A 55691-nucleotide genomic window follows, 5' to 3' on the forward strand; every position below is an offset into this window, starting at 1 on the left:
ATTGAGTCGGTAGTTTGAAATCCCAACAAAGAAGTTCCAGGCCATTGACCGCTGTAATTTGACAGGATTGAGTTTCGATGAGAAATGCGGGCTAACAATTATCACGCAGAAATACCAATAGTTACCGGTTACGATGGAGCGGTTATAACGGCTACATGGAGCGGATGTGTTAAGCTTGGGATAGGGTGTACCTTGAGTAGGTTCCGTTCATGAAATGGTCTTCTTGAATCCGGCGGCGGCGATGGCGACAAAAGCCAGGGCCAGCGCGGTCTGGGCGGCGATGCTGGGCCAGAGAACGGCGACGCCGACATCTTTCATCACGATGCCGCGCAGGATCTCGAGATACCAGCGCATCGGGTTGAGGATGGTGGCATAGCGGACAAGATCGGGCATGTTGTGGATCGGGAACAGGAAGCCGCTGAGCATGACCGACGGCATCAGGACCAGGAAGCTGGTGAGCAGGGCCTGCTGCTGGGTGGCGGCACTGCCGCTGATGATCAGGGCCAGGCCCATGTTGCCGATGAGATAGACGCCGGAGAGGAGGTACAGCAGGGCCAGGCTGCCCTGGATCCGGACCCCGAAGACGAGATAGGCGACGGCGAGCATGATCGACATCGAGATATAGCCGGTGATCATGTAGGGAATGGTCTTGCCGAGGATGAACTCGAGGCCGCGGATCGGCGTGACCATGACCTGCTCGATCGTGCCGATCTCCTTTTCCCGGACGATGCCGATGCTGGTGAGGATGATGCTGAAGATGAAGAGCATGACCGCGATCAGCGACGGGACGTAGTAGAAGCGGCTTTCCTGATTGGGATTGAACCAGGCCCGGTTGACGATCTCGAACTCCACCAGCGGCGTGGTAAGGCCTTTCTGCTCCTGGCGTTCGGTTTGCTTGCGGTCGTTGAAGGCGGTGACGATCATCGCCGCGTAGCCGAGGGCGATGGCGGTGCTGTTGCTGTCGGTGCCGTCGGTTATCAACTGGAATTTGGCGGTGCGGTTGGAAGCGAGGTCGGCGGCAAATCCCGCCGGCACCCGCAGCACCGCCCGCACCTCGCTGCGGTCGAGCAGCTCGGCCAGTTCCCGTTCCGCCAGGGCATAGTGGACGATGCGGAAATAGTTGCCGCCGGTGAACGCGCTGATGAGCTCGCGTGAGGCCGGGGTCTTGTCCATGTCGAGGACGGCGGTGCGGATATTCATGACGTCGGTCGTCAGGGCAAAGGCCATGACGGTCATCTGGATGACCGGCACGCCGAAGATGACCACCCGCATCCGCGGGTCGCGCAGCATCTGCAGGAACTCCTTGACCAGCATTCTCCGGATCCGGTTGAGCATCGCTTACTCCAGCTTGAAGGCGAAGGCGCGGTTGGCGGCAACGATCATGATCAGGGCATAGATCCCGAGAAACACCGCGTCGAGCCACAGGATTTCGAGGCCGATCCCCTTGAGGTAGATTCCCCGCAGGATGGCGATGAAATAGCGGGCCGGAAAGATATAGGTCAGGATCTGCAGCGGCACCGGCATGTTCTCGATGGCGAAGACGAAGCCGCTGAGCAGGAGCGTCGGCATGAAGCCGGTGATGATCGCCATCTGGTTGGCCAGCACCTGGGACTTGAGGCGGATGCTGAGCAGCAGGCCGAAGAACAGGATGCCGGTGAGAAACAGGGCGGCCAGGGCGAAGAGCAGGCCGGCGTTGCCGACGATCGGCACAGCGAAGACCCAGCGGCCGATGAGGACGGCGAGGGCGACATCGATCATGCCGACCGCGAAGTAGGGAACAACCTTGCCGAAGATCAGCTCCGGGGCCGTCAGCGGGGTGCTGATCAACTGCTCCATCGTCCCGCTCTCCCACTCGCGGGCGATGGTGGTGCTGGTCAGCATGGCGGCGACGACGACCATGACCAGGGCGATGATCCCCGGGATGAGCACGGTCTGGCTGCGCAGGTCGGGGTTGTACCACGACCGCTGCTCCATCGCCACCGCCGGTTGCAACGTGCCGCGGCCCTGCAGTTCCTTCTGTTCCGCCGCGACGTTGCCGGCGTAGATGGCGCCGAGCGTGGTGGCGTAGTTCATCGCCAGGCGGGAGGTGTTGGCGTCGCTGCCGTCGCCGATGACCTGGATCGCCACCGGCCGGCCGGCATCGACCCGGGCGGCGAAATCGGCGGGAATGACGAGGGCGACCATCGCCGCGCCGCGGTCGAGATCCTGCTGCAGGCCATCGTAGTCGTCACGATAGCTGCGGATCGAGAAATAGGGCGAACCGGCAAAGAGCTCGATCAGCTCACGGCTGGCAGAGGTCTTCGACTGATCCCAGACGACGGTCGGCACCAGCCGCAGATCGAGGGTCAGGGCGTAGCCGTAGAGCAGGATCAGGACCAGGGGGATGGCCAGCGCCAGGGTCAGACTGCGCCAGTCGCGCAGGACATGGAGCGTCTCCTTTCTGGCGACGGCGGCCAGGCGGCGGAAATTCATGACCGTTCCTCCGGATCGCCGGGGCCCTGGCGGCGATCGACCTCTTCAATCAGCGAGATGAAGACGTCCTCCATGCTCGGGAGGATCGTGGTCATGGTGGCATCCTGCGTGTGCAGTTCCTCGAGCCGGCGGGTGATGGCCCGGGATGCAACGGCCGCATCGGCGGCGACGATATGGAGACCGGAACCGAACAGCGAGGCGTCGCGGACCTCGGGCAGGGAACGCAGGGCGGCGACGAGGGCCTGGGGGTCGGGGCAGCGGAGATCGATGATCTCATCGTGCATCGCCCGGGTCTTCAGCTCGAGCGGCGAACCGATGGCGATCATCCGGCCGCCGTAGATCATGGCGATCCGGTCGCAGTATTCGGCCTCCTCCATGTAGTGGGTGGTGACGAAGATCGTGATCCCCTGGCCGGCCATGGTGGAGATCAGATTCCAGAAGCGGCGGCGACTGAGGGGGTCGACGCCGGAGGTCGGTTCATCGAGGAAGACGATCGGCGGCTCGTGGAGGATGGCGCAGGCCAGGGCCAGGCGCTGCTTCCAGCCGCCGCTGAGGATGGCGGTGAGGCTGGCGCGGTGGTCGGTGAGGCCGGCCATCTCCAGGGCCCAGGCCTTGCGGCGCTCGAGCCGGTTCCCGGAAAGGCCGTAGATGCCGCCGTAGAAATCGATGTTCTCCTCCACTCTGAGATCTTCGTACAGCGAAAATTTCTGGCTCATGTAGCCGATCTGCCGTTTGATCAGCTCGGCCTGGCGGCGGATATCGAACCCGGCCACCGTGCCGGCGCCGGAGGTGGGGCGCAGCAGGCCGCAGAGCATGCGGATGGTCGTGCTCTTGCCGGCGCCGTTGGGGCCGAGAAAGCCGAAGATCTCGCCCCGCTTGACCTGAAAACCGATATCGTCGACGGCGACGAAATTCCCGAAGCGACGGGTCAGGTTGTCGACCGTCACGACGATGCCGTCGGCGGCGGCGGCAGGCGGCGGCGCGAAGTGGGCGGTTGCCTCCGGTTCGGCGGCGTTGCCGTCCGTGCGGTCGAGGACGCTGACGAAGACATCCTCCAGCGAGGGCTGGGCTTCCCCGATGTGGTCCCAGGCGATTGCCGCCTGCTGCAGGAGGCTGCGGGTTTCCTCGGCGGCCTGGTCGATATCCGCACAGACCAGGTGCACCGAATCGCCGAAGGTGTTGACCGCGGTGGCGGAGGTCTGCCCCTTCAAGGTCGCGGTGATCTCGCGGGCCCGGCTGCTGCGGATGGTCAGGATTCGGCCCGGCATCAGCCCCCGGATCTCGTCGGGACTGCCGGCGGCGAGGATTTTTCCCCGATCGAGCAGGGCGACCCGGTCGCAGCGTTCGGCCTCGTCGAGGTAGGCGGTGGTGATCAGGATCGCCACCCCGGTCTGCAGCAGTTGATGAAGAATGCGCCAGAAATCGCGACGACTGACCGGGTCGACGCCGTTGGTCGGCTCATCGAGCAGCAGCACCTGCGGCGTGTGGATCAGGGCGCAGATCAGCTGCAGCTTCTGTTTCATCCCGCCGGACAGGTTGCCGGCCCGGCGGTGGACGAAGGGACGCATCTGGCTGAAGTCGAGGAGCTCGCCGATGCGCTCCTGCCGGCCCGTTCTGGCGACGCCGTACATGTCGGCGTAGAAGTGGATGTTTTCGAGGACGGTGAGATCCTGGTACAGCCCGAAACGCTGGCTCATATAGGCGAGATGGTCCTTGACCGCGGCGGCCTGCGTGGCGACGTCGAACCCGGCGATCTGGGCCGAGCCGGAGGTGGGGGTCATGATCGAGGCGAGCAGGCGCAGGCTGGTCGATTTGCCGGCCCCGTCCGGGCCGACCAGGCCGAAGATTTCCCCGGCAAAGACCTCGAGGCTCAGACCGTCGACGGCGGTCAGCGGCCCGAAGACCTTGCTCAACTGCTCCGCCTTTATCGCCGGCAGGGGATGGGTTGTCACTTGATCTGGTCCCATTGGCGGTTCACGCTCGCAACGGTTGATTCACCGTTCGCTGAAATCGATGACGGCATCGGCCGGCATCCCGGGTTTGAGCTCGTTCTCCGGGTTTTGCAGGTCGATCTTGATCCGATACATCAGTTTGACCCGTTCCTCGAAGGTCTGCACCGCTTTGGGGGTGAATTCGGCTTCGCTGCTGATGAAGCTGATTCTGCCGTTGTAGGTCCTGTCGGGGTAGGAGTCGGTCGTCACCTTGACGTCCTGGTTGAGCTTGACCCGGCCGAGATCGGTCTCGTTGATATAGGCCCGCAGCCATGGCCGGGCGGTCTGGCCGATGGTCAGGACCGGGGCGGCGGGGTTGAGGTATTCGCCGGCCTCGGCCGAGGTGCTGAGGACAATGCCGTCGACAGGAGCGAACAGGTCGGTATAGCTGAGCTGCTGCCTGGCCTGCTTAACCGCCTCTTCCGCCGTGCCGGCCTTGGCACGGGCCTGATCGATCGATTCCCGGCGCGGCCCGGTCTTGCGCAGATCAAGCAGTTCGGCGGCGGCGGCGACCCGGGCGTGGGCCTCGTCTCTGGCGTTTTTGGCGGTTTCATGGAGGGTGCGGTAGTTCTCGAAGGCCTTGCGGCTGACCCCGCCTGCTGTGTACAGGACAGCGTAACGGTCGTGGTCGAGGCGAGCCTGCTCGAGCTGGACGATGGCCGATTTTTCCAGAGCCACCGCCCGGTCGTACTCGGCCCTGGCCGTTTCAATTTCCTGGCTCCGGCTGCCGGCCAGGAGTTCGGCAAGGACCGCGCCGGCATAGGCCAGATCGGCCTCGGCCCGGGCGACGGCGATCCGCTGGTCGGTCGCGTCGAGCCGGGCCAGCGGCTGTCCCGCGGAGACGGCGTCTCCCTCCTCCACCAGCCGTTGATCCAGCTTGCCGGGGATCCTGAAGCTCATCCGGATCTCGGTCACCTCGATATTGCCGGAAACCGTGAGGGAAGTGAAATCGTCGCGGTGGTTGAGACCTGTGTAGACGAAGACTGCGACCACCACGAGGACGACAACAACGAGGACGATGCGGATCCGTTTGTTCATGGTTCATCCAATGGGGAAAACGGGGTTGAATGGGGCTGCGGGTCGGGGACGCTCCCGGCACCCACGCCGCTGACGATCGCGGCGATGCCGCCGAGTGAAAACCGCCATACGAATTCGGACAGTCGGTCGAGCTGGGTCTCGATCGGGACATCGCTGCCGGTGATCCTTTTGATAACCGGCGCCGCCAGGGCGTAGTAGAGGCACTGGCCGATGATGCTGACGGCGCAGGGGAGCAGGAGCTCCGGCCCGGGATTTCTGCCGCTGATGGCAACGAGGATGGACAGCAGCAGCTCCTTGTGCGGCTTGATGTAAGCGTCGAGCACGGATTCGAAGGCCGGGGAGGGATCGAGCAGTTCACGGGCGATGAGCCTTCCCTTGCCGTGCCGACCGCCCCATCCCTCACTGCTCAGCAACCGGTAGAACATGGTCCTGATAAAGAAATACAGCTGCCTCTCGGGCGGCATGCCGTCGTCGATGCCGCCATGCGAGGGAAATCTGGCGAATCCGGTATGGAAGACGTGTTCGAGAACGGCGGCGTACAGGCCTTCCTTGTCGCGAAAATGATAGTTGATGGCGGCGACGTTGACCTGGGCGCTCTCGGCGATCCGGCGGATCGTCGTCGCCTTGAACCCTTCGCGGCCAAAGATGTCTGCGGCCGCTTCGAGGATTTTTTCCTTCGTGGTGACGGGCTGTCCGGTCATATCGCTCCGAATGTTAAACAAATGATTCAAACAAGGGAATAAAACGAATGTTTGATATCTGCAAGCAAAAAATGTGTCACGGATGGTCCGGTCAATCAGTTCTTTTGCAGTTGTATCCATACCCATCAACACGAGATAATGATGGGGAGGGTAAATAGGACTTGAGGAATGAATTATTTTATGCTAATAAATACAAATAGTTGAATATATATAAAGTGGTATCCGGGCCTTTGGCTGTTTCGACCGCTGCCGCAGCGGCATAAAGATCGGGTCACAGCCGTCATTTCCGAGGGTCCAGGTGCTGAACAGGGGCGTCGCTCCTGCAACAACGAGGCGAGGAATACCGATGAAAAAACTGCTGCTGGTGCTCATGGCTGTCATCCTGTCCGGCTGTGCCGGAACGGGGCCGAACAAGACCAACCTCAACCCGGAACTGGCCGAACAACCGGCCGGGGTGTATTCTCCCGGTATCCTCATCACCGTCGAGGGTCGGGATAATCGTCGCCAGAAACAGGTCGTTTTCTATAAGGTCCACAACGAACCGGCCATGCTGCCCAATCAGGTGGCGCCCCATGTCCTGATGGCCGAACGGCTGGCCGACGGTTTCAGTCAGCAGGGGCTCCTGCGCGGCGGACAGACGCCGGTGGTGGTGACGATTGCGGTCGAGGATCTGCTGGTGACGGTCGGTCGGACGAAGAACGGGCTGCTGTACAAGTCGGATGCCAAAAGCCGTATCAAATTGACGATCAACAATCGGGGCTCGGTTCTCACCAAAGACTATAATCGCCAGGAAAGCAAAGAAACGGCGACCAAACCAGACATCGGCGACCTCGAAAAGATGCTGAACAACCAGCTTTCGGACGTGCTCCAGCGAATCCTTGGCGACGGCCAGGTCCGGGAGGCTATCCGGGGCGGGGTCTGAGCGTTCAATCAGCAGGAAACGTCGTTCTTTACCGTTTGCGGCCATCGTTCAATGGCGGAGTTCGCAGGGGGATTTTCCCGTCCTGGTCTCCGCCATTTTTTGTTGCGCTCAGAGCAGTTTCCGGACCGCCGATGACATGGCGACCCCGCCGCTGCCGCTGTAGGATTCGTGGTTTTTTTCGATATCCGGCAGCTTGTAGAGATAATTGACCATCATCCCGGCCGATTGGTGGAGCCCCTTGTCGGAAAGATCGGCGGCCCAGTTGATCTGTTCGATCCGGGCGCCATTGGCGAGGTGGAAATGGGCGACGCGGTCGAGGGCCTGCCGGCCTTTTTTCGCCGCGGTCAGGTAGCGGGCGCAGAGCTTCAGGAGCGGTCCCTGGAGGGTGTTCCTGTTGTTGGCCTCGGCAGGTTCACCGCTGCGGATGATCTCGAGCAGATCCGGTTCGCCCTCGGCCGGCTGCAGCAGTTCGAGCATCCGCATCTCGCGTTCGCTGAGGTCGGCGTCGCGGGCCTCGGTCCGCAGCCAGCGCATGAATCCGGGGATCGGCGACAGGGTCGAGAAGGTCTTGAGGTTCGGCATCCTGGCGCTCAGGTCCCTGACCACGCGCTTGATCAGAAAATTGCCGAAGCTGACCCCGGCCAGCCCTTTCTGACAGTTGGAAATCGAGTAGAAGATCGCGGTATCGGCCTTTCTCGGGTTGATGACCGGCGCCTGCTCGTCGAGCAGGTCATGGATATTGGTCGAAATGCCGTTGACCAGCGCAACCTCGACGAAGATCAACGGCTCATCCGGCATCCGCGGATGGAAGAAGGCGTAGCAGCAGCGGTCGTCGCCAAGCCGGTTCTTCAGGTCGTCCCAGGAGCGGATGGCATGCACCGCTTCGTACTCGATCAGTTTTTCGAGCAGGGCCGCCGGCGTTCTCCAGGTGATCTGCTGCAGGTCGAGGAAGCCGATGTCGAACCACGATGCCAGCAGACCGAAGACGTCCTGGTCGAGGGCCGCGAGTGCCGGGTCCTCGCGGGCCCACGGCATCAGCTCGGCCCGCAGGTCGACGAGAAATTTGACCCCTTCCCGAAGTTCGTTGAATTGGCGCAGCAGTCGGGTCCGTGGCGGTTCCAGCTGGCGGCGCAGATCATTGGTCGCCAGCTGCAGCTGTTCCGGGCCTTCGCTGGCCCGCCGTCGCTCGATCGCCGCCTCGACGGCATCGTTGTCGACATCGTAGTCGGTGGCCAGCAGTTCGAGAAAGCGCCGGCGCCCCAGGGGGTTGAGGACCAGATAGGCCTCGCCCAGTTCAGCGGCCCTGGCCCGGGCGGACATCTCGCCGCCGCGGCCGTCGAGGCAGGCCTTGATCTTTTTCCGCAGCTTTTCGATATCGCCGGTCGGCAGATCGGGTTCGACGACGTTCTTCAATTTGCCAGAGTCACCTAGGGGCCAGATCCTCCGAATTCGCCGCAGGGTCCAATCCCAGAGGGGTTCATCCGCCGTGCGCATGGATCCTCCTGTAATCTAGAGTAACAGGGTGATGGGGGAGAGAAATGCAACCGTACCCGTCTTCTTATCGTCATCTTAACGTGGGATTCGCGGAAATGACAGGTACAATCGGAAAAAGTATCGATCGTGGGCGCGCGTCAGGTCGACTGCAGCTGAATGATCGTCGTGATATAAAGCAGATAGATTGTCAAGGAACACATAGCACCGGCGCTCGATGGGGATCATGAACGTTGAAATTTCGCGAGAAAAACAGGACAATCGACCGTTCGGGAAAAGTCTGTCATTCCGCTGAGAGAAAGGAAGAGCAATGAAACGGGAATTGTCGAATGCCGTCTACCGTTATCGGTTCATCGTGCCGGAAAGCGCCCTGGACCGGAACGGTCATGTCAACAACGTCGTCTATGTCCAATGGATGCAGGATGTCGCCATCCGCCATGCCGAGTCGGTCGATGGGACCCGGATCGTCCAGGGGCTCGGTGCGACCTGGGTGGTGCGGTCCCACAATATCGAGTACCTGGCTCCGGCCTTTGCCGGTGACGAGGTCGTGGCCCTGACCTGGGTCGTCGATTTCCGCCGGGCGCGATCGCGCCGCCGTTACCGGTTCATCCGGGAAACCGACAACACCCTGCTGGCCCGGGGAGAGACCGAATGGGTGTTCGTCGATGCCGGCAGCGGCCGTCCCCGGGCCATTCCTCCCGAGGTGGCCCGGGTCTTCCCGCTGCCGGCCGAAGGCTTCGAACCCTGAGCGCCCGGAGTCCCGGCGGCAGAGGCCTTCAACATCCCGGTTCCGCCTATTGCCTCGAGGCGGGCAGATTTTTGATTTCTCGGGAGATTTCCCGGCACAACAGCGACAGCGTGTCGCTGAGGGCCCGGACCAGGCCGTCATAGTCCGGGTTGGCGGCAGGCACCTTAAACCTGGCTCTCCGCTCGGAGACAAGTGGTTCCCCTTGCCGGTTCCGCACCGACCAGATCGCCTCGAGCTCTGCCGCACCCAGCCCCTGTCCCTCGAAGCGGAGGATCTCGACGACGACCTGGTAATCAAAGGCGTCATTCCGGGTCCAGGGATAGGCCACGATCCGCTCGGTCGCCAGCAATACCGCGAGATTTTCCCGGAGGACCCGGGAAATGGTGACAGCCGGCGGCTCGATCCAGCGCCGGTCGTCGACAATCTCCATCCGGTTGGCCCCCGTGCGGATGACGAGCTGCGGTCGATCCAGCATCTCCGGCAACCGCACCGGACCGAGACCGATGCCGAGGGTGGCGGTCGTCGCTGACGGTACGAGCCCCTGCTCCGCGGTGATGGCGGTGAGCTGGTAATAGGCGGCCGGTCGGGAACGGGTGCATCCCGGGAGCAGCAGGGCGAGGGCGACAAGGATGGCCGGCCAGTGGCGCCGGCAGCGGCAGACGAACTCGATCATGGGGTTTCCTCCTTCGGGTTTTTGCCGCGGAGAACCGCCTCCGGCTGCTGCTCCAGGTTCTCGGCCAAAAGGCGCAGCGACCGGGCGGCCCGGGATATCTCCTGGAGCGAGGCGTTGAGGTACTGGATCGTGGGGGACTCGTCGTCGGCAAGCTGCTGTACCGCCTTTGCGGCATTGGCCAGTTCGGTGCCGGCCTGGGAGAAATCGCGGGCGAGAGGGGAATCGCCGGCGGTCAAGGCCCCGACCTGATCGGCGGCCCGGCCGACCTTGGTCATCGCGGCGCGGACCGCCTCGGTTGCCCGGCGCAGATCGGCCACGGCGGTCTCGGCTTCGGCCAGCAACGGTCCGCCCCTGCTGTCGAGTCGGGCCGTCAGAGATTCCAGATGGGTCAGGGTCGCCTCCAGCCTGGTCGGGATATTGCCGATCGCCGACGATGACAGGAATTTGCTGATAGAGTCGCCGATCGATGCCAGATCGGCCAGGAACTCGCTCATCGGGAAATCCTCCAGCATCGACGCCAGTTCCTCGACCGTCGTCGGGATGGTCGGGATTTCGTTGCTGTCCCGGGCCTTGTTGACGAAGTGTGCCGGTTTGCCGGGATAGAAGCCCAGATCGACATAGAGCTGGCCGGTCAGCAGGCTCTGCATCTTCAGCCGGGCCCGCAGGCCCCGTTCCACCAGTTGACCGATGGTGAGCCGGTCCTGGGGAGCGATCGGTTCGCCGCTGCGGGTATTGATCATCTGCAGGTCGAGTTCGATCGTCACCTGCACCGTGAAGCGCTGGTGTTCCTCCTCGAGGCCGATCTGAATGTGCTTGACGGTGCCGACCCTGACGCCGAGGAAGACGACCGGCGCCCCCATCTGCAGTCCCTGGCCTGCTTCGTCGAAATACATGATGTACTGCTGACGATCCTGGAACCATTCGTCACCGGCCAGCAGCAGAATGGCGATGATCGCGAGGATCAAGGCGCCGAGCACGAAGGTCCCGATCAATGTGGGATTGGCCTTTCTGCTCATGCTTCCCCCCTGGTGAGGAAATGACGGACCCGGGGATCGCCGCTCCGCAGGGCCTGTTTCGGGTTGCCGGTGGCGATCATCGTCCGGGTCTGGACATCGAGAAAGATCGAGTTGTCACCGATGCCGAGGATGCTGGCCAGTTCGTGGGTGATGATGATGATGGTGGTGCCGAAGTTCTGGCGCAGCTCGAGGATCAGGTGGTCGAGATGGCGGGCGGTCAGGGGGTCGAGGCCGGAGGAGGGTTCGTCGATGATCAGGATTTCCGGATCGAGCGCCATCGCCCGGGCCAGGCCGGCCCGCTTGCGCATCCCGCCGCTCAGTTCGGCGGGATAGAAATCCTCGAACCCGGCCAGGCCGACCAGGGCGAGCTTGAAGGAGACGATTTCGTTTATCAGATGCGGGGAAAGGTTTGTGTATTCGCCGAGCGGCAGGGCGACATTCTCCGCCAGGGTCAGTGAACTCCACATCGCCCCGCCCTGGAACATGACCCCGAGCCGGCGCTTGAGGCGCTCGTGCTCGGCGGCCTCGACATGCCAGAAATCCTGGCCATCGTACAGTACCGTGCCCTTGGCCGGTCGCTGCAGACCGATCAGCGACCGCATCAGCGTCGATTTGCCGCAGCCGTTGCCGCCCATGATGATAAAGATTTCGCCGCGGTTGACGGTGAAGGAGATGTCATGCTGGACCACGTACTCGCCGTAGGCCATGGTCAGATTGCGGACTTCGATGGGAACCGCCGTCGCCATAGTGTCAGATCCCCAGCTGGTAGAAAATGATCGTCAGTATCGAGGCCGAGATCGTGATCAGCAGGATGCTCGTCACGACCGCCGACGTCGCCGCCTCGCCGACCGCCTCGGCGCTGCGGCCGCACTGCATGCCGCGCAGGCAGCCGGAATAGGCGACCATCGCGCCGTAGACGCTGCCCTTGACCAAGCCGACCGCAAAATGCTTGAGCTCCAGGGCACTGATCGTTTCGTTGTAGTACTCGAACAGGCCGATGTCAAAGATGGTGGTGGAGATCAAGAGGCCGGCCAGCATCCCGACGAAGCCGGAATAGAGGGTCAGCAACGGCACCATCAGCATCAGGGCGATGGTCCGGGGCAGGACCAGGAAATCGATCGGTGAGATGCCGAGCGTCCTGAAGGCGTCGATCTCCTCGTTGACCTGCATCGTCCCGAGCTTGGCGGCGAAGGCCGAGCCGGTCCGGCCGGCGATGATGATGCCGGTCATCAGCGCCCCGATCTCCCGCACCATCCCGATCGCCACCAGATCGGCGATGAAGATCTGGGCCCCGACCATCCGCAGCTGGTCGGCCCCGAGGTAGGCGAGGATCAGGCCGACGAGAAAACTGATGACCGAGACGATCAGCAGGGCCCGCGGCCCGACCTCCTCGACCTCCCACCACAGGTCGTGCCAGCGCAGGCGGACCCGGCCGGACAGCAGGCGGCCGAAGGAAAAGACGATCTCGCCGAGGAAGCGCAGCATCGCCGGGGCGCCATGGGAAAATTCCACCGCCGCCACCCCGATCCGGTGGAGGAAATTGTGCCGCCCACCGCCGCGGCCGGTGATCTTCTGCTCCGGTACCGCAGCGGCCATCGCCAGCAGGTGCCGGACTCCTTCCGGCAGGCCGTCCCGGTCGGCCTCGATGCCCTTGGCGGCGCACAGCTTGAGCAGGACGGAGAGATAGGCGAGGAAGGCGGAATCCCAGGACGACAGGTCGGTCTTGAAGGTCAGGCGGGAGGTGCCGGTTTTCAGCACCGGCGCCAGGTCATCGGGGGAGGGGAGGCGTTGATCGAGGCACCAGCGGCCGGAAAAGGTGATCTCCAGGTTCGATGTCTCCAGGGGGTGGGTGGCCAGACGCCACTGCCGGGTGTCCCTGTCGCTGGCCATGGAGGTCACCGATCGCTTGCGTCGATCATCTTCTTGCCGCGCGATACAGAATCAGGATGAGGATGGCGCCGCCGGTGGCGATCAGAAAACTGCCGAGATTGAAGCCGGTGAACGAGCCGATCCCGAGGAAGGAGGCGATATAGCCGCCGACGAAGGCGCCGCCGATCCCCAGCAGGATCGTGATGATGAATCCGCCCGGGTCACTGCCCGGCATGATGAATTTGGCGACGACCCCGACCAGCAGCCCCATGACAATCCATGACAGCAAACCCATAATCGACCTCCATGCATTTCAGTTTAAGGTATCTCAACAGCTCCGAACGGCAGGGTGCAGCGGCACCCTGTTGTCGGAGAGGAGCATTTTGTCCTCTTCTCTTGGGAGGTTACGTGATCGAAACGGGAAAGTCAACTATCGGAACGGGATTGATTGCCGAGACCTCGAGTGCCGCGGTTGACTTTCGTCCGCCCATTGACGATAATGCCGGACCCGAAACGCGAAAGCCGTCCACCGTTCTGACCCCATCGCCACAATGACAAGCATGAATGAGAACACCGATAGGCCCCTGCTGGTCCCCGTTTCCTGGGGGGAACTCCTTGACAAGATCACCATCCTGGAGATCAAGAGTGAGCGGATGGCCGATGCCGTCAAGCTGGCCAATGTCCGGCACGAACTCCAATTGCTGGCTGGGGTCCGCGACCGCCAGGGTTTGGTGCCGGATAGTCTTGCCGGACTGGTGGCCGAGCTGCGCTCGGTCAACGAGATGTTGTGGGAGATCGAGGACGCCATCCGGGAGTGCGAGCGGCACCAGGACTTCGGGGAGCGTTTCGTCGAACTGGCACGGTCGGTCTATTTCAGCAACGATCGGCGGGCCGCGCTCAAGTACCGGATCAACCGCCTGATGGGCTCGCCGGTCGTCGAGGAGAAGTCCTACGCCGCCTATGGCCGCTAGGGATGAGCGGGAAGTGCGGCGGATCCTGATCATCAAGTTGAGCGCCCTGGGCGATATCGTCCAGGCCGAAGGGGCGATGCACGATATCCGTCTCCACCATTCGGAGGCGGAGATCACGGTGATGACCACCCCGTCGTACCGGCGACTGATGGAGCGCTGCCCCTGGGTGGACCGGATTTTCATCGATCCCCGGGCCAGTCGCTTTCGCCTCGACCGCATGTTGAGCCTGCGCCGCCGTCTGCGACAGCAGGATTTCGATCTGGTCTATGACCTGCAGCAGGTCGGCCGCACCGATTGCTATTACCGCTGGTTTCTGCGCGGCACCCCGTGGGTGGGTGGGGCGCAGGGCTGCTCTGTCCACTGCCGGCGGCCGGCCGATCGCTGTGCCGCCGACCACTTCGCCCGCTGTCTCGATCTGGCCGGGGTGCCGGTGGTCCACACCCGCCGCTGCGACGTGTCGTGGATGGTCGACGATGTCGAAGATATCCTGGCGGCGGCGGGGCTCGCCGCTGATCCCTATGTCGTCCTGGTTCCCGGCGGCTCGCCGGAGCATCCGCAGAAGCGCTGGCCCTATTACCGGCAACTGGCTGACCGGTTGCGGCAGAACGGCATCCGGGTGGCGACCGTGCCCGGGCCGGGCGAGGTCGAGCTCTGCCGGGGAATCGGCGGCGCGGTGCTGCTCGAGGCCGATGGCCGCGTCCTCGATATCTTCCGCCTGGCCGGGGTCCTGCGCCGGGCGATGTTGGTGGTCGGCAACGACACCGGCCCGACCCATATCGCCGTTCACCTGCAGCGGCCGGGACTGGCCCTGTTCAGCGACCATATCCCCCCCACCTTCTCCGGCATCCAGCACGGCGCCTTCGCCTGGCTGCAACAGGGCGACCTGCGCGACCTGAGCGTGGCCACGGTCTGGCAACGGCTGGCGCCGCTGCTGGCGGACTGCGGCCGGCTCCAGACCTGACGGCCCCGGCCGTGTCCCTCCGTTTTTTCAGTGATGCTTGAGGAATGTGCCGTCGTGATACTCGCGGAACGCGGTCTGCAGTTCAGCCTCGGTATTCATCACGATCGGGCCGCGCCAGGCGATCGGCTCGCGCAGGGGGCGGCCCGAGATCAGCAGGAATCGCACCGGCTGGGCGGCGGTGCGGACCGCTATCCGGTCGCCGTCGGAGAACACGAGAATGCTGCAGTTCCCCTGGCGGTCCGTCTCTGCCGGGGCAAAGGAGGCCTCGCCCCCGATGACATAGGCGATCACCGTGTCGCCTGGTCGGGTCGGGTGCTCGAACCCGGATTCGGCCGGGACCGTGATGTCGAGGTACTGCGGGTCGATGGTGATGTCCTCGACCGGTCCCCTGACGCCGTCGACCTGACCGCAGATGACCTTGACCTTCGCTCCGGTGGCGGTCGTCATGGTGGGGATCGTTGCCGCCGTCACATCGCGGTAGCGGGGGAGGCACATCTTTTCGGCCGCCGGCAGGTTGCACCACAGCTGGAAGCCGTGCATGCTGCCGGCATCATCGCCTTTCGGCATCTCCTGATGGATGATGCCGCTGCCGGCCGTCATCCACTGGACATCGCCGGAGGTGATCGTGCCCCGGTTGCCGAGGCTGTCGCCATGCTCGACATTGCCGGCCAGGACATAGGTGATGGTCTCGATCCCCCGATGCGGGTGCCAGGGGAAACCCTTGAGGTACTCGTCGGGACGATCCGAGCGGAAGTCGTCGAACAGCAGGAACGGGTCGAACAGAGCGGTGCCGCCGAAGCCGAAGGCCCGGCGGAGATGGACGCCGGCCCCTTCCATGGTGGGGATGCTCCGGGAAATCTGCTGCAGGGTGCGAATGGTCATGGCTTCCTCCTCGGGTTGCATTCGGATCCAATGAGTTCTTCGATATCCTCGTAGTTTTCGGGCTGAAATATACCGCTGCCTTTGTCGATACAGTATTCCGGTTGCGGCCGGATATGCCTGATCACGGGGTTCACGGCGATACCCCCTGACCGATCCCGGGGATGCCGATGCCCTGGATGCGGAGGGCGTTGCCGCCTTCTTCATAGGCGAGGAGCCGGCCTTCCCGCTGGTGGATGCGGAAGGCGAGGGAGTAGGACAGGACCCGGATCGGATAGTCACGCGGCAGACGCTGCAGGTAAGGCTGGATGGTGACGAAGTCGGTCGCCCCGTACTGCTTCATGATAAAGCGCAGGCCGCCGTTGGCCGGGCCGATGTTATAGGCGAGCAGGCCGAGAAACAGGTCGTCCTTCATCTCGGTGAGATAATGTCTGAGGGTGGCGGCGCCGAGGTGGGCGTTGTAGCGCGGGTTGTCCGGGACCCTCAGCTCCGGGGCGAAGAGCCGGTCGACCCTGTCTCGGGCTGCGGCCGGAATCTGGGTGATCTGGAACAGTCCCTGGCCGCCGTCATGGCTCTGCCGCGGCAGATACGAGGATTCGGTGGCGGCGAGGCCCTGCAGCAGGTCGACATCGATGGCGTAGGTCCTGGCCGCCTCTTCTATGGCCGGGTGGTAAGGCTGGGCGCGGTCGATCAGTTTTTCCAGGGCTGGTGGCTCCAGGCGGCGGTAGGCGGCAAAGACCTGATGGGCGAGGGTGACGCGACCGGCCTCTGCTCTGCCGCCGACCAGGGTCCGATAGTGCCCGAAGGTCTGGGTAAAACGGTCCTGAATCGTCAGCAGAGCGGCGGCGAGCGCCAGGCCGAAGGCGATGGTGGCGGGGAGATGGGGCGACCAGCCCTGCAGCCGGGTGCGCAGCCTTTTCCAGCCCAAAAGCAGGAGGGCGGTGAGAACGATGAAGCCGAAGATCCCGCCGGCAAAGGGAAGGAGGCTGGAAAAGATCCGGGTGCCGGCAAAGCGGTTGGCCGAATAGCCGAGCAGGGCGATGCTCGCGGCAATCCCGACTATCGCCAGCCCGCCGATCTCGACGCTCAGCAGCAGAACATTACGGCGCAGGGAGATTGCCGGTTTCTTCTTGCCTCGACTCTTTTTTTTACTCTTTTTCTTCGGAGCGGCAGCCGGGCGCGATGATTTTTTTCGGGCCGTCGGCGGTAGCTTTGCTGCCGGTAGTTGCTGTGTGGATCGGGGCATGTTCTCGGGATTCAGGGTACCGGCTGGTAAAAGGAAAGGGGAGGGTTCATGGCGCTGGTAATGGCGGTGGTCAAATCGACAAAGGCCGGCCTGCTCCGCCACGACCGTATTGTGCCTGTTTCGGGTGGTTTTATCAACTGCTTATCAACTGCTAATGGACGCAACTTCATGGTGATATCGTTGCCGTCCGCCGGCTGTCAGCCGTGGAGGGGGTGGTCCACCGCCTTGAAGGCGGTCTCCACCATGATCTCCGCCAGGGTCGGATGGGCGTGGATGGTTTCGGCCAGCTGTGCCACCGTGGTGCCGCTGCGCAGTGCCAGCACGGCCTCGGCGATCAGGTCGGTGGCGTGGGGACCGGCGATCTGGACGCCGAGGATCCGGCCGCTGGGCTGGTCGGCGACGATCTTGGCGAACCCGGCGATCTCACCGATGACATGGGCCTTGCCGAGACTGCGGAAGTGGACGGTGTCGGCCCGGAACTGGCAGCCGCGGGCGGCGGCCTCGGTCTCCGTCAGGCCGACGGTGGCGATCTCGGGCATGGTGAAGATGGCGCCGGGGACATGGTCGTAGGCCATTTCGCGGCTGTCGCCGAGGCAGTTGGCGGCGGCGATCTCACCTTCCGTCGCGGCGACATGGGCGAGCATGATCCGGGCCGGGCCGAGGATATCGCCGATGGCGTAGACCTTGGGGTTGCTGGTCCGCAACTGCGCATCGGCCATAATCCAGCCGCGGGCGTCGCAGTCGACCCCGATCCGCTCCAGGCCGATCCCGGCGCTGTTGGGTTCCCGGCCGATGCAGACCAGCAGCTTGTCGCACGATTCCTGCAGCGGCCCGCCGTAAGGGGCGGCGCCGGCCGGGCCGAGCCGCAGTTCAAGCCGCGCTCCGACCGGGGTGGCCGCCAGGACGGTGGCGCCGGTCAGCACCCGGATCTTGCGCTTCTTCATCTCCCGCAGCAGCAGCTTGCTGCACTCTTCGTCCACCGACGGCAGGGGCAGGATCCGGTCCATCGCCTCGATCAGGGTTACCCGGCTGCCGAGGCCGGCGAAGATGCAGGCCAGTTCGCAGCCGATGACGCCGCCGCCGACGATGGCCAGCGACGCGGGGATGGCCTGAAGGGAAAAGATATCATCGCTCGACAGGATCCGGTGGCAGTCGAAGGGGAAGGCGGCGATCGGGGCCGGCCGGCTGCCGGTGGCGACGATCAGCCGGTCCCAGGTGATCGCGATCTCCTCACCGGTGGCGGCGGCAACCGCCAGTTCGTGCATGGCGCTGATCCGACCGCTACCGGCGACGACCCGGATGCCATGCTTCTGCAGCAGGTTGCGGATGCCGCCGGCCTGGATGGCGATGATCCGCTCCTTTCTGGCGACCAGGGCCGCCATGTCGCAGCGGGCGGCGGGGTCGGCGGCGATGGCGAATTCGCCGGCGTTGCGGATTGTCGCGAGGGTATCGGCGCTCTGCTTGAAGATCTTCGAGGGGATGCAGCCCCAGTTCAGACAGGTGCCGCCGATAGGCCCTTTTTCAACCAGGGTGACGCTGGCGCCCGACTGGGCGGCGCGGATAGCGGCGACATAGCCGCCGGTTCCGGCGCCGAGGATGGCGATCTGCATTGGCGGTCTCCTCCCGATCGTTGCGGAATCCGTAATAAAATCTCACCCAAAAGGATGATGTTGTCTATTTTTAGTAGTGACATTGACAATATAGCCAGTATAGCGTAGCTTTTTTATTAAAAGCAAGACCTGTTGCAACCTGGACGAAGCCTCAATCACCTCCAGGACGGCCGGACGCCGCGCAAGAAGATCGCTGCGGCGGTCCCGGGCCAGCAGGCGGCGACGATCGACAATGTCGCCGCGGTCGAGACCTTTTTCGTCAACAGGAGTTGCAATCTCAAGCTGCCGCTGACCCGCTGAGCGGGGCGCGGCTGCCGCCGAAGACAACAGGCGAGGTGAGACGATGGACGAATCGCGAACGACGCCGCTGCATCGATGGCATCTCGAACATGGAGCCAACATGGCCCGCTTCGGGGGCTATGACATGCCGCTGTGGTATCCGGCCGGGGCCAGGGCCGAACACCTGGCGGTCATCGAAGCCGCCGGGATCTTCGACACCAGCCACATGGCGGTGCTCGGTCTGCGGGGGGACGGGGCGAGGGACCTGCTCCAGCGCAGCTTCACCAAGGACCTGGACCGCTGCCAGGGCCGGGACAAGGGCCCGCTGCCAGTCGGCCGCGGCGTCTACGGGGTCTTTCTCGCCGCCGACGGTACGGTCATCGATGACGCCATCGTCTACCGCCTGGATCAGGCGGCGTGGATGGTGGTGGTCAACGCCGGCATGGGAGCGTTGGTGGGCGGTCATCTCGAGCGCCAGGGCGGGGCCGGGGTCCGGATCACCGACTATTCCGACCGCCTCGGCAAGATGGACCTCCAGGGGCCGTTGGCCGCCAGGATCCTCGCCGCGGTTCTCCATGACCCTGGTCCGGTCCTGGCCGGCATGAGGTATTTTTCCTGCAAGGGCGGCTTCGGTGAGATACAGACCCCGATGCCGGTGCGACTGCGCGACGGTACGCCGCTGCTGCTGTCGCGGACCGGCTACACCGGTGAGTTCGGTTTCGAGCTGTTCGTCGCCGGCGACCGGATCGAGCCGCTGTGGCAGACGGTGCTGGCCGCCGGCAGGGATCTCGGCCTGCTGCCCTGCGGCCTGGCCGCCCGCGACTCGCTCCGCACCGGCGCGGTTCTGCCTCTGTCCCATCAGGACATCGGCCCGTGGCCCTTCGTCAACAATCCCTGGCTGTTCGCCCTGCCGTGGGGCGACGGGGGCAAGGGCTTCAGCAAGGATTTCCTCGGCGCCCAGGCCCTGCGCGACGATCCGGGCGATGCGTTCACCCTGCCCTTTGCCGGCTTCGATCCGCGAAAGATCACGGTCGGAAAAGACACCTTTGTAACCGATCTGCGAGGTGATACAATAGGTCAGGTCCTGACCTGCGTCACCGATATGGCGATCGACCGGGTCGGTGCGATCATCGTCAGCAAGGCGACTCCACCCGCCGCGGGCCGGCCCGCCGACTTCAAGCCGCGCGGTCTCAGCTGCGGTTTCATCAAGGTCAACCGGCCGTTGGCTATCGGCGACGTGGTCGTGATCACCGACGGCCGGCGGCGGATCAGAGTCGAGATCCGCAACGACATCCGGCCCCACAGGTCGGCGCGGCACCCCATAACCTCAATGCTGTAAAACCGATTGGAGGATGGAGACGATGAAGGATTTGAGCGAACTCGATTTTCCCGAGACCGTGCGCTACACCGAGGATCACGAATGGGCGGCCGTCGACGGCGAGGTCGTGCGGATCGGGGTCAGCGACTACGCCCAGGATCAGCTGGGGGATATTGTCTATGTCGAGATGCCGGAGATCGGCGACATCTTCGAGAAGGGCGACGAGTTCGGCACCCTGGAGTCGGTGAAGGCCGTTTCCGAGATCTATATGCCGGTGGGCGGCGAGGTCGTTGCGGTCAACGAGGTCCTGGTCGACACGCCGGAATTGATCAACCAGGACCCGTACGGCGCCTGGATTGTCGAGATCCGGGCGACCGATGTCGGCGAGTATGATGAGCTGATGTCGGCCGAGGACTATATCGAGATGCTGAGGGGCTGAGCCATGCGCTATCTGCCCCATACGCCGGAAGAAATCCGGGAGATGCTGGCGGCGATCGGTCGCTCCGACCTCGACGATCTGTTCATCTCGATTCCGGCCGACTGCCGCTGCGACGGGGTGATTGCGGTCCCGGCGGCGCTGACCGAGTGGCAGCTGAGCGACCTGATGCGGGACATCGCCGCGACGATGACCGTTCGTCCGGATCACTGCGTGCTGGTCGGGGCCGGCCGCTACCATCACCACATCCCGGAGATCGTGCGCTCCCTCGCCGGCCGCTCGGAGTTCCTGACCTCCTATACCCCCTATCAACCGGAGATGGCCCAGGGCACCCTGCAGGGCATCTTCGAGTACCAGACCCTGACTGCCCGGCTGCTCGGCCTCGACGTCGCCAACGCCTCCCTCTATGACGGCGCCTCGGCCCTGGCCGAGGGGCTGCTGATGGGCCTGAGGATCGTCAAGCGCAGTCGCCGGGTGGCGGTTTCGACCGCCGTTCATCCCCACTATCGCGAAGTCGTCAGGTCCTACCTGCGGCCGACCGGCTACGAGATCATCGACCTGCCGTTCGGCGCCGACGGCCGCACAGACCTTTCCCTGCTGCAGGGGATCGACGGCCTGGCGGCGGTGGCCCTCCAGTCCCCCAACTTCTTCGGCGTGGTCGAGGACCTCGCCCGGGCCGCAGATCCCGTCCATGATGCCGGGGCGCTGCTGGTTACGGCGTTCACCGAACCACTGGCCTACGGGCTGTACCGCAACCCCGGCCAGGACGGGGCCGATATCGCCTGCGGCGAAGGGCAGAGCCTCGGCCTGCCGGTGTCGTTCGGCGGGGCGGCGCTCGGCATGTTCGCCTGCCGCGGCGAGTTTGTCCGCAGCATGCCGGGGCGGCTGGTCGGGGAGACCGTCGATTGCGAGGGCCGGCGCGGCTACGTCCTGACACTGTCGACCCGCGAACAGCATATCCGCCGCGAGAAGGCGACCTCGAACATCTGCTCGAACCAGGGCCTGTGCGCGCTGACGACGGCGATCTACATGGCCGCGCTCGGCGGCGGCGGCCTGCGGCAGCTGGCCAGGCAAAACTACGATCGGAGCGAATATCTCAAGGCCGGACTGGTCGGGGCCGGGGCCGAACTGGTGTTCGGCGGCCCGACCTTCAATGAGTTCGTTCTCCGCTTCGGCGACGATTTTGCGCCGGTGCGGCAACGGCTGCAGGAGCGGGGGATCGTCGCCGGAATCGAGCTCGGCGCCTCCTATCCGCAGCTTGCCGACTGCTGGCTGTTCTGTGTCACCGAAAAGGCGATGAAGAGGGATCTGGACACGGTCATCAGCGAGGTGCGGCCATGAACGGGATCGTCGGGGCCAGCGGCCTGATACTGGATGAACTCCTGCTGTGGGAAAAGGGCGGCAAGGGGAGGCGGGGGATGAGCATGGTGGCGGCCGAGGTGCCGGAGGCGCCGATCGCCCCCGAGCTCTGCGGCGAGGGCCCCGATTTCCCCGACCTCAGCGAGATCGACGTGGTGCGCCATTACACCCGCCTGTCGCAGTGGAACTTCGGCGTCGATTCCGGCATGTACCCGCTCGGGTCCTGCACGATGAAGTACAACCCCAAGCTCAATGACCGTCTGGCGGCGACGCCGGAGATCGCCTGCGTCCACCCGATGCTCGACGATGCCAGTTGCCAGGGGGTGCTGCGGATCATGTTCGAGCTCCAGCAGTTCCTGGCGGCGATCACCGGCCTCGATGCCGTTTCGCTCCAGCCGGCGGCCGGGGCCCAGGGGGAACTGGCGGGGATGCTGATCTTTGCCGCCTGGTTTCAAAGCCGCGGTGAGCGTCGGACCAAGATCCTGATCCCGGACACCGCCCACGGCACCAACCCGGCCAGTGCCGCCCTCTGCGGCTTCACCCCTGTGCCGCTGAAGTCCGGCGCCGACGGCCGGCTGGCGGTCGAGACGGTGGCGGCGGCGATGGACGGCGAAACCGCCGGCATCATGCTCACCAATCCCAACACCCTCGGCATCTTCGAGAGCAATATCCGTGCGATCGCCGATGTCGTCCACTCCGGTGGCGGTCTGGTCTACGGCGACGGCGCCAACATGAACGCCGTCATGGGCATCGCCGATGCCGGCAAATGCGGCATCGACGTCATGCACCTCAACCTCCATAAGACCTTTTCGACCCCGCATGGCGGCGGGGGGCCGGGGGCCGGGCCGGTCTGCGTGGTGCGGGTGCTGGAGCCGTTTCTGCCGGGGCCGCGGGTCGTGCAGGACGACGGCGGCTACCGCCTGGCCGCCGGCGGCCCGGAGTCGATCGGCCGACTCCATGCCTTCCACGGCAATTTCAGCGTCCTGGTCCGGGCCTGGGCCTATATCCGCAGCATGGGGCCGGAGAATCTGCGCCAGGCCAGCCGGCTGGCGGTGCTGAACGCCAATTATCTCAAGGAACGGCTCAAGGGGACGCTGCACCTGCCCTACGACCAGCCGAGCCTGCACGAGTGCGTCTTCTCCGATCTGCTGCAGCACGGCGCCGGGGTCACGACCCTCGATATCGCCAAACGGCTGATCGATTACGGCTACCATCCGCCGACGATCTATTTTCCGCTGGTGGTGCCGGGGGCGATCATGATCGAGCCCACCGAGACCGAATGCCGGGATGATCTCGACCAGTTTGTCGCCGCGCTCAAGGCCGTGGTCCAGGAGGCTCGGGACAACCCCGAGCTGCTGCGCCAGGCGCCGGTGCGCACCAAGGTCCGGCGGCTCGACGAGACCCGGGCCGCCCGCCATCCCTGCCTCCGCGGTTAGCGATGGCGATCCGGCTCTGCCGCCTGGGGCTGGTCGACTACCAGGCCGTGCACCAGCTGCAGCTGCGGCTGGTCGCGGCGCGGCTGGCGGGAGCGGAGGACGACGTCATCCTGGTGACCGAACACCCGCCGGTGTTCACCCTCGGCCGGCGCGGCCGTCGTGACCATCTGCTGGTCTCCGAATCCTTTCTCGCCGCGCACGGGATCGAGTTGATCCATATCGAGCGGGGCGGCGATATCACCTACCACGGCCCGGGGCAACTTGTCATCTATCCGGTGCTCGATCTCCGGCGGCTGCGCCGCTCGATCACCGAGCATGTCGGCGCTCTGGAGGAGCTGATGCTGCGCCTGGCCGCCGACTGCGGCGTTACCGCCGTCCGCGATGGCCGCGGCCGCGGGATCTGGTGCGGCGGCGCCAAGCTCGGCAGCGTCGGCATCGCCGTCCGCCACGGTGTCGCCTGCCACGGGCTGGCGCTCAATGTCGCTCCGGACCTGCTGCCCTTCACCTGGATCAATCCCTGCGGACTGAGCGGGGTGCGGATGACCTCGCTGGCCAGGGAGAGCGGCCGGGAGGTGACTGTTCATTGGGTCACCCGGCACCTGCTGCAGATCCTGCAGGACCTGCTCGGCCGGCCGGTTGCAGCGATCGACCGCCTCGAGCTGCCGTGGCCGGAGGTGGCCTGATGGGTTGCGATCAGGCGGGGCTCAGGGGCGGCAAACCCTCGTGGCTGCGGCGGCGGCTGCCCTCCGGTCCGGAATACGAAAAGATGCGGCAACTGCTGCGGACCAGGGAATTGCATACCGTCTGCCAGGAGGCCCACTGTCCGAACCAGTTCGAGTGCTACGCCAGGGGCGCCGCCACCTTCATGATCCTCGGCGACCGCTGCAGCCGCAGCTGCCGGTTCTGCGCCGTGCGCCACGAACCGCCGGGGCCGCTCGATCCGGGTGAACCGGAGCGGGTGGCCGAGGCGGTGGCGCTGCTCGGCCTCCGTTATGTGGTGATCACCTCGGTGACCCGGGACGATCTCCCCGACGGCGGGGCCTCGGTCTTTGCCGCCACCATCGAGGCAATCAGGGAGAAGAAGCCGACGGCCCTGATCGAGGTGCTGATCCCCGATCTCCAGGGGGACCGGCGGGCCCTCGAGACTATCCTCGCCGCCGGTCCCCAGGTGCTGAACCACAACGTCGAAACGGTGCCCCGCCTCTATCCCCAAGTCCGGCCCCAGGCCCGCTACGCCCGCTCGCTCGGATTGCTGGCGGCGGCCAAACTTTCGCGGCCGCAGCTGATCTGCAAATCCGGATTGATGCTCGGTCTCGGCGAAACCGGGGATGAACTGCGGCTGGTCTGGGGCGATCTGGTCCGGGCCGGCTGCGATCTGCTGACCATGGGCCAGTATCTTCAGCCGTCGGCCGCCAACCTGCCGGTTGCCCGCTTCCTGCCGCCCGCAGAATTCGCCAGGCTGCGGGAGAAGGCCCTGGCCTGCGGGTTTGCCGGCGTCGCCGCCGGACCCTTCGTTCGCAGTTCGTATCAGGCTGAAGCGCTCTACCGGCAAACTCCGGCTCTTTTTAAGGGAAAAGGCGATTCAGAAAACCGCAACTCAACCTTTGGTGCCGCATATGGAACCAACCACACCGGATAACAAAGCGTATCCACAATCGTCTGGACATTTCCGCCTGCCGACGATGCTGATGATCGCCGTTTGCGGCTTCTTGTCGCTGTTTCTGGCCGGATGCTCGGGGGAAAGCGAACTGGCGGCGGAGGGAGGGGGGATCAGGGCCTGTGGGCTGGTTACCCAGGCCGAGATGGAGACGATCATCGGTCGGCCGATGCAGATTCCCGAGGAGAAAACACAGAGAGACTCAACGACCTGTACCTATGTCAGTACCGAGGAGACCGACGGGACCGAATATGACGTGATGGTTTCCGTTTCCCTGTTTGTCAGCGCCCATGGTGATGCTGATGCCGCTGTTGCGTATGAACGGTATGTCACAAGCCTGAAAAAGGGGGCCGGCCTGGAGATGACGGAGGTTCAGGGTATCGGCCGAAAGGCCTGCTGGAACGAGGATGTCAGACAGCTGACGGTGTTTACCGATCGTCACATGTTGCTGTTGTCGGCCGGTCCGGGCGGCCAGGGGACACTTGAGATCAGCCGCAGAATAGTCGATACGGCATTGTCCCGTCTGCCGAAATAGAGAGAGACCGTCACTTGCGACCCACCGCCTTCAGGCCGAGGAGGGCGAGGAGATAGGCCGCCGCGGCAAAGAGAATGATGACCGGGCCGCTCGGCAGGTCAAGGCTGTAGCTCGTCCCCAGGCCGAGAATGACGAAGAGGATGCAGAAGACTGTCGACAGCACCATCATCTGCAGAATATTGCGGGCAAAATTACCGGCGATGGCCGCCGGCAGGGTCAACAGGGCAATGACCATGACGATGCCGACGATTCGCACCAGCAGGACGATGGTCAACGCCACCAGGCAGAGCAGCAGCAGGTACAGCCAGTGGGTGCGGATGCCGCGCAGCTGGGCGTATTCCTCGTCGAAGCAGATGGCGAGAAAGGTGTTGTAAAAAAAACCGATGATGCCGATGACCAGGACGTCAAGGGCGAGAACGAGATAGAAGTCGGTTCGGGTGATGAGCAGGATATTGCCGAAAAGGTAGCTCATCGGGTCGCTGTAGCCCGGGGTTTTGGCGATGAACAGGAGGCCGGCGGCCATCCCGACCGACCACAGGGCGCCGATGACGCTGTCCTCGCGCTGTTTGGCGTACATGCTGACCACCGCCAGAATCAGCGAGGCCAGGAGGGCGACGACGATGGCCCCGTGCAGCGGCCCGAACCAACTGATGCCGAGGGCGTTCTGGAGATAAAGCCCGGCCCCGACCCCGCCGAGGATGCAGTGGGAGATGGCGCCGGCGATGTAGCTGATGCGGCGGACCACGACGTAGGTGCCGATCACGCCGAAGGGGATCGAGGCGAAGATCCCGGTGAGCACGGCATAGCGGAAGAAGGGAAGGCTGGGATCGGTGAGGGCCGCGAGAAACTCAATCATGGCGATGCCCCTCCTCGCTGCAGCGGTGGTCGTGCCTGATCATCTGCAGGTCACCGCCGTACATCTCCTGGATCAGCTGGCCGGTCAATCGGCTGGTCGGATGGACCACGACCTGGCGGTTGACGCAGGCGATACGCTTGAAAAAACTCGAGGCGAAACCGACCTCGTGGGTCACCATCAGGATCGTCATCCGCTCGTTGAGCCCCTTCAGCAGGTCGAGAAACCGGACCTCCGATTCGTGGTCGATATTGGCCGTCGGTTCGTCAAGGATCAGGATATCGCCGCCGGAGGCCAAAGCCCGGGCAATCAGTGTCCGCTGCCGTTGGCCGCCGGAGATCGAGGCGAAGGGCCGTGCCGCCAGATCGGCGAGCCCGGTCTGGCCAAGGGCGGCCATGGCCTGGTCGCGGTCCTGCGGGGAATACCGATTGCGCAGGGTTCCGGCCAGCCTTCCCATCATCACCACGTCGAGCACCGAAATCGGAAACTGCGGGTCGTATTTGGCGTACTGCGGTACATAGCCGATGCGCTGGCGCTCCTCTTCCGGGCTCCGGCCGAAGATGCGGATGATGCCGCGATCAGGGGACAGGAGGCCGAGAATCAGCTTGATCAACGTGGTCTTGCCGCCGCCGTTGGGGCCGACGATGCAGATCGAGTCTCCCCGCCAGATATCGAGGCGGACATTGCAGAGGATCTGGATATCGTCGTAAGCAAACGACAGATCCCGGATCGTTATGGCGGCGGTCTCTTCGTTCATGGTCGTGACTGATGGTCATGGCTGAGGGCTTTGGTGATCCGGGCCGCCATGGTCCGGAGGTTGGCGGCGACATCCTCGGCGAGAGGGTCGAGCGGTTCGACCACCCCGTCGATGGCGCGAGCCACGGCGGTGGCGCTCCTGCTGTCGAACTGGGGCTGGGCGAAGATGATCCGCACCTGGTCCCGCCTGGCCCTGGCGATCAGGGCCGCCAACTGCTTCGGTGTAGGCGATTTGCCGGATACTTCCACCGCTTCCTGGTGCAGTCCGTACTCCCTGGCGAAGTAGCCGAAGGAGGGATGAAAGACATAGAAAAAGGTGCCTGTGAACGGCGCAAGTTCCAGGGAAAGCTCGTGATGGAGTTGCTGCAGCGTGGCGACGGTCTGGTGCAGATTCTTCCGGTAGCTGGTGGCATGGTCGGGATCGGCGTCGCTCATCGCCCTGGCCATGATCTCCGCCATCCGGATCAGATTCGGGGGCGACAGCCAGACATGGGGGTCAACCCCACCGTGATGGCGGTCGCCGTGGTTCTTACTTTCCCGTCCATGCTCACCGATCGCGATCCGGCTGATCGCTGTCGTCGTATCGATCAGCGTCAGACCGGCGACGGCGGCATCGAGCCTCCGGGTGATCTGCTGCTCAAACTCCATCCCGATGGTGAAATACAGCTTCGAGCGGGAGATACCGGTAATCTGCTTCGGCGTCGGTTCGAAGGTGTGGGGATCCTGTCCCCTGGCGACCAGAACAGTGGTGATCACATGTTCGCCGCCGATCTGGTCGCTCAGCCATTTCTGGGGCGGAATCGAGACGGCGACCTGAAGCGGGGCCGTCATCGCCGTCGAGGTCAGGGCGAGCAGGAAGAACAGGATCAGGAATCCGGTTCGCAGTAGCGGTGTTGCCATGCTGTCTCCAGTCTATTGCAAATCGTTACGGTGGCCGTCATTGCAGACGAAATGGACGGCATTGCATTCGTGGCACCGCTCCAGGGTATGCATGGTGAGGAAATGTTCCCAGTGCCGACGTTGTTTTATGTTGAGGACGCCGGTGCCCTGACACAGCGGACAGTCCTGGGCGAGGGCGGCGAGGAGTGCCCGACGGATGAACTCCGACTTGTTGGCGATACCGTCAAGCCGATTGGCCAGATCGGCGTCGGCCTTGAAGGTAAAGATGCGTTCTTTGGTGTTGCCCATACCGGTTCTCCTCGGAGTCGATGATTTCGGTAATACCAGGTAATACAATAGAGGAGGAAAATCAAGCGGGGAGGCGCGTCGATCCGGGCATCGCCCGAATGCAGATCTTGTCTGAAGCCATAGCCAGGGATTCGGCTGTCCGCTGAAAAAAGATGGCCTGATGCACCGGGGTGCATCAGGCCATGGCGAATTCCCTTCGGCCGACAGGCGGAGCTCTGCCTGTCGGCACGGCGGTGAAAAACTATTGCTCGATGACGAAATCATCCCGGCGGTTCTCGGCCCAGGATGCCTCCCCGCTGGTGGGGAAGAGCGGCCGTTCCTCGCCGTAACTCTCGGTTCTCAGGCGGGATGGATCGACGCCAAGCTGAACGAGATACTCCCTGGCGCTCTGCGCCCGTCTTTCTCCCAGGGCGAGGTTGTACTCACTCGTTCCCCGTTCGTCGCAGTTGCCCTCGACAACGACCTTGACCTCGGGATTCTCGAGCATGTAGCGGGCATTTTGGCGGAGACGTTCCCCCTGATCTGGGCTGATTGTGAACTGGTCAAAATCGAAATAGACCGGCAGCAGCGGCTTGGTCGACCGGCCGTACATCTTCTTGTACTCGTCGTCCTGGTTTCCCATCAGGCTGAAATCGTCCTTGCCGGCATTGTCGAGCAGGTCGTTCTCGGCCAGACCCTCCATCTCCGTGCTCACCTGGCCATCGGTGCCGATGCCCTGGGCCTCCGGCTTGGTGGCCGGGATCGGGGTGCCTTTTTTACACGAGGTGATCACGCTGACGGAAAGGATCAAACAGAAGACCAGACAGATTGTGCGCATAGTGGTGTTCATGGCGGCTCACTGATTGGATTTGATGAGTCTCGGTGTCCAGAAAATCACACCCTGTTCGTCGTACTCGTCGAGAAACTGCTGGCCGTTCCATTCCTTGACCTGGTCAAGGTAGCCGTTGCGCATGACCTTGAAACTGACCCGGTCCCCGGAATCCATTTCATCCCCCTCGATCAGGCTGACCCCGGCGAAGGGCGTCTGGCCCAGATATATCCAGGGGGCCGGCCTGTCGGCCCTCAGTTTGTCGATCTTGTACACCAGGAAGGACCCTTCCGGTTCGCTGTGGATCTTGAGGTTGATGTAGCCCCGGGAACTGCAGCCGCCGAGTAGCAGCAGCAGGGAGAGCAGCAGGCAGGTGAGAAGGCCGGGAACGGGGAATAAGGTGGTCGTTCGCATGCGGTCGGTATCCTTTGCGGTGGTCATTGCTTTTCAAGTTCAACCGTGATGTCGACGGCATTGGCCTTGGCCTCCGCCTCCGATCGATGCCGGTGGTTGATCCAGATTGTCGATATCTTGTCGATATAACCTTGCTTGCGGAGTTGCAGGGTGACCTGTTCGGCTGTGCCTTCCTCGCCTTTCCAGACGACCCGGGCCGGGGTCGTGCCGATCTGGGAATTGTCGCGGAGGTTGACGATCGCCGCCCCCTCGGGGGAGCTGGTGATATTGGCGGCGCCGTACATCGTCTGGGAACAACCGGTCAGGACGAGGAGGGCGAGACAGATCCCGGTCGGGATGACGGCTCGCCGAATCTGGCAGCAGACTGTGTGCATGGAATGCTCCTGTGAAAGTTTTTGTCTAATGAAAGGGTATACTCTGCATTTTGAAAGATCAACCGAGAAACGCCATCGGCAAAACATGGCCGCCGTCAATATCTCTCGGACGGTTGCCGTTTCAGTCCATCGATTCGTTTATCATCGGTCACGCTGGAAGAAGAGGGAAAGGAAGTACAGATAGAGCGAGATGGTGATCAGGGCGGCGGTCAGGCTGGTTTTGCCGAGCGGCGCCATGATCCCGAGCGCTATCCAGTGGATGCCGATAACCCGGAGCGAATTGACCCGCAGCGGGAAATCGTTCCAGCGGATCAACACCAGCATGCCGCTCAGACTCCAGCCGTAGAGGGCGAGGTAGCTGTGACTGTTGAGCAGCAGGCGGCCCCAGGTGGCATAGGGGCCGGGAAAGTGGGCCAGGATGATGTAGAGGACCCCGGTGATGCCGGTGAACAGCAGAAAAAACATGCCGGAAAGGAGAAAATGTTTCTGCTGCACCGGCCGGCCGTAGCGGAGAAAGAAGACGAGCATCAGGGCGACGACGACAAAGAGCGCGGTGGCGATGGCGAATTTGGCGACTGCCATCGATTTGAGGATGAAGACGAAAAAGATCACCACCCCCAGGGTGATGAACCAGAAGAAAAAGTTCAGCAGCATCCTCGGCAGAGGCGCCGCGGACTCTTCGACAAAGGAGAACATCACCGACATCGACAGCAGCGACAGGGGGAAGGAGTAGCCGAGAAAGAAGAGGTTGAGGGTCAGGTTCTTGTTGGCGATCCAGTGCAGGGCGTCATTGTTGACGACAACGAAGGCGGCGATGACCAGGGCGATGGAGAGGCAGAGGATCGCGGCGTGGTGAAACTTGTCGACGATCGGCGTCCGGGTGGAGATGAGATCGACCGGGACGAAGGGAAACTTCTGGATCCGGATCGATTCCACCACGAAGGCGAGGACCACCGAGATGATCGCCGCCGGCAGGTACATCTCGAGAAACGCGAAAAGGGCGTAGAGAAGACTGAGGACGAAGAAACCGTAAGCTCTCGACGACGGTTGCGCCGTGTTTTCAGTGTGGTAAATGACAACGAAACCGCCGCTGCAGAGATTGAAGAGGAAGATGTGCAATCGTTCGAAGTTGCGGTTGGAAATCAGGTCGGCAAACCCGAAGATAAAGGCGGCGATCATCACCGTCAACAGGGTCAGGCGAAGTCGACGTTCCTTGAAGAACTGGGGGTGTACTGGTTCGTGAAGGATCATGACGATATCATACCCGGCCTTTTCGCCAAATCCATCCCTTTTCCGTTCTCGGAACACGGCCTTTTTTTGTAACACGGTGCTGCTTTACGTAAAGAACAACATTCTGCCTGTCCTGATGTTGCTGGAATCATTGGATTGATATGATGGGTCGCGCTGGGCAATATGATTGGGACATCATCGACGATCATGTTGTCCAGGAGTGAAAAAATCAAATAAAACCAAGCTATATATGTGATATGAATTTTTCTTGAGGAGTTGAGGGTACATCGGCGATCAATCCACCCTCGAAATGACGTTCTTGAAAATTTTGTCTAATAGAATACAAATGGTAACATTGTTACGCATCGATCTGAAGGGGTCAAATGGTATTTTAATATTCCACATGAAAACATATCATTGTATTTATTGAGATGACATATTGGTGATTTTTTGCGTGAACTTCTTGATTTACGGCTAATAAGGTATGGTTGATGTAATAGCTTGAATTTTCTTAAAAATGTCACTTCATTGTTTTTGCTGATGGAAAAGGATGGTAACAATGTTTAATTCAACCCTTGAAGATTGAATTTCTTTACTGTATACATGGGGAAGGCAGCAGGACAGACAGCTAACATTCAGACCAGATGAGGAGTGCTTATGAGTAATTTTGATTCTGTGTTCCAGAGTAGTGTGCAAAACCGCGAAGCGTTTTGGGCCGAAGCTGCAAAGGGTATTACCTGGTACAAACAGTACGACAAGGTGCTCGATTCCTCCAATCCGCCGTTCTATCGCTGGTTCGTCGGCGGCAAGATGAATACCTGCTACAATGCTGTCGATCGTCACGTGGAAAATGGCCGGGCCGATCAAACCGCCATCATCTATGACAGCCCCGTGACCAATACCATCGCCAAGATCACCTACAAGGAACTGCAGGAGCGGGTCGCTCTCTTTGCCGGGGCCTTGCAGAGTCAGGGGGTGACCAAAGGCGATACGGTCGTCATCTACATGCCGATGATCCCGGAGGCGGCGGTAGCGATGCTTGCCTGTGCCAGGCTGGGAGCCATTCATTCCGTCGTCTTTGGCGGTTTTGCCGCCCATGAGCTTGCAATCCGTATCGATCATGCCCAGCCCAAACTCATCATCACCGCCTCCGGGGCGATCGAGGGCAAAAAAGTTCTCGCCTACAAACCGCTGGTCGACAGCGCCATCGATCAGTCCGTTCATGAAGTAAAGAAGGTCATTCTCTTTCAGCGCGACATCATCAAATCGGAGATGAAAGAGGGTCGGGATTTCGACTGGAACGAGCTGGTGGCGGCCAGCAAGCCGGTCGGCTGTGTCGAACTGGATGCCACCGACCCGCTTTACATCCTCTATACCTCCGGCACGACCGGGATGCCGAAGGGGGTGTTGCGGGATAACGGTGGTCATGCCGTTGCCCTGCTCTGGACGATGAAGAATCTGTACAACATCAACCCCGGTGAGGTCTGGTGGTCAGCCTCGGATGTCGGCTGGGTCGTCGGTCACTCCTATATCGTCTATGCCCCGCTGATCCAGGGTTCCACCACCATCCTCTATGAGGGCAAACCGATCGGCACTCCCGACGCCGGGGCCTTCTGGCGGGTCATCTCCCAGCATGGGGTGAAGAGTCTGTTTACCGCCCCGACCGCCTTCCGGGCGATCAAGAAGGAAGACCCGAACGGCGAGTATTTCAAGAAATACGATACCTCCTGTTTCGAGTGCCTCTACCTCGCCGGCGAACGTCTCGATCCCGACACCCTGCACTGGGCCGAAAAACTGATCGGGGTCCCCGTCATCGACCACTGGTGGCAGACCGAGACCGGCTGGGCCATCGTCGGCAATTGCCGCGGTATCGAGGAATTGCCGGTCAAGGAAGGGTCGCCGACCAAGGCTCTGCCCGGTTACGATGTCCACATCGTCAATGAGGAAGGGACCGAACTTGCGGCCGGCCAGGAGGGCAACATCGTCATCAGGCTGCCGCTGCCTCCCGGCAACCTCGTCACGCTGTGGCGCAACGACGAGCGGTTTGTCAAGTCCTACATGACCAAGTTTCCCGGTTATTATGATACCAGCGACGGCGGCTATATCGACCAGGACGGCTATGTCTATGTCATGGGGCGGATGGACGACGTCATCAATGTCGCCGGCCACCGGCTCTCCACCGGGGCGATGGAGGAGATCATCTCCAACCATCCCGATGTCGCCGAGTGTGCCGTCTTCGGCACCCATGACGATCTGAAGGGCCAGCTGCCGCTCGGTCTCTTTGTCGTCAAGGCCGGCGTCACCAGAAGCAGCGACGAGATAAAGGAGGAACTGGTCAGGATGGTCCGCGACGCCATCGGCCCGATTGCCTGTTTCCGCGATGCGACCCAGGTCGCAAGACTGCCGAAGACCCGTTCCGGCAAGATCCTGCGCGGGACCATGCGGGCCATCGCCGGCGGCAAGGATTACAATATGCCGTCGACCATCGATGATCCGGCGATCCTCGATGAAATCACGGCCACCCTCGCGAAAATGGGATACCCCAAACGCTGAGAACGGCAACAACCGGGCTGTGCATCGAAGGGGTGCCGGCCCGGTTGTTCTGTTTTCGGCAGAAACACGGACGGAGGTCTTCCGTCCGCTTGAGGAATTTTTATGAAGATTCACGAATACCAGGCGAAAGAGTTGTTCCGGAAGTACAGCGTACCGGTCCCTGAAGGAAGTGTCTGCGAGACGGTCGCCGAGGTGGTGGAGTTGGCCGGAACCATGGGATTCCCGGTGGCGGTCAAGGCGCAGATCCATGCCGGCGGCCGTGGCAAGGGCGGTGGCGTCAAGGTCGCCAGATCGGCGGAAGAGGTCGAGACCGCTGCCGGCGCCATCCTCGGCATGCAGCTGGTCACCAAACAGACCGGGCCGGAAGGGCGATTGGTCAGGAAGGTGCTGGTGGAGAAGGGCGTCCGGATCAAGAAAGAACTTTATCTCTCCATCATCCCGAACCGGGAGACCGCGAGCATCACCATCATCGCCAGTCAGGACGGCGGGATGGATATCGAGGAGGTGGCTGAAAAGTCGCCGGAGCGGATCATCAAGGTGTCCGTCAACCCCCTCGTCGGCATCCAGGGCTTCCATCTCCGCCAGGTCTGCTTCGGCCTCGAACTCGATCCGGCGCTGATGAAGTCGGTCTCGGCAGTACTGAGAAACCTGTACCGACTGTTTGTCGATTACGATTGCTCGCTGGTCGAGATCAATCCGCTGATCATCACCGAGGACAACGCGATCATCGCCCTCGATGCGAAGATGGATATCGACTCCAACTCCCTGTTCCGCCACCCCGATGTCGTCGCGATGCACGATCCTTTCGAGGACGATCCGGCCGAGGCCGAGGCGGCGAAGTTCAACCTCAATTACATCAAGCTCGACGGCAACGTCGGCAACATGGTCAACGGTGCCGGCCTGGCGATGGCGACGATGGACATCATCAAGCAGGCCGGGGCCTCTCCCGCCAACTTCCTCGATGTCGGCGGCGGAGCCAACGCCGAGATGGTGGAGAACGGCTTCCGCATCATCCTCGCCGACCCCAACGTCAAGGGCATCCTGATCAACATCTTCGGCGGCATCCTCCGTTGCGACGTGCTGGCCCAGGGCGTGGTCCAGGCGGCCCAGCATGTCAACCTCAGCGTTCCGGTGGTCGTGCGCATGGAGGGGACCAACGTCGACGAAGGTCGCCGCATCCTGGCCGAGTCGGGGATGAAGCTGATCAATGCGACCGACCTGGCCGATGCCGCCAGCAAGGTGGCGGAGATCGTGGCCTGATCGAATCGTCGCGGTTCAATTACCATATCCGAGGCCGTAAAATCAGCTTTCAGCGATCCCGGTCCCGGTACACATTTCGGAATTGTCTGCATTCAAGGGAGCGGGAGCTCCATTACCACTAGAGGCATGAGATGAGTATCCTCGTTAATTCAGAGACCCGTGTTCTTGTGCAGGGTATCACCGGCAAGGAAGGGCAGTTTCACGCCCGGCAGTGTATCGAATACGGGACCAGGGTCGTTGCCGGCGTGACCCCCGGCAAGGGCGGGCAGTTCATGGATTCGGTCCCGGTCTTCGATACGGTCAGATCGGCACGGCAGCAGACCGGCGCCAACGCCTCGATGATCCTGGTACCCCCGCCCTTCGCCGCCGAAGCCATCCTCGAGGCGGCCGATGCCGGCATCGAACTGATAGTCTGCATCACCGAAGGAATCCCCGTTCTCGATATGCTTCGAGTCAAAAATTATCTCGGCCAGACTCCATCGCGCTTGATCGGACCGAACTGTCCCGGTATCATCACCCCGGGTGAGTGCAAGATCGGCATCATGCCCGGGGCGATCCACAAACCGGGTGGCCCGGTGGGGGTCGTTTCCCGCTCTGGAACCCTGACCTATGAGGTCGTGCACCAGCTCACCAAGGTCGGCCTCGGCCAGACCACGTGCATCGGCATCGGCGGTGACCCGGTCAACGGCACGGGCTTCATCGACTGTCTCGAGCGCTTCAATGCCGATCCAAAAACCGAGGCGGTGGTCATGGTCGGCGAGATCGGCGGCAATGCCGAAGAGAAGGCATCGGCCTGGATCAAAGAGAACATGAAGAAACCGGTGGTTGGCTTTATCGCCGGGCTCACTGCTCCGCCGGGCAGGCGGATGGGCCATGCCGGCGCCATCGTCAGCGGCGGCCAGGGTACCGCCGCAGCCAAAATCACGGCAATGGAAGAGAGTGGTCTCTATGTCTGCAAGGATCTTGGCAGCCTCGGCCGCCTCTGCAAAGAGGCATTTTCCTGATTCCGAATCGGCACTATCGATGAGGAAATGATGCAGGCCCTGGCGTGCCTTCCGGTTGGTTGTTTTGCCGGCCTGCATTCGATGACAGAAAGCATCCCGATCGTTTGACCATGATGGAGAGGATATGAATACGCAGAATCGGCTGGACCACCTTGTCCGACTCAGGGAGCAGGCCCGCCTGGGTGGCGGTCAGGACAAGATCGACAAAGTGCACACTCAGGGGAAAATGACGGCCAGGGAGCGCATCGAACTGCTGCTTGATCCCGGATCGTTTGAAGAATTCGATATGTTCAAGACCCATCGCTGCCGTGATTTCGGCATGGAGGAGACGGTCTTTCCGGGTGACGGCGTGGTCACCGGCCATGGCACTATCGATGGGCGGATCGTCTATGTCTTTGCCCAGGATTTCACCGTTCTCGGCGGCTCGCTGTCCGAGACCTTTGCCGAAAAGATCTGCAAGATCATGGATCTGGCAATGAAAAACGGGGCCCCGGTCATCGGTCTCAACGATTCCGGCGGCGCCCGGATCCAGGAGGGCATCGAGAGCCTGGCCGGATATACCGAGATCTTCCTGCGCAATGTCATGGCCTCGGGGGTGGTGCCGCAGATTTCGGCGATTTTCGGGCCCTGTGCCGGCGGGGCGGTGTATTCTCCGGTCCTGACCGACTTCGTGGTCATGGTGCAGAACAATTCCTACATGTTCCTGACCGGCCCCAAGGTCGTCAAGTCGGTGACCCATGAGGATGTCACCGTTGAAGAACTTGGCGGGGCGGCGATGCACTCCTCGCGCAGCGGCGTCTCCGATTACGCCGCCACCTCGGGAGTCGATGCCATCAACTATATCAGGAGGATGGTGTCCTATCTGCCTCAAAACAATCTCGAGACGACACCGCTCCAGCCCTGCGACGATCCGCCGGGCCGTGCGGCCGAGCACCTCAACGCGATCATCCCGGAAAACCCCAACGCCGCCTATAACATGAAGGAGATCATTCTCCACACCGTTGACGGCGGTGAATTTTTCGAAGTCAAGGAAATGTTCGCGCCGAACCTGATCGTCGGCTTTGCCCGCTATAACGGCGTCAGCGTCGGGATCGTGGCCAACCAACCGGCCTATCTCTCCGGGGTCCTGGATATCGATTCGTCAATCAAGGGGGCGAGGTTCGTCCGCTTCTGCGACTGCTTCAATATCCCTATCGTGACCTTCGTCGATGTCCCTGGCTTTCTGCCGGGAACGGCCCAGGAGTATGGCGGAGTCATCCGCAATGGCGCCAAGATCCTCTACGCCTATGCCGAGGCGACGGTACCGAAAATCACCGTCATCACCCGCAAGGCCTATGGCGGGGCCTACTGCGTGATGTCTTCGAAGCATCTCCGCGGCGATATCAACTACGCCTGGCCCTCGGCCGAGATTGCGGTCATGGGCGCACGCGGGGCAGTCGAGGTCCTGTACGGGCGGCAGGCGCGAAAGGCGGAGAATGCCGTCGAATTTCTGGCGGACAAGGAAAAGGAATATCAGAATACGGTAGCCAACCCTTATGTGGCGGCCCAGCGCGGATATATCGACGACATTATCGAACCTTCAGTGACGCGTTCGCGCATCATCAGGGCCCTTGGCCTGCTGCAGAACAAGCGGGACAGCAATCCGATGAAGAAGCACGGTAATATTCCACTGTAACCCGAGGAGAAGGTATCCGGGGAGCGATCAATTCTTTTCATGGGAGAGATTCATGGCAGTCAAGATCTTCATCAAGCGCAGGGTGACGGGCAAGGAGAGCATCGAACTGTCGTTGCTGCTCCAGAAATTACGGGGTCTGACCCTGAACCAGTCGGGGTACATTTCGGGGGAGACCCTCAGGAGAATCGATCGAAACGACGAATGGATGGTCATCAGTACCTGGCGATCGGTCGAAGATTGGAACAAATGGGTGAACAACGATCGCCGGCGGGTGGTCCAGGCCGAGATCGATGCCCTGCTGGGTACCGAGACCGAGTACGCCATCTACGAATAAGTGATGCCGGCCACGGCATCTGAAGGCCCGGCGGGCGTGATACCGTAAGGTAACGATCATGCCGGCGCCTGGTGTGTCAGGTGAAACCGGGGCGGGGATAGAGGACTGGACATGGAAATGAGGCAAAAGAAGACGGCAGCGGCCCTGGCGGCCGTAAATGCCTACCTGCAGCAGGAAGAGGCCCAGGTGGCGGCACAAACCTCCGAACCGGCGCTCCAGCCGGCTCCGGCGGTTGAGAGCGGCTGGGTGATAAGCGGCAGGATGGAGATGATGACCATGCGCAGACTGATCCAGATGCGGGCCTTAGGGCGGATCGGCTAGTCTGCGCGACGAACGCAATACGATGCGAAAGGGAGATGCGCGATGAGCGATAATGTACAGATGACTGCGTTGAAATATGAGAGCGATCGTCCCAGGGCCAAGAACCCTGTCAAGATCATGGATCTCTCCCTGCGGGATGGCCATCAATCCTTGTTTGCCACCCGCGGACGGACCGAGGATATGATCCCGGTCGCCGAACTGATGGACGAGGTCGGCTTCTGGGCGATCGAGACCTGGGGTGGGGCCACCTTCGATACCATGCACCGTTTTCTCAACGAGGATCCATGGCAGAGATTGCGGACCCTCAAACGCTATATCAAGAAGACACCGTTCTCGATGCTGCTGCGGGCCCAGAACCTCGTGGGCTACCGTAACTACGCCGATGACCTGGCCCTGGCCTTTGTCGAGCGGGCGGCGGAAAATGGCATGGACGTCTTCCGGACCTTCGATGCCCTCAACGATTACCGCAACTTCGAGACGGTGGTGAAACAGATCAAGAAGAGCGGTAAGCATTTCCAGGGCTGCATCTGCTATACCCTGACCGAACCGCGTCTCGGCGGTGAGGTCTATAACCTCGAATATTACGTCAATAAGGCCAAGGCCCTGGAGGATATGGGGGCCGATTCGATCTGTGTCAAGGACATGGCCGGGCTGATGGCCCCCTATGACGCCTATCCGTTGATCAAGGCCCTGAAGGAGGCGGTCAAGGCGCCGATCCATCTCCACAGCCATTTCACCTCCGGCATGTCGCCGATGACCCATCTCAAGGCCATCGAGGCCGGCGTCGACATCATCGACACCTGCATGACTCCCTATGCCTACCGGACCTCCCATGCCGCCATTGAACCGCTGGTCATGGCCCTGCTCGGCACCAGTCGCGATACCGGTTTCGACATCAAGAAACTGGCGGCGATCAACGAGATCCTCGAGAAGCAGATCCTGCCGAAGTACAAGCATTTGCTCGACGATTCGAAGGTCTCGATCATCGACATCAACGTCCTGCTGCACCAGACCCCGGGCGGCATGCTGTCGAATCTGGTCAACCAGCTGCGGGAGATGGATGCCCTCGACAAGATCGATGAGGTGTACAAAGAGCTGCCGAGAGTCCGGAAAGACCTGGGCCAGATCCCGCTGGTCACCCCGACCAGCCAGATCGTCGGCGTCCAGACGGTCAACAATGTTCTGCACGATACCCCCGGCGAGCGGTACAAGATGATCACCGGCCAGGTCAAGGATCTGTGCTACGGCCTGTACGGTAAGACGGCGGTGCCGATCGACCCCGAGCTGCAGAAAAAGGCCTTGAAGGGCTACCCGCGGGGCGAGGAGCCGATCACCTGCCGTCCGGCCGAGGTCCTGGAACCGGAGTTGGAAAAGGCCAAGGCCGAGATCGGCGACCTGGCGGCCGATATCGACGACGTCATCCTTTATGCCCAGTTCCCGGTTACCGGCCGTAAGTTCCTTGAATGGAAATACGGCCGCAGCGAGCCGCCGGCAAGTGTCAAGCCGATCACCCTCGAAGATGTGAAAAAGCGGGATGCGTTGCTGAAAAAGGCTCTGGCCGGGGAACTCATCGAGAAAAAGGCCGACAGTCCGGTCAAGACTGCCAACCTGCGCACCTTCAATGTCTTTATCGACGGCGAGCATTTCAACGTCGAGGTCGATCCAATCGGCGGACCGGTAGTGGCCGTGCCTTCGGCCTCGGTTGCGGCTCCGGTGGCGACTGCTCCGGCACCAGTGCAGGCCTCTGCCCAGGCCTCTGCCCAGGCTGCCGCCCCGGCTCCGGCCCCGGTGCAGCCGTCCGGCGATACCGCCGGCACCCATCTCCTGGCGCCGATGCCGGGGATGATCGTCAAGTATCGGAAGAATGTCGGCGATACCGTCGTCAAGGGTGAAGCCATCGTCGTCCTCGAGGCGATGAAAATGGAAAACGCGCTGCCTTCCCCCTGTGACGGCGTTATTAAATCGATACCGTTCAAGAGCGGCGATACGGTGGCCAAAGGGGCTTCGCTCTGCGTCATCGGCTAGGTGATCTCCGGGGAGCCCCTGCTCTGCAGGGCAGTCGGCTCCCCGTTACCACGGAAGAGGGCAGGATATGATCATCCGGGAATTGAACGGCAAGACCCCGCAATACGGTGCCGGCTGCTATTTCGCCGAAACCGCGGTCGTGGTCGGCGACGTGGTGATGGGCGACGAGTGCAGCATCTGGTATAATGCCGTCATCCGCGGCGATGTCCATTACATCCGGATGGGCAACCGGGTCAATGTCCAGGATGGGGCGGTCATCCACTGCACCTATCAGAAATTTCCCGTCAATATCGGCAACAGGGTGTCGATCGGCCATAACGCGATCGTCCACGGCTGCACCGTCCATGACAATGTCCTGATCGGCATGGGTGCGATCGTCATGGATGACTGCGTCGTGGAGAGTCATACCATCATCGCTGCCGGGGCGGTCGTCACCCAGAGCACGAGGGTTGAGGGCGGCAGTATCTATGCCGGGGTGCCGGCACGGAAGGTCAAGGATATCAGCGAGAAGCTGATTTCGGGCGAGATCGAGAGGATTGCCGACAACTACGTCAAGTATTCAGGTTGGTACCAACAGAAATAATCCGGACCGAGTGCGGGGGGCAGTTCAGGCCTTCGCCCCGGTGTCATTGATTTTTCGCAGATAGTCGAGCAACTGATCAGCTGCAGCTGTCGGCGACAGTTTCCCGGCGGCCACCTCCGTTCGCAGGCCGGGCAACTGTGAACGTATCGCCGGATTGCCGTAAAACCACTGGCGCAGACCCTCATCGAGGAGAAAGTTCATCCAGTCGAGTGACTGCTCTCTTCTTTTGGCCTCCAGCAGGTTGGCGGTGTTATGGGCGGCCCGGTGATCGGCAATGGTTTGCCAGATTCCCTGCAAGCCTGTCATTTCCACGGAGCTGCAGGTCAGCACCGGCGGTGACCAGACCGGGTCGAACCGCATCAGCAGGTGCAGAGCTGTCTGATAGTCCTTCTGGGCCATCTGCGCCCGGAGGATGTTGTCTCCGTCCGCCTTGTTGATGACGATAGCGTCGGCAACCTCGAGCACCCCCTTCTTTATCCCCTGCAGTTCATCACCGGCCCCGGCGATCATCAGGACCAGGAAAAAATCTACCATCGAGGCGACCGTCGTCTCCGACTGTCCCACCCCGACCGTTTCGACGATGATGACATCGTAACCCGCCGCCTCGCAGACCAGCATCGTTTCCCGGGTCTTGCGGGCGACCCCGCCGAGGGTCCCCTGGGACGGGGACGGTCGGATGAAGGCCCGGTCGTTGACCGCCAGTTTTTCCATCCTGGTCTTGTCACCGAGGATGCTGCCGCCGCTCCGGCTGCTGCTGGGGTCGATGGCCAGCACCGCCACCCGATGGCCGAGTTCGGTCAACATCGTTCCGAAGCCTTCGATGAAGGTGCTCTTGCCGGCCCCGGGGACACCGGTGATGCCTAGCCGGTAGGATTTGCCCGTATGGGGCAGGAGCCGGTCGATGATCGTCCGCGCCATCTCCTGGTGGGCCGGCAGGCTGCTCTCGATCAGGGTAATGGTCCGCGCCAGAATCAAGCGGTTCCGCTGGAGGACACCCTCAATATAGTACTGCGCTTCCTTCACTGGCAATATCTCTGCTGGGTTGGCGAACAGCTGTCGCTATCAGGTCGCATCACAACAATAGCGGATCACCTGCAACCCGGCATGGAAAGCGTCCATTCCGGGTTGCAGGGTATGGTTGACAGCGGTGCATCTCAGCGCCGGAATTTTTCCTCCAGGAGGCTGAGGGTCTTGTCGGCGGAAACCGTAATCGGGGTGCCGGGGCCGAAGACCGCCTTGACGCCGGCGTCGAAGAGGAAGGCATAATCACCCGGCGGGATGACGCCGCCGGCGACGACGAGGATGTCTTCGCCGCCCTGTTTCTTCAGTTCTTCGATCAGGGCCGGGACCAGGGTTTTGTGGCCGGCGGCGAGACTTGAGGCGCCGACGACATGGACGTCGTTTTCGATCGCCATCTTGGCCGCCTCTTCCGGAGTCTGGAACATCGGGCTGATATCGACGTCGAAACCGAGGTCGGCATAGGCGCTGGCGATAACCTTGAAGCCACGGTCATGGCCGTCCTGGCCCATTTTGGTGACCAGCAGCCGTGGACGCCGCCCCTGCGATTCGAGGAATTTCGCGGTCCTGTTCCGCAGCGAAGCGATGATCTCGGCATTGCCGGCATACTCCGAGGCATAGGCGCCGGAGATGCAGCGGGTGGTGGCGACGAAGCGGCCGAAGACCTTTTCCATCGCGTCGGATATCTCGCCGACGGTGGCCCGGGCCCGCACTGCCGGCAGCGCCGCCTCGAGAAGATTGCCGTCGCCTTCGGCCGCCCTGGTCAGGTCGGCCAGGGCCTTCTCGACCGCGGCGGTGTCGCGGCTGGCCCGGATCTGTCTGAGCCTCTCGACCTGTTCGTCGCGGACCGTCGCCGGGACCTCGCGGACCTCGAAATCGATCTTCTCGTCCGGCAGCTTGTACTTGTTGACCCCGACGATGACGTCGAGGCCCTGGTCGATCCGGGCCTGCTTGCGGGCGGCCGACTCCTCGATCCGCATCTTCGGCATCCCCGATTCGATGGCCTTGGCCATGCCGCCCAGTTCCTCGATCTCGTCGATGATCTTCTGGGCCTCATCGATGATGCTGCGGGTCAGCGATTCGAGGTAGTAGGAACCGCCGAGCGGGTCGATGACGTGGCAGATCTGGCTCTCCTCCTGGATGATGATCTGGGTGTTGCGGGCGATCCGGGCCGAGAAGTCGGTCGGCAGGCCGATGGCCTCGTCGAAGGAGTTGGTATGCAGCGACTGGGTGCCGCCGAGCACCGCCGACAGGGCCTCGAGCGTCGTTCTGATGACGTTGTTGTACGGATCCTGCTCGGTCAGGCTCCAGCCCGAGGTCTGGCAGTGGGTACGGAGCATCGATGACTGCGGGTTTTTCGGGTTGAACTGGCTCATCAGGCGGTGCCAGAGGAAACGGGCCGCCCGCAGCATGGCGATGTCCATGAAGAAGTTCATGCCGATGCCGAAAAAGAACGACAGTCGCGGGGCGAAGGTGTCGACATCGAGTCCGCTTCTCAGGGCGGCCTTGACGTACTCCACCCCGTCGGCCAGGGTGAAGGCGGTCTGCAGCACGCTGTTGGCGCCGGCCTCCATCATATGGTAGCCGCTGATGCTGATCGTGTTGTATTTCGGCATCTCCTTCGAGCAGAAGGCCATGATGTCGGAGATGATCCGCATTGAAGGGCTGGGCGGGTAGATGTAAGTGTTGCGGGTCAGGTATTCCTTGAGGATGTCGTTCTGGATGGTACCGGTCAGCTTGTCGTGGGGTACGCCCTGTTCCTCGGCGGCGACGATGTAACCGGCCAGGATCGGGATGACCGCCCCGTTCATCGTCATCGACACCGACATCTGTTCGAGCGGGATGCCGTCGAACAGGATCTTCATGTCCTCGACTGAATCGATGGCCACCCCGGCCTTGCCGATGTCGCCGGCGACCCGGGGGTGATCGGAGTCGTAGCCGCGGTGGGTGGCGAGATCGAAGGCCACCGACAGGCCCTTCTGGCCGGCGGCGAGGGCCTTGCGATAGAAGGCGTTCGATTCCTTGGCGGTGGAAAAGCCGGCGTACTGGCGGATGGTCCAGGGGCGGCCGGCGTACATCGTCGCCATCGGCCCACGGACATACGGGGGCAACCCGGGGAGGGTGTTGACAGACTCGAGGCCTTCGAGGTCTTCGGCGGTGTAGAGGGCCTTGACCTTGATCCCTTCCGGGGTCAGCCAATCGAGGGAATCCGGGTTTTTTCCCTTCATCTGCTTGCTGGCCAGCTCTTCCCACCTCGTTTTTTCCGGATGTGATGCCATTCTCTGTCCTCCTGGTAGGATACGGTTGTTCGCTTAGGTTGATGCAGCGGATCAGGATCGTTCACACAATTCTACCAGCACCCCACCGGTCGCCTTGGGATGGAGGAAGGCTATCTTGGCGCCGCCGGCGCCTTTGCGCGGAACCTGGTCGATAAGCTGGACTCCCTTGGCCTTCAGTTCGGCCAGTGCCTCTTCGATGTTTTCGACCCGGAAGGCGACATGCTGGAATCCGGCGCCCTTCTTCTCGATGAATTTCGCCACCGGCCCATCGGGAGAAGTGGATTCGAGCAGTTCGACCTCGCTTTCTCCGACCGGGAAAAAGGCGGTCGTCACCTTCTGCTCGGCCACGGTTTCGGCGCCTTCGAAGGAGAGACCGAGGACCTCGGACCAGAATGATTTGCCCTCATTCATGTTGTTGACTGCGATACCGAGATGATCGATTTTCAGAATCTTCATTTGCGTCTCCATCGGAAAGGGTAAGAGTCCAAGGCCTTGCGGCCATGCAGGTTCGAAGCTCAGCTACTCGGGTTTTCTGAAGTGATTGACAGAGGAGTGGGGATTGGCCATGCCGCGCCATACCATCTCGAACATGGCGTTGGCCTGTTCGGACAGGCTTCCCTGCTGGCCGCGCAGAATCCACATGAAGAAACTGCGCTGAACGAATCCCATCAGGAAGTCAAGCAGGGTGCCGGCCCGGACGTCGGGGTTCAGCACGCCCTCCTTCTGGCCCTGGCGCAGGACGCCGATCAGCAGGTTCATCATCCGTCGCTGGTTGAAGGTCTCGTCGGCCATCCATGTTTTCATCGGCAGGGTCATGAAGACGATCTTGCCCAGCCCCTGGTGCCGCTCGTAGTAGTCGAGCTGCAGCCAGAAGACCTTGCGCAGTTTCTCCTTCAGATCCTCGATGCCCTGGAGATGATCGACGATGCGATCGGTCAGCTTTCCCATCCAGACGTCGACGAAGGCGAAGACCAGACGCTCCTTGCTGCCGTAATGTTTGTAGATCGTAGTGAAGCTGACACCGGCGCGACCGGCGATATCCCGGATACTCGCCTTGTGGAAGTCGGAGTTGGAAAAGACCTCGAGAACCGCTGATTCAAGGCGTTTCTGGATATCGGGATTCAATTCGTTTAACATTGTTACTGCACAGTCACTCTCTGCTGAAGAAGGAGATCGCCACGCATGGATGCAGACAATTGCCCGGTGATTGTAAATTTAGTTGCGAAACTAAAAATCATATTGATATAATTATTAAAATATAAAATTTCTTTTCTCTTCTTGGGTGTCGTGGCGTCCCTGTAGTCAGGGGCTTGCCGAAAACGGTCTGAAAAGTAACAATGTTACTATTGCACTTGTATGCTACTCTTGGAGAATTGTCAAGAGCAAACGGCTCCGGCTTTCATGCCTGCAGGTGGCGACAGGTGCTGTCGGCCGGATCGGCAGTGTATGCCTCCGGCTTCTCTACTTGAACAGGGATAACAGTATTCCAGCGGCGACGGCGGAGCCGATGACGCCGGCGACATTGGGTCCCATTGCGTGCATGAGAAGAAAGTTGGACGGATTCTCTTTCTGTCCCACCACCTGGGATACCCGGGCCGCCATCGGCACCGCCGAGACTCCGGCCGAGCCGATGAGCGGATTGATGCCCCCGCCCATGACCTTGTTCATCAGTTTGGCAAGCAACACGCCGGCGGCGGTGCCGATGGCAAAAGCGGTCACCCCCAGGAAGAGGATGGCAAGGGTTTCGACCCGAAGGAAATTCTCGGCGGTGGCGGTTGCGCCGACCGACAATCCGAGAAAGATCGTGATGGTGTTGATCAGGGCGTTTTTCGCAGTATCCTCGAGGCGACCGGCGACGCCGCATTCGCGGAAGAGGTTGCCGATCATCAGCATGCCGATCAAGGTGGTGGCCGGCGGAACGATCAGGGCGACGACGATGGTGACGAGGATCGGAAAGAGGATCCTCTCCTTCTTGCTGACCTCGCGCAGCTGTGTCATCTTGATCGCCCGTTCTTCCTTTGTGGTCAACAGGCGCATGATCGGCGGCTGGATGATCGGCACCATCGCCATATAGGAATAGGCGGCGATGGCTATCGAGCCGAGCAGATGCGGGGCCAGCCGGGAGGAGAGGAATATCGCGGTCGGCCCGTCGGCCCCGCCGATGATGCCGATGGAGGCGGCCTCCTGGGCGGTGAACAGGCCTGAGCCGATCGCGGCGAGGAAGGTGATGAAGATGCCGAATTGGGCGGCGGCGCCGAGGAGCAGGGATTTGGGGTTGGCGATCAGCGGCCCGAAATCGGTCATCGCCCCGACTCCGAGAAAGATCAGGGGCGGGAAGATCCCCAGGTGATCGCCCTGGAACAGGTAGTACATCAAGCCGCCGGGCTGGACGGTATGGATGACCTTATCCTTGATCTCGATGATCGGTTCGGCCATCATGTCGGCCAGGGGCAGGTTGGTGAGCAGGACGCCGAAGGCGATGGGAATGAGCAGCAGGGGCTCGAAGCCCTTGACGATCGCCAGATAGATCAGCAGACAGGCGATGCCGATCATCAGGATATGACCGAGAGTGAGGTTGAATATCCCCATGCTGTGGATGAATTCCGCCAGTGCCGCGAGCATGTTGTTCTCCTTTGGTTAGGCGAAGACGACCAGGGGATCGCCGGCGTTCACCGAGGCGCCCTTGACGGCACGGACCTCGGCGATGGTGCCGTCGTGCGGGGCCAGGATCTCGTTTTCCATTTTCATCGCCTCGAGGATCATCAGCAGCTGCCCCTTGGCGATCTGGTCGCCGGCCTGGACCTTGACCTCGAGGATGGTTCCCGGCATCGGGGCGGGGATCGTCCCCGGCCCGCTGGCAGCCGGGGCGGGTGCCGCCGGGCGGGGGCTGGCCGCCGGCACCGGTTGGGCGGCAGAGGCGGGGCGTGGCGCCGGGGCTACGGCATATCCAGTGGAGGACGATCCTCCCATCTCCTCTACCTCGACTTCATACTCCTTGCCATTGACGCGTACTCTGAATTTCTTCATAGTTGTTTTTCCCATGGTTAGAATCTGCTGTTCATCTGGTCTACAATCCCTGCCTTGCCCCATGCCGGGGTTGAATCTATCTTGCGGATATTGCGGATGACGATATCTCCGGTCGCACGAGTCGGATACATGGCGAGCACCGCCGAGATGACGGCCGGGATCTCGTCATCGTCGGTGGTGGCCACTGGGGTATCGACGACCGGCCGGACCGCCGGCGCCGGTTGCGGAGCGGGAGCCGGTTGCGAAGCGGGAGCCGGTTGCGAAGTGGGTGCCGGTTGGCGGCTGGGTTGGGCGGTGAATCTGGCCAGCAGGGTGATGACGATCTGGAGGATCACCAGGGCGATAAAGGTTATACCCATCCCGAGAAAGGTGACGACGAGGCCTGCCAGCATCCTGTCGGCAAAGGAGAGGGTCTTGATGGTTGCAGGATCGGCAAGTTGGGCTAACAGTTCGGATATTCCCATTGTTGCGTTCTCCCCGGCCTATAATGGTATGTTGCCGTGCTTTTTGGCCGGTCGTTTCTCCCGCTTGCCGGCCAGCATCAGGAAGGCGTCGATAATCCGCTGCCGGGTGGTGTGCGGTTCGATGACATCGTCGACAAACCCCCGTTCCGCCGCCTTGTAGGGGGTAGCGAATTCGGCGGCGTACTCCTCGAGGATCTGCCGGCGCATCGCCTCCTTGTCCTCGGCCTTTTCAATATCGTTCTTGAAGATGATGTTGACGGCGCCGTCCGAACCCATGACCGCGACCTCGGCCGTCGGCCAGGCGAAGACCATGTCGGCGCCGAGAGATTTGGAGCACATCGCCACGTAGGCGCCGCCGTACGCCTTTCTGGTGATCAGTGTGACCTTGGCGACGGTCGCCTCGCTGTAGGCATAGAGGATCTTGGCTCCGTGGCGGATGATGCCGCCGTACTCCTGGGTCGTCCCCGGGAGGAAGCCGGGGACATCGACGATCGTGAGCAACGGGATGTTGAAGGCATCGCAGGTTCGGATGAACCGCGAAGCCTTGTCGCCGGCATTCATGTCGAGACAGCCGGCCATGACCTGGGGCTGGTTGGCGATGATGCCGACCGACCGGCCGTTGATTCTGGCCAGACAGGTAATCAGGTTCCTGGCAAAATAGTGCTGATATTCGAAGACTGATCCGGCATCGGCGATGTGGCCGATGACCTCGTGCATATCGTAGGCTTTGTTGGGGCTGTCCGGGATGATATAGTCGAGTTCATCGACCTGGCGGTCGACGTCCGACGTCGTCTCCACCGGAGGGGCGGTCTCCATATTGTTGGAGGGAAGATAGCCGACCAGGCGGCGGATGTCGTTGAGACAGTCTGCATCGCTGTCGGCGATGAAATGGACATTGCCGCTGATGCTGTTATGGGTCATGGCGCCGCCGAGCTCCTCGGCGGAGACGTTTTCGCCGGTGACCGCCTTGATGACCTGCGGCCCGGTGATGAACATCTGTGCAGTCTTGTTGACCATGAAGATGAAGTCGGTCAAGGCCGGCGAGTACACCGCGCCGCCGGCACACGGCCCCATTACGGCCGAGATCTGGGGAATGACGCCGGAATAGATGGCGTTGCGATAGAATATGTCGCCGTAGCCGGAGAGGGCGTCGACCGCCTCCTGGATACGGGCGCCGCCCGAGTCGTTGAGGCCGACGATCGGGGCCCCGACCTTGACCGCCGCATCCATTGCCTTGACCACCTTGCGGGCGTGCATTTCGCCGAGCGCACCGCCGGTGATCGTGAAGTCCTGGGAGAAAGCGTAGACCAGCCGGCCGTCGATCCGGCCGTAGCCGGTAACGACCGATTCGCCTTCGAAGTCGAGCTTGTCCATGCCGAATCTGGTGCAGCGGTTCTTGACGAAGGCGTCGAGTTCGACGAAGGTGCCCGGGTCGAAGAGGGCCAGCAGCCGTTCGCGGGCGGTCATCTTGCCCTGGGCCTGCTGCTTCTCGATTCTGGCCTGGCCGCCGCCAAGGGCGATCTTTTCTTTTTTGTTCTGCAGGAATTGGCGTTTGTCGATGCTCATGTCTCTGGCTTCCTTTTTCAACAGGACGAAAATAGAGGGTTGCTGACAGGGGTGGAACCGGGCCATCGTTGCTTTAACATTGTTACTGTCTTGACGAAAATAGTTATCTGGATAATCATGACCTGACCATCCTGTGCATGGTTAGATCGATTTTCGTGTCGCCTGTTGAGTCGAGGCGAGATGAAAAAATAGGGCAATGTGCCGATATGTATTGCGAATCCAATGATATATTTCCTTTATGGGAAGCTTCATTATTCTTTCTTCACTTGATAATAGTGAAAGAACGATGTTACTCGACCTTATTCGCATGGGTTTTGTCAAGAGTAAAAATCGAAGTGCTGTTCCCTTTTGAGCATTTTCCAGTAGAATACTGTACAGAAGATGAAAAGTCGGCGGGACGCCGCAGACAAACCCGGGTGTCGGCTCGGTTTCGCGTCAAAAATCAAGGAAGGCCGGATGGAACACATGGACCCTCTCAAGGTTGGTGACATCGAGATCCGCTGGCTGTCCGGCGGCGATTTCAAACTGGATGGCGGCACCTTGTTCGGGGTGGTGCCGAAGGTCCTCTGGCAGAAGCGCTATCCGGTCGATGCCGGCAATTGCATCCTGATGCGCAACGACCCCTTGCTGGTCAGAACGCCGGATGCCGTCATCGTCATCGACACCGGTCTTGGCAACAAGCTCTCGGAAAAACAGCAACGGATCTACCAGGTGTCCTCTTGCTGGGATATCCCGGCACAGCTCGGACAGCTTGGGATCAGTCGCGAGGACGTCGATTACGTTGTCCTGACCCACGGCGACTTCGATCATGCCGGCGGCATCGAGATGATCACCACCGCCGGCGATCGCGAACTCACATTTCCAAAGGCGACGCACGTCGTGCAAAAGGCCGAGTGGCAGGACCTGAGCCACCCCGGTGATCGCGCCAAGGCCACCTATCTGGAGGAGAATTTCGTCCTCCTTCGCCGCCAGGGACGGCTGCAGCTCGTCGAAGGTGACGAGGAGATCTGTCCCGGCGTCATCGTTCGTCACAGCGGCGGCCATACCCGCGGCCACCAGATGGTCGAGATGACCTCAGGGGGTGGGACGGCCCTGCATCTCGGCGATCTCTGTCCCACCCATGCCCATGTCAACCCCCTGTGGGTCATGGCCTACGATAATTTTCCGCTGGAGGCGATCGCGCGGAAAAAACAGTATCTGACCAAATACCTGGCGAGGGGGAGTTGGTTCACCCTGTATCACGATCCATTCCACCGGGCGATCAAGATCGATCCGGCCTACCGGATCATTGCCTCCTGGCCCGAATCGGCTTCGGGGCAGGGCGGGGACTGCACGGGTTCGATGGCCGAGTGATGCAGATGATCCGGGAACAAGGTGAGAGGATCGCAATCTGAAGGGGAGCTGGTACGATGGCAACGATGTTTCTGGCGATGGTCGTGGAGGAGCAGGCGGATGGGAGCTATACCAGGACAATCCGGGAGAGGACGGTGGATGATCTGCCGGCCGGCGAAGTCCTGATCCGCGTGCTGTGGTCGTCACTCAATTACAAGGATGCGCTCTCCGCCAGCGGCAATAAGGGGGTGACACGAAAATATCCCCACACCCCGGGGATCGACGCTGCCGGGATCGTCGAGGACAGCCGGAACGACAGGTTCCGTCCCGGCGACCAGGTGCTGGTCACCAGCTACGACCTCGGGATGAATACCGCCGGCGGGTTCGGCCAGTACATCCGGGTGCCGGCCGACTGGGTCGTGTCGCTGCCGGCCGGCCTGGAGTTGCGGGAGAGCATGGTCCTGGGCACCGCCGGTCTGACGGCGGCGATGTCGATCACCGCCCTGCGCGCCGGGATCGGACCGGAGCAGGGCGAGATCCTGGTGACCGGCGCCAGTGGCGGCGTCGGCAGCATGGCGGTCTCCATCCTGGCCCGGCTCGGCTACGAGGTCTGCGCCGCCAGCGGCAAGGACACCGCCTACCTGCTCGGGTTGGGAGCGAAAAGCGTTGTCGCCAGGGCCGAAGTCGACGACGCCGGTGATCGGCCCCTGCTGAAGACCCGCTGGGCCGGGGTGATCGATACCGTCGGCGGCAACATCCTCGCCACGGCGATCAGATCCACCGCCCATAAGGGGATCGTCACCTGCTGCGGCAACGTCGCCTCGCCCGACCTCCAGCTCACGGTTTTCCCCTTCATCCTCCGGGGGGTGACTCTGGTCGGCATCGATTCCCAGAACCTGCCGATGGAAGAGCGGGCGATGATCTGGCAGCGACTGGCGCACGATTGGAAACCGGCAAAACTCGGCAGCATGGGGCGTGAAGTCTCACTTGCCGGACTGGAAGGTGAGATCGCCAGGATCCTCCAGGGCGGTCAGAAGGGGCGGATCGTGGTCAATCTGGGACAAAGATGACGGGACGATACCGGTAAGGAAGAACAAAATCACGATGGTGATGAGCGCCAATGGCGGGTGATATGAAAAAGACAGGTTTCGTATACGATGACAGGTTTCTTCAGCATGTGACCTTCCCCTCCCACCCCGAATCTCCCGGCCGGCTCCGGGTGATCGTCGAGAATCTTGCCGCTTCGGGGTTGCTGCAGAAGCTTGTCCCGATCGAGGTCAGGCGTGCAGATCAGCGCTGGATCGAAATGGTGCACAACATCCGCTATATGATGCGTCTCGAGGAGGCATGCATCATGGGGATGCCGGACATCGATCACCAGGACAACTCGATCTGCCGCGATACCTATGACATCGCCTTCCTTGCCGTGGGCGGGGTCCTCAATGCGATCGACGAGGTGATGAAGGGCAATATCGATAACGCCTTCTGCGCCGTCCGCCCTCCCGGCCATCATGCCGAGGTGGATCGGGCCATGGGGTTCTGTTACTTCAACAATGTCGCCATCGGCGCCAGATACCTCCAGCGCAAATGGGGGATGAAGCGGATCGGTATCATCGATTTCGACGTCCATCACGGCAATGGCACCCAGCATATCTTCGAGCAGGATCCCACGGTCTACTACTACTCGATCCACGAGCATCCCTCTTTCGCCTATCCGGGAACCGGGCGCGAGTTCGAGACCGGTATCGGCGAAGGGCTCGGCTATACCCTGAACTCGCCGATCCTGCCCGGCCGGGGGGATGACGAATACAAGAAGATGATCATGCAGGATCTGGTGCCGGCCTTCAAGAAATTCGCGCCGGAAGTCATCCTGCTGTCAGCCGGGTTTGATGCCCATGTCACTGATCTGATGTCAGGGACCAACCTGTCGACCGAGGGCTACGATTTTATTACCGAGGTCATTCTCAACCTGGCGAACAAGTTTGCCGGCGGTCGGGTGATTTCTGTTCTTGAGGGGGGATACAACTATCCGGTTCTGGCGTTGCTTGTCGAAAACCATATCCGGATGATGACCGGAGTCCGATGAGTGCGGCCACCAGGGCCAACGGTGTATAAAAAAATGTTGCAGGAGGGGCTATGTTTGTAAGTGAAAGGATGGCGAAAAAGCTGATAACGGTGCGACCCGACACGCTACTCTCCGAGGTCAGGGACTTGATGGTACAGCACAATATCCGGCATCTGCCGGTGGTCGACGGGGAGGGGCTGCTCGTCGGCATCATTTCCGACCGCGACATGCGTGCGGCGCTCCCTTCATCGCTGCTTGGCAGGGAGGCGTATGAACGGGCCCTGGAGCGGGTGATAACACACCGGGCCGAGGAGATCATGACCGCGAATCCGTTGACGATCTCGGTCTATTACACCATCCAGGATACCCTTCTGATGATGCGTCAGAAGCGGGTCGGGGCCTTCCCGGTGATCGACGAGAACGGCTATCTCAAAGGCATCCTGTCGACGCGGGATCTCCTCTCCTCTCTGGCCAACGTGATGGGCATCGGTGAGCCGGGAACGCTGCTCTGCATCCTGGCCCGGTCGGAGCGCGGCCAATTGAAGAAGATTGTCGATATCGTTACCGAAGAAAAGATCCGGCTGGGCAGCGTGCTGGTCTCCCGGACCTGGGATGTCGACAAGAAGGCCATTTTCCCCTATCTCCTCACCAATAACGTTGCCCGGGTGAAGAAACGGCTCCTCGATGCCGGTTTTGAACTCTTCGACCCGATGCAATGGTATCTCGACAACGTGTCGAAGAATCCCGATCTCCTCCTGTGAACGATGAGACCGGGACGGATGGGAATGTTGATCTTCGAAACATGAACAGCGAGAGAGAACGGAATGAGTCCGGAGTTGTCGAAGTTTGATCAGGATATCGACCTGTTGATCAATGAAGCCAGTCTTGCCGGGGCCACCGAGGTCAGGAGGCTGGCCCCCGGAGACATCGTCGTCGAGAAGCAGATGGCCGCGTACTGTCGGGAACCGGGCTGCCCGAACTACGGTCAATCGCTCAGCTGTCCGCCCCATGTCGCCGGTCCGGCGGCGTTCGCGGCATTGCAGGCCAGGAGCAGGGCGGCCCTGGTGGTGCGGATCGAAGTCCCCTCGGCGGTGCTGTTCTCCGAGGAACGGCGCGAAGTCATGCGATTGCTGCATGAGATCGTGGCGGGCATCGAACGATCGGCCATCGCCCGCGGCTATACCGGATCAAGGGCCTTCGCCGGCGGTTCCTGCAAAGACCTGTTCTGTTTCGATCACCCCGAATGTCAGGTCCTCTCCCAAAACGGCCCCTGCCGCAACCCGGAGGCCGCCCGGCCTTCGATGTCCGGTTTTGGCGTCAATGTAGCCAGGACGCTGGAGAACGCCGGTTTCACCGAACCGGACAAGACCCGGCCGGCTGTCCAGGGTCACGAGGCGGCGAGCTGGGTTGCCGGGATGGTCCTCATCATCTGACGGCCTGTGATTTCCAATGGTCCCGGGGCCGATTTGCGCCGTGGCGGTCGGCATCTGCCGATTCGGAAAATATCGGGGAGCTTAGAAGATGAGTTCGTCGAAATAGGCGATCGATGGAAATTCGGCGGAGTAACTGACCGGTTGGCGCGAACTGGGCCTGGCGATATGGATCAGATAGGCGATGCCGTACTCCCTGGCCGAGGCCAGGACCGGGACGGTATCGTCGGCCAGCAGTGTCCGCCGTTTATCGAAACCGATGATCTCCTCCAGCTTTTCCCAGAACACCGGCTGTTCCTTCGCCTTCCCCACCACCTCCGAGCAGATGATGCCGGAAAAATAGGATCCGATCCGGGTCTTGCGCAGCTTGATGGCCAGCGTTTTCGAATGGGCGTTGGTGACGAGGTGGATCTGTTTTCCCTTTTTATCGAGAAAGGAAAGAAAATCGATGACATGGGGATGGATCTGGATCAGGTGGTTGATCCGGCACTTGAGTTCGGGGATATCGAGCCCGAGCTGTTCCGACCAGTAGTCGAGATCGGTCCACTGCAGGGTGGCTTCGACCTGGCGGTAGCGGGAGAGCAGTCTGCGCCGGGCCTCGTCCGGGCTGAGATCGTTGAGCCGGGCGTAGACCTCCGGAACATAGTGTTCCCAGAAATAATCATCGAAATATTTGTCCAGCAGGGTCCCGTCCATGTCCAGCAGGACGCAGTCGATGGCGTCCCAGGTGAAGGCCGGTCTGATCTGTGACGGTTCAGTCGGGGTCATCGCTCATTCTCCGCAGTTCGATGACGGTCGAGCCGATCGTTTCGAACAGATCATCGCCGGCGACCGGCTGGCCGGTGACGACGAGACGGCCGTCGGGGGTCAGCTTGGCCTGGACTCGGCGCTTTTTCGGCTGTCGCTGCAGGTAACTCAGCAGCCGTTCCGGTTGCAGCGGCGTGTCGGCCATGAAGGAGTAAACGAGGCTGTCGTTTCCCCGTTCGAGTTTGTTGATCCGCAAGGCCGCGAGATCGGCCTTCAGGCTGACGATCCGGAAGAGATTGCGGAGTTCCTGCGGCAGGGGCCCGTAGCGATCGATCAGCTCTTCCTGCAGTTCATCATGACTGGCCGCAGGGGCCGAGGTCAGGGCGGCGATCCGGCGGTAGGTCATATAGCGCTGGCTGATGTCGGGCATATACTGCTGGGGGATGAAGGCCGATATATGGAGGTTGATTTCCGGGTCGATATCGTCGACGGCCCGGGCCTGGAGGTCCTGACCGGCACTGGCCTTGAGATCGGCGACGGTCTTCTGCAGCAGGTCGAGATAGAGGTCGTAGCCGATGGCGGCGATATGACCGCTCTGCGAAACCCCGAGCAGGTTGCCGCCGCCCCTGATCTGGAGGTCGCTCATCGCCAGCCGGAAGCCGCCCCCGAGTTCGTCACAGTCCATCAGGGCCTGGAGTCGATCCCGCGAGTCCTTGGTCAGACTGTCGAGGGAAGGCACCAGCAGGAAGGCATAGGATTGCAGGCTCGAGCGGCCGAC

Annotated in this window: 57 protein-coding genes (1 of these 57 running past the window's edge); 25 read left to right on the forward strand and 32 right to left on the reverse strand. The window is 61.7% G+C overall.

Features of this window, described 5'->3' with window-relative positions:
- Positions 1–207 precede the first annotated feature (207 nt).
- Genes HNQ81_RS02490 through HNQ81_RS02510 form a run of 5 tightly spaced genes read right to left on the reverse strand, consistent with a single transcriptional unit; the run spans position 208 to position 6202 of the window.
- On the reverse strand, positions 208–1335 hold the full coding sequence (locus tag HNQ81_RS02490) for an ABC transporter permease (RefSeq protein WP_183348001.1): 1128 nt from the start codon (positions 1333–1335) through the stop codon (positions 208–210).
- 3 nt (positions 1336–1338) lie between these two features.
- Positions 1339–2472 (reverse strand): ABC transporter permease, encoded by a 1134-nt coding sequence (locus HNQ81_RS02495; RefSeq protein ID WP_183348003.1) that lies wholly within the window; start codon positions 2470–2472, stop codon positions 1339–1341.
- Positions 2469–4439, reverse strand: a complete 1971-nt coding sequence (locus tag HNQ81_RS02500; RefSeq protein ID WP_183348005.1) for an ATP-binding cassette domain-containing protein — start codon at positions 4437–4439, stop codon at positions 2469–2471. Before HNQ81_RS02500 ends, HNQ81_RS02495 begins: the two co-directional genes overlap by 4 nt.
- A 27-nt stretch (positions 4440–4466) precedes the next feature.
- Positions 4467–5501, reverse strand: coding sequence for a beta-barrel domain-containing protein (locus tag HNQ81_RS02505; protein ID WP_183348007.1), 1035 nt, complete (start codon positions 5499–5501; stop codon positions 4467–4469).
- On the reverse strand, positions 5498–6202 hold the full coding sequence (locus HNQ81_RS02510) for a TetR/AcrR family transcriptional regulator (protein WP_183348009.1): 705 nt from the start codon (positions 6200–6202) through the stop codon (positions 5498–5500). The genes HNQ81_RS02505 and HNQ81_RS02510 overlap by 4 nt, the downstream gene beginning before the upstream one ends.
- A 346-nt stretch (positions 6203–6548) precedes the next feature.
- Between HNQ81_RS02510 and HNQ81_RS02515 the strand changes: the two genes are divergently transcribed.
- Entirely contained in the window at positions 6549–7124 is a 576-nt protein-coding gene (locus HNQ81_RS02515; RefSeq protein ID WP_183348011.1) for a YajG family lipoprotein, read from the forward strand.
- 108 nt (positions 7125–7232) lie between these two features.
- On the opposite strand, the gene HNQ81_RS02520 is transcribed toward HNQ81_RS02515, so the two are convergent.
- On the reverse strand, positions 7233–8537 hold the full coding sequence (locus HNQ81_RS02520) for a malonyl-CoA decarboxylase (protein WP_205240299.1): 1305 nt from the start codon (positions 8535–8537) through the stop codon (positions 7233–7235).
- A 388-nt stretch (positions 8538–8925) separates the two neighbouring features.
- On the opposite strand from HNQ81_RS02520, the gene HNQ81_RS02525 reads away from it, so the two are divergent.
- Positions 8926–9363 carry an acyl-CoA thioesterase gene (locus tag HNQ81_RS02525; protein ID WP_183348016.1) on the forward strand — a complete coding sequence of 146 codons (438 nt, stop codon included), beginning with the start codon at positions 8926–8928 and terminating at the stop codon, positions 9361–9363.
- A gap of 46 nt (positions 9364–9409) precedes the next feature.
- Here HNQ81_RS02525 and HNQ81_RS02530 read toward each other — a convergent pair whose 3' ends face one another.
- Genes HNQ81_RS02530 through HNQ81_RS02550 form a run of 5 tightly spaced genes read right to left on the reverse strand, consistent with a single transcriptional unit; the run spans position 9410 to position 13216 of the window.
- Positions 9410–10036: a PqiC family protein gene (locus HNQ81_RS02530; protein ID WP_183348018.1), complete on the reverse strand. Its 627-nt coding sequence runs from the start codon at positions 10034–10036 to the stop codon at positions 9410–9412.
- Entirely contained in the window at positions 10033–11052 is a 1020-nt protein-coding gene (locus HNQ81_RS02535; RefSeq protein ID WP_183348020.1) for an MlaD family protein, read from the reverse strand. The genes HNQ81_RS02530 and HNQ81_RS02535 overlap by 4 nt, the downstream gene beginning before the upstream one ends.
- Complete coding sequence (locus HNQ81_RS02540) at positions 11049–11798, reverse strand: ABC transporter ATP-binding protein (RefSeq protein WP_183348022.1); 750 nt, start codon at positions 11796–11798, stop codon at positions 11049–11051. Before HNQ81_RS02540 ends, HNQ81_RS02535 begins: the two co-directional genes overlap by 4 nt.
- Positions 11799–11802: 4 nt before the next feature.
- Positions 11803–12942, reverse strand: a complete 1140-nt coding sequence (locus HNQ81_RS02545) for an MlaE family ABC transporter permease (RefSeq protein WP_183348025.1) — start codon at positions 12940–12942, stop codon at positions 11803–11805.
- A gap of 25 nt (positions 12943–12967) precedes the next feature.
- Complete coding sequence (locus HNQ81_RS02550) at positions 12968–13216, reverse strand: GlsB/YeaQ/YmgE family stress response membrane protein (RefSeq protein ID WP_183348027.1); 249 nt, start codon at positions 13214–13216, stop codon at positions 12968–12970.
- A gap of 265 nt (positions 13217–13481) precedes the next feature.
- Between HNQ81_RS02550 and HNQ81_RS02555 the strand changes: the two genes are divergently transcribed.
- On the forward strand, positions 13482–13892 hold the full coding sequence (locus HNQ81_RS02555) for a DUF6165 family protein (RefSeq protein WP_183348029.1): 411 nt from the start codon (positions 13482–13484) through the stop codon (positions 13890–13892).
- Positions 13882–14853, forward strand: coding sequence for a glycosyltransferase family 9 protein (locus tag HNQ81_RS02560; protein ID WP_183348031.1), 972 nt, complete (start codon positions 13882–13884; stop codon positions 14851–14853). Before HNQ81_RS02555 ends, HNQ81_RS02560 begins: the two co-directional genes overlap by 11 nt.
- Positions 14854–14880: 27 nt before the next feature.
- Here the strand turns inward: HNQ81_RS02560 and HNQ81_RS02565 are convergent, their stop codons facing one another.
- The 3 genes from HNQ81_RS02565 to lpdA form a co-directional block, all read right to left on the reverse strand.
- Complete coding sequence (locus HNQ81_RS02565) at positions 14881–15735, reverse strand: pirin family protein (protein ID WP_183348033.1); 855 nt, start codon at positions 15733–15735, stop codon at positions 14881–14883.
- Between the two features lie 130 nt (positions 15736–15865).
- On the reverse strand, positions 15866–16978 hold the full coding sequence (locus HNQ81_RS02570; RefSeq protein WP_183348035.1) for a lytic transglycosylase domain-containing protein: 1113 nt from the start codon (positions 16976–16978) through the stop codon (positions 15866–15868).
- Between the two features lie 197 nt (positions 16979–17175).
- Positions 17176–18588, reverse strand: coding sequence for a dihydrolipoyl dehydrogenase (lpdA, locus tag HNQ81_RS02575; protein WP_183348037.1), 1413 nt, complete (start codon positions 18586–18588; stop codon positions 17176–17178).
- A gap of 132 nt (positions 18589–18720) precedes the next feature.
- Here lpdA and HNQ81_RS02580 point away from each other — a divergent pair, with 132 nt between their 5' ends.
- From HNQ81_RS02580 to HNQ81_RS02615, 8 genes are read left to right on the forward strand one after another with little or no spacing between them, the layout of a single operon-like run.
- The gene (locus HNQ81_RS02580; RefSeq protein ID WP_183348039.1) at positions 18721–18888 is read left to right on the forward strand and encodes a hypothetical protein; all 168 of its coding nucleotides are present in this window, start codon (positions 18721–18723) and stop codon (positions 18886–18888) included.
- Between the two features lie 43 nt (positions 18889–18931).
- Positions 18932–20206 carry an aminomethyl transferase family protein gene (locus HNQ81_RS02585; protein WP_183348041.1) on the forward strand — a complete coding sequence of 425 codons (1275 nt, stop codon included), beginning with the start codon at positions 18932–18934 and terminating at the stop codon, positions 20204–20206.
- A 22-nt stretch (positions 20207–20228) separates the two neighbouring features.
- Positions 20229–20624: a glycine cleavage system protein GcvH gene (gcvH, locus tag HNQ81_RS02590; RefSeq protein ID WP_183348043.1), complete on the forward strand. Its 396-nt coding sequence runs from the start codon at positions 20229–20231 to the stop codon at positions 20622–20624.
- 3 nt (positions 20625–20627) lie between these two features.
- Positions 20628–21962: an aminomethyl-transferring glycine dehydrogenase subunit GcvPA gene (gene gcvPA, locus HNQ81_RS02595; RefSeq protein WP_183348045.1), complete on the forward strand. Its 1335-nt coding sequence runs from the start codon at positions 20628–20630 to the stop codon at positions 21960–21962.
- The gene (gene gcvPB, locus HNQ81_RS02600) at positions 21959–23416 is read left to right on the forward strand and encodes an aminomethyl-transferring glycine dehydrogenase subunit GcvPB (protein WP_183348046.1); all 1458 of its coding nucleotides are present in this window, start codon (positions 21959–21961) and stop codon (positions 23414–23416) included. Before gcvPA ends, gcvPB begins: the two co-directional genes overlap by 4 nt.
- A gap of 2 nt (positions 23417–23418) precedes the next feature.
- Positions 23419–24099: a lipoyl(octanoyl) transferase LipB gene (gene lipB / locus HNQ81_RS02605; RefSeq protein WP_183348047.1), complete on the forward strand. Its 681-nt coding sequence runs from the start codon at positions 23419–23421 to the stop codon at positions 24097–24099.
- Entirely contained in the window at positions 24099–25055 is a 957-nt protein-coding gene (gene lipA / locus HNQ81_RS02610) for a lipoyl synthase (RefSeq protein ID WP_183348048.1), read from the forward strand. Before lipB ends, lipA begins: the two co-directional genes overlap by 1 nt.
- The gene (locus HNQ81_RS02615) at positions 25033–25608 is read left to right on the forward strand and encodes a hypothetical protein (protein WP_183348049.1); all 576 of its coding nucleotides are present in this window, start codon (positions 25033–25035) and stop codon (positions 25606–25608) included. Before lipA ends, HNQ81_RS02615 begins: the two co-directional genes overlap by 23 nt.
- A 10-nt stretch (positions 25609–25618) precedes the next feature.
- On the opposite strand, the gene HNQ81_RS02620 is transcribed toward HNQ81_RS02615, so the two are convergent.
- The 8 genes from HNQ81_RS02620 to HNQ81_RS02655 all read right to left on the reverse strand — a co-directional run bounded on the left by HNQ81_RS02620 (position 25619) and on the right by HNQ81_RS02655 (position 31252).
- Positions 25619–26464: a metal ABC transporter permease gene (locus tag HNQ81_RS02620; protein WP_183348050.1), complete on the reverse strand. Its 846-nt coding sequence runs from the start codon at positions 26462–26464 to the stop codon at positions 25619–25621.
- The gene (locus HNQ81_RS02625; protein WP_183348052.1) at positions 26457–27218 is read right to left on the reverse strand and encodes a metal ABC transporter ATP-binding protein; all 762 of its coding nucleotides are present in this window, start codon (positions 27216–27218) and stop codon (positions 26457–26459) included. The genes HNQ81_RS02620 and HNQ81_RS02625 overlap by 8 nt, the downstream gene beginning before the upstream one ends.
- A complete protein-coding gene (locus tag HNQ81_RS02630; RefSeq protein WP_183348054.1) occupies positions 27215–28117 on the reverse strand; it encodes a metal ABC transporter solute-binding protein, Zn/Mn family in 903 nt (300 codons plus the stop codon). Before HNQ81_RS02630 ends, HNQ81_RS02625 begins: the two co-directional genes overlap by 4 nt.
- A gap of 12 nt (positions 28118–28129) precedes the next feature.
- Positions 28130–28405, reverse strand: a complete 276-nt coding sequence (locus tag HNQ81_RS02635; RefSeq protein ID WP_183348056.1) for a ribbon-helix-helix domain-containing protein — start codon at positions 28403–28405, stop codon at positions 28130–28132.
- Between the two features lie 241 nt (positions 28406–28646).
- Positions 28647–29234 carry a peptidoglycan-associated lipoprotein Pal gene (gene pal / locus HNQ81_RS02640; RefSeq protein ID WP_240191784.1) on the reverse strand — a complete coding sequence of 196 codons (588 nt, stop codon included), beginning with the start codon at positions 29232–29234 and terminating at the stop codon, positions 28647–28649.
- 6 nt (positions 29235–29240) lie between these two features.
- Positions 29241–29627 carry a hypothetical protein gene (locus tag HNQ81_RS02645; protein WP_183348057.1) on the reverse strand — a complete coding sequence of 129 codons (387 nt, stop codon included), beginning with the start codon at positions 29625–29627 and terminating at the stop codon, positions 29241–29243.
- 23 nt (positions 29628–29650) lie between these two features.
- On the reverse strand, positions 29651–30001 hold the full coding sequence (locus HNQ81_RS02650) for a hypothetical protein (protein ID WP_183348058.1): 351 nt from the start codon (positions 29999–30001) through the stop codon (positions 29651–29653).
- Between the two features lie 141 nt (positions 30002–30142).
- A complete protein-coding gene (locus HNQ81_RS02655) occupies positions 30143–31252 on the reverse strand; it encodes a hypothetical protein (protein WP_183348059.1) in 1110 nt (369 codons plus the stop codon).
- A gap of 636 nt (positions 31253–31888) precedes the next feature.
- Between HNQ81_RS02655 and HNQ81_RS02660 the strand changes: the two genes are divergently transcribed.
- From HNQ81_RS02660 to HNQ81_RS02695, 8 genes are all read left to right on the forward strand, one after another.
- Positions 31889–33784, forward strand: coding sequence for a propionyl-CoA synthetase (locus tag HNQ81_RS02660; protein ID WP_183348060.1), 1896 nt, complete (start codon positions 31889–31891; stop codon positions 33782–33784).
- 102 nt (positions 33785–33886) lie between these two features.
- Positions 33887–35044, forward strand: a complete 1158-nt coding sequence (sucC, locus tag HNQ81_RS02665; protein WP_183348061.1) for an ADP-forming succinate--CoA ligase subunit beta — start codon at positions 33887–33889, stop codon at positions 35042–35044.
- A gap of 131 nt (positions 35045–35175) precedes the next feature.
- Positions 35176–36048, forward strand: a complete 873-nt coding sequence (gene sucD / locus HNQ81_RS02670; RefSeq protein ID WP_183348062.1) for a succinate--CoA ligase subunit alpha — start codon at positions 35176–35178, stop codon at positions 36046–36048.
- 124 nt (positions 36049–36172) lie between these two features.
- Positions 36173–37723: an acyl-CoA carboxylase subunit beta gene (locus HNQ81_RS02675; protein ID WP_183348064.1), complete on the forward strand. Its 1551-nt coding sequence runs from the start codon at positions 36173–36175 to the stop codon at positions 37721–37723.
- 52 nt (positions 37724–37775) lie between these two features.
- Complete coding sequence (locus tag HNQ81_RS02680) at positions 37776–38057, forward strand: antibiotic biosynthesis monooxygenase family protein (protein WP_183348065.1); 282 nt, start codon at positions 37776–37778, stop codon at positions 38055–38057.
- Between the two features lie 111 nt (positions 38058–38168).
- Positions 38169–38378 carry a hypothetical protein gene (locus HNQ81_RS02685; protein WP_183348066.1) on the forward strand — a complete coding sequence of 70 codons (210 nt, stop codon included), beginning with the start codon at positions 38169–38171 and terminating at the stop codon, positions 38376–38378.
- Positions 38379–38420: 42 nt separating this feature from the next.
- Positions 38421–40403, forward strand: coding sequence for a pyruvate carboxylase subunit B (locus HNQ81_RS02690; protein WP_183348067.1), 1983 nt, complete (start codon positions 38421–38423; stop codon positions 40401–40403).
- A 67-nt stretch (positions 40404–40470) separates the two neighbouring features.
- Positions 40471–40986: a gamma carbonic anhydrase family protein gene (locus HNQ81_RS02695; protein ID WP_183348068.1), complete on the forward strand. Its 516-nt coding sequence runs from the start codon at positions 40471–40473 to the stop codon at positions 40984–40986.
- Between the two features lie 24 nt (positions 40987–41010).
- On the opposite strand, the gene meaB is transcribed toward HNQ81_RS02695, so the two are convergent.
- The 8 genes from meaB to HNQ81_RS02735 all read right to left on the reverse strand — a co-directional run bounded on the left by meaB (position 41011) and on the right by HNQ81_RS02735 (position 49339).
- Positions 41011–42015 carry a methylmalonyl Co-A mutase-associated GTPase MeaB gene (gene meaB / locus HNQ81_RS02700; protein WP_183348069.1) on the reverse strand — a complete coding sequence of 335 codons (1005 nt, stop codon included), beginning with the start codon at positions 42013–42015 and terminating at the stop codon, positions 41011–41013.
- A 125-nt stretch (positions 42016–42140) separates the two neighbouring features.
- Positions 42141–44282, reverse strand: a complete 2142-nt coding sequence (gene scpA, locus HNQ81_RS02705) for a methylmalonyl-CoA mutase (RefSeq protein ID WP_183348071.1) — start codon at positions 44280–44282, stop codon at positions 42141–42143.
- 51 nt (positions 44283–44333) lie between these two features.
- Positions 44334–44738 (reverse strand): methylmalonyl-CoA epimerase, encoded by a 405-nt coding sequence (gene mce, locus HNQ81_RS02710; RefSeq protein WP_183348073.1) that lies wholly within the window; start codon positions 44736–44738, stop codon positions 44334–44336.
- A 63-nt stretch (positions 44739–44801) separates the two neighbouring features.
- Positions 44802–45419, reverse strand: coding sequence for a TetR/AcrR family transcriptional regulator (locus HNQ81_RS02715; protein WP_183348075.1), 618 nt, complete (start codon positions 45417–45419; stop codon positions 44802–44804).
- Positions 45420–45743: 324 nt separating this feature from the next.
- Positions 45744–46904 (reverse strand): sodium ion-translocating decarboxylase subunit beta, encoded by a 1161-nt coding sequence (locus HNQ81_RS02720; protein ID WP_183348076.1) that lies wholly within the window; start codon positions 46902–46904, stop codon positions 45744–45746.
- Between the two features lie 15 nt (positions 46905–46919).
- On the reverse strand, positions 46920–47309 hold the full coding sequence (locus HNQ81_RS02725) for a biotin/lipoyl-containing protein (RefSeq protein ID WP_183348636.1): 390 nt from the start codon (positions 47307–47309) through the stop codon (positions 46920–46922).
- Positions 47310–47326: 17 nt separating this feature from the next.
- The gene (locus HNQ81_RS02730) at positions 47327–47773 is read right to left on the reverse strand and encodes an OadG family protein (RefSeq protein WP_183348077.1); all 447 of its coding nucleotides are present in this window, start codon (positions 47771–47773) and stop codon (positions 47327–47329) included.
- A gap of 18 nt (positions 47774–47791) precedes the next feature.
- Positions 47792–49339 carry an acyl-CoA carboxylase subunit beta gene (locus HNQ81_RS02735; RefSeq protein ID WP_183348078.1) on the reverse strand — a complete coding sequence of 516 codons (1548 nt, stop codon included), beginning with the start codon at positions 49337–49339 and terminating at the stop codon, positions 47792–47794.
- Positions 49340–49795: 456 nt separating this feature from the next.
- On the opposite strand from HNQ81_RS02735, the gene HNQ81_RS02740 reads away from it, so the two are divergent.
- The 5 genes from HNQ81_RS02740 (at position 49796) to HNQ81_RS02760 (ending at position 54169) form a co-directional block, all read left to right on the forward strand.
- The gene (locus tag HNQ81_RS02740) at positions 49796–50692 is read left to right on the forward strand and encodes an MBL fold metallo-hydrolase (RefSeq protein ID WP_183348079.1); all 897 of its coding nucleotides are present in this window, start codon (positions 49796–49798) and stop codon (positions 50690–50692) included.
- Positions 50693–50748: 56 nt separating this feature from the next.
- Complete coding sequence (locus HNQ81_RS02745) at positions 50749–51741, forward strand: YhdH/YhfP family quinone oxidoreductase (RefSeq protein WP_183348080.1); 993 nt, start codon at positions 50749–50751, stop codon at positions 51739–51741.
- Positions 51742–51803: 62 nt separating this feature from the next.
- Positions 51804–52757 (forward strand): histone deacetylase family protein, encoded by a 954-nt coding sequence (locus tag HNQ81_RS02750; RefSeq protein ID WP_183348081.1) that lies wholly within the window; start codon positions 51804–51806, stop codon positions 52755–52757.
- Positions 52758–52807: 50 nt separating this feature from the next.
- Positions 52808–53497: a CBS domain-containing protein gene (locus HNQ81_RS02755; RefSeq protein ID WP_183348082.1), complete on the forward strand. Its 690-nt coding sequence runs from the start codon at positions 52808–52810 to the stop codon at positions 53495–53497.
- Positions 53498–53560: 63 nt separating this feature from the next.
- Positions 53561–54169, forward strand: coding sequence for a DUF2284 domain-containing protein (locus tag HNQ81_RS02760; protein WP_183348083.1), 609 nt, complete (start codon positions 53561–53563; stop codon positions 54167–54169).
- A gap of 81 nt (positions 54170–54250) precedes the next feature.
- Here HNQ81_RS02760 and HNQ81_RS02765 read toward each other — a convergent pair whose 3' ends face one another.
- Together HNQ81_RS02765 and mfd are read right to left on the reverse strand one after the other, a co-directional pair.
- Entirely contained in the window at positions 54251–54934 is a 684-nt protein-coding gene (locus HNQ81_RS02765; protein ID WP_183348085.1) for an HAD family hydrolase, read from the reverse strand.
- Positions 54921–55691: the 3' end of a transcription-repair coupling factor gene (mfd, locus tag HNQ81_RS02770; protein ID WP_183348088.1), read on the reverse strand. Its footprint extends 2781 nt past the window's final position; the window shows 771 of its 3552 coding nt (coding positions 2782–3552); its start codon lies beyond the right edge, outside the window — the gene reads right to left on this strand; the stop codon is at positions 54921–54923. The genes HNQ81_RS02765 and mfd overlap by 14 nt, the downstream gene beginning before the upstream one ends.

It is taken from the genome of Desulfoprunum benzoelyticum (assembly GCF_014201505.1).
In the GTDB taxonomy this organism is placed as follows: Bacteria; Desulfobacterota; Desulfobulbia; order Desulfobulbales; family Desulfocapsaceae; genus Desulfoprunum; species Desulfoprunum benzoelyticum.

Excerpts from the sequence above, each read along its gene's own strand:
- gcvPA (WP_183348045.1), top strand. The coding sequence starts at position 20,628 with ATGCGCTATCTGCCCCATACGCCGGAAGAAATCCGGGAGATGCTGGCG.
- HNQ81_RS02510 (WP_183348009.1), bottom strand. The coding sequence starts at position 6,202 with ATGACCGGACAGCCCGTCACCACGAAGGAAAAAATCCTCGAAGCGGCC.
- HNQ81_RS02490 (WP_183348001.1), bottom strand. The coding sequence starts at position 1,335 with ATGCTCAACCGGATCCGGAGAATGCTGGTCAAGGAGTTCCTGCAGATG.
- HNQ81_RS02695 (WP_183348068.1), top strand. The coding sequence starts at position 40,471 with ATGATCATCCGGGAATTGAACGGCAAGACCCCGCAATACGGTGCCGGC.
- sucC (WP_183348061.1), top strand. The coding sequence starts at position 33,887 with ATGAAGATTCACGAATACCAGGCGAAAGAGTTGTTCCGGAAGTACAGC.
- HNQ81_RS02615 (WP_183348049.1), top strand. The coding sequence starts at position 25,033 with ATGGAACCAACCACACCGGATAACAAAGCGTATCCACAATCGTCTGGA.
- lipB (WP_183348047.1), top strand. The coding sequence starts at position 23,419 with ATGGCGATCCGGCTCTGCCGCCTGGGGCTGGTCGACTACCAGGCCGTG.
- HNQ81_RS02650 (WP_183348058.1), bottom strand. The coding sequence starts at position 30,001 with ATGCACACAGTCTGCTGCCAGATTCGGCGAGCCGTCATCCCGACCGGG.
- HNQ81_RS02555 (WP_183348029.1), top strand. The coding sequence starts at position 13,482 with ATGAATGAGAACACCGATAGGCCCCTGCTGGTCCCCGTTTCCTGGGGG.
- HNQ81_RS02565 (WP_183348033.1), bottom strand. The coding sequence starts at position 15,735 with ATGACCATTCGCACCCTGCAGCAGATTTCCCGGAGCATCCCCACCATG.
- HNQ81_RS02585 (WP_183348041.1), top strand. The coding sequence starts at position 18,932 with ATGGACGAATCGCGAACGACGCCGCTGCATCGATGGCATCTCGAACAT.
- HNQ81_RS02765 (WP_183348085.1), bottom strand. The coding sequence starts at position 54,934 with ATGACCCCGACTGAACCGTCACAGATCAGACCGGCCTTCACCTGGGAC.
- HNQ81_RS02535 (WP_183348020.1), bottom strand. The coding sequence starts at position 11,052 with ATGAGCAGAAAGGCCAATCCCACATTGATCGGGACCTTCGTGCTCGGC.
- HNQ81_RS02715 (WP_183348075.1), bottom strand. The coding sequence starts at position 45,419 with ATGTTAAACGAATTGAATCCCGATATCCAGAAACGCCTTGAATCAGCG.
- HNQ81_RS02540 (WP_183348022.1), bottom strand. The coding sequence starts at position 11,798 with ATGGCGACGGCGGTTCCCATCGAAGTCCGCAATCTGACCATGGCCTAC.
- HNQ81_RS02660 (WP_183348060.1), top strand. The coding sequence starts at position 31,889 with ATGAGTAATTTTGATTCTGTGTTCCAGAGTAGTGTGCAAAACCGCGAA.
- HNQ81_RS02495 (WP_183348003.1), bottom strand. The coding sequence starts at position 2,472 with ATGAATTTCCGCCGCCTGGCCGCCGTCGCCAGAAAGGAGACGCTCCAT.
- HNQ81_RS02685 (WP_183348066.1), top strand. The coding sequence starts at position 38,169 with ATGGAAATGAGGCAAAAGAAGACGGCAGCGGCCCTGGCGGCCGTAAAT.
- lpdA (WP_183348037.1), bottom strand. The coding sequence starts at position 18,588 with ATGCAGATCGCCATCCTCGGCGCCGGAACCGGCGGCTATGTCGCCGCT.
- HNQ81_RS02515 (WP_183348011.1), top strand. The coding sequence starts at position 6,549 with ATGAAAAAACTGCTGCTGGTGCTCATGGCTGTCATCCTGTCCGGCTGT.
- HNQ81_RS02655 (WP_183348059.1), bottom strand. The coding sequence starts at position 31,252 with ATGATCCTTCACGAACCAGTACACCCCCAGTTCTTCAAGGAACGTCGA.
- HNQ81_RS02730 (WP_183348077.1), bottom strand. The coding sequence starts at position 47,773 with ATGGGAATATCCGAACTGTTAGCCCAACTTGCCGATCCTGCAACCATC.
- HNQ81_RS02725 (WP_183348636.1), bottom strand. The coding sequence starts at position 47,309 with ATGAAGAAATTCAGAGTACGCGTCAATGGCAAGGAGTATGAAGTCGAG.
- HNQ81_RS02500 (WP_183348005.1), bottom strand. The coding sequence starts at position 4,439 with ATGGGACCAGATCAAGTGACAACCCATCCCCTGCCGGCGATAAAGGCG.
- gcvH (WP_183348043.1), top strand. The coding sequence starts at position 20,229 with ATGAAGGATTTGAGCGAACTCGATTTTCCCGAGACCGTGCGCTACACC.
- lipA (WP_183348048.1), top strand. The coding sequence starts at position 24,099 with ATGGGTTGCGATCAGGCGGGGCTCAGGGGCGGCAAACCCTCGTGGCTG.
- HNQ81_RS02620 (WP_183348050.1), bottom strand. The coding sequence starts at position 26,464 with ATGATTGAGTTTCTCGCGGCCCTCACCGATCCCAGCCTTCCCTTCTTC.
- HNQ81_RS02545 (WP_183348025.1), bottom strand. The coding sequence starts at position 12,942 with ATGGCCAGCGACAGGGACACCCGGCAGTGGCGTCTGGCCACCCACCCC.
- scpA (WP_183348071.1), bottom strand. The coding sequence starts at position 44,282 with ATGGCATCACATCCGGAAAAAACGAGGTGGGAAGAGCTGGCCAGCAAG.
- HNQ81_RS02690 (WP_183348067.1), top strand. The coding sequence starts at position 38,421 with ATGAGCGATAATGTACAGATGACTGCGTTGAAATATGAGAGCGATCGT.
- HNQ81_RS02675 (WP_183348064.1), top strand. The coding sequence starts at position 36,173 with ATGAATACGCAGAATCGGCTGGACCACCTTGTCCGACTCAGGGAGCAG.
- HNQ81_RS02550 (WP_183348027.1), bottom strand. The coding sequence starts at position 13,216 with ATGGGTTTGCTGTCATGGATTGTCATGGGGCTGCTGGTCGGGGTCGTC.
- HNQ81_RS02735 (WP_183348078.1), bottom strand. The coding sequence starts at position 49,339 with ATGAGCATCGACAAACGCCAATTCCTGCAGAACAAAAAAGAAAAGATC.
- HNQ81_RS02570 (WP_183348035.1), bottom strand. The coding sequence starts at position 16,978 with ATGCCCCGATCCACACAGCAACTACCGGCAGCAAAGCTACCGCCGACG.
- HNQ81_RS02740 (WP_183348079.1), top strand. The coding sequence starts at position 49,796 with ATGGAACACATGGACCCTCTCAAGGTTGGTGACATCGAGATCCGCTGG.
- HNQ81_RS02630 (WP_183348054.1), bottom strand. The coding sequence starts at position 28,117 with ATGGCAACACCGCTACTGCGAACCGGATTCCTGATCCTGTTCTTCCTG.
- HNQ81_RS02645 (WP_183348057.1), bottom strand. The coding sequence starts at position 29,627 with ATGCGAACGACCACCTTATTCCCCGTTCCCGGCCTTCTCACCTGCCTG.
- HNQ81_RS02505 (WP_183348007.1), bottom strand. The coding sequence starts at position 5,501 with ATGAACAAACGGATCCGCATCGTCCTCGTTGTTGTCGTCCTCGTGGTG.
- gcvPB (WP_183348046.1), top strand. The coding sequence starts at position 21,959 with ATGAACGGGATCGTCGGGGCCAGCGGCCTGATACTGGATGAACTCCTG.
- HNQ81_RS02760 (WP_183348083.1), top strand. The coding sequence starts at position 53,561 with ATGAGTCCGGAGTTGTCGAAGTTTGATCAGGATATCGACCTGTTGATC.
- HNQ81_RS02745 (WP_183348080.1), top strand. The coding sequence starts at position 50,749 with ATGGCAACGATGTTTCTGGCGATGGTCGTGGAGGAGCAGGCGGATGGG.
- HNQ81_RS02560 (WP_183348031.1), top strand. The coding sequence starts at position 13,882 with ATGGCCGCTAGGGATGAGCGGGAAGTGCGGCGGATCCTGATCATCAAG.
- pal (WP_240191784.1), bottom strand. The coding sequence starts at position 29,234 with ATGAACACCACTATGCGCACAATCTGTCTGGTCTTCTGTTTGATCCTT.
- HNQ81_RS02625 (WP_183348052.1), bottom strand. The coding sequence starts at position 27,218 with ATGAACGAAGAGACCGCCGCCATAACGATCCGGGATCTGTCGTTTGCT.
- HNQ81_RS02635 (WP_183348056.1), bottom strand. The coding sequence starts at position 28,405 with ATGGGCAACACCAAAGAACGCATCTTTACCTTCAAGGCCGACGCCGAT.
- mce (WP_183348073.1), bottom strand. The coding sequence starts at position 44,738 with ATGAAGATTCTGAAAATCGATCATCTCGGTATCGCAGTCAACAACATG.
- HNQ81_RS02750 (WP_183348081.1), top strand. The coding sequence starts at position 51,804 with ATGAAAAAGACAGGTTTCGTATACGATGACAGGTTTCTTCAGCATGTG.
- HNQ81_RS02680 (WP_183348065.1), top strand. The coding sequence starts at position 37,776 with ATGGCAGTCAAGATCTTCATCAAGCGCAGGGTGACGGGCAAGGAGAGC.
- sucD (WP_183348062.1), top strand. The coding sequence starts at position 35,176 with ATGAGTATCCTCGTTAATTCAGAGACCCGTGTTCTTGTGCAGGGTATC.
- HNQ81_RS02530 (WP_183348018.1), bottom strand. The coding sequence starts at position 10,036 with ATGATCGAGTTCGTCTGCCGCTGCCGGCGCCACTGGCCGGCCATCCTT.
- HNQ81_RS02525 (WP_183348016.1), top strand. The coding sequence starts at position 8,926 with ATGAAACGGGAATTGTCGAATGCCGTCTACCGTTATCGGTTCATCGTG.
- HNQ81_RS02720 (WP_183348076.1), bottom strand. The coding sequence starts at position 46,904 with ATGCTCGCGGCACTGGCGGAATTCATCCACAGCATGGGGATATTCAAC.
- HNQ81_RS02755 (WP_183348082.1), top strand. The coding sequence starts at position 52,808 with ATGTTTGTAAGTGAAAGGATGGCGAAAAAGCTGATAACGGTGCGACCC.